The sequence below is a fragment of the Polaromonas sp. P3_A5 genome (assembly GCF_056403055.1).
In genome coordinates this window covers 394,306-440,490 of record NZ_JBFUGF010000002.1, presented here as the reverse complement: position 1 = coordinate 440,490, position 46,185 = coordinate 394,306, and the positions used below count along the sequence as shown (strand labels likewise).

General features: G+C 61.4%; 39 protein-coding genes, 2 tRNA genes and 1 pseudogene (1 of these 42 only partly in view). 35 read left to right on the top strand and 7 right to left on the bottom strand.

What is annotated here, in order from left to right:
- The 20 genes from AC1DU8_RS19505 to AC1DU8_RS19410 all read left to right on the top strand — a co-directional run.
- A partial coding sequence (locus AC1DU8_RS19505; protein WP_477686924.1) for an EF-Tu C-terminal domain-related protein occupies positions 1 to 246 on the top strand: 246 nt, incomplete at its 5' end.
- A 17-nt stretch (positions 247 to 263) separates the two neighbouring features.
- A tRNA-Trp gene (locus AC1DU8_RS19500) sits at positions 264 to 339 on the top strand.
- 132 nt (positions 340 to 471) lie between these two features.
- A complete protein-coding gene (gene secE, locus AC1DU8_RS19495) occupies positions 472 to 855 on the top strand; it encodes a preprotein translocase subunit SecE (protein ID WP_457282625.1) in 384 nt (127 codons plus the stop codon).
- A 68-nt stretch (positions 856 to 923) separates the two neighbouring features.
- Complete coding sequence (nusG, locus tag AC1DU8_RS19490; protein ID WP_228778638.1) at positions 924 to 1,451, top strand: transcription termination/antitermination protein NusG; 528 nt, start codon at positions 924 to 926, stop codon at positions 1,449 to 1,451.
- Between the two features lie 140 nt (positions 1,452 to 1,591).
- Positions 1,592 to 2,026 (top strand): 50S ribosomal protein L11, encoded by a 435-nt coding sequence (gene rplK, locus AC1DU8_RS19485; protein WP_007871338.1) that lies wholly within the window; start codon positions 1,592 to 1,594, stop codon positions 2,024 to 2,026.
- Positions 2,023 to 2,718 (top strand): 50S ribosomal protein L1, encoded by a 696-nt coding sequence (gene rplA / locus AC1DU8_RS19480; protein ID WP_457282626.1) that lies wholly within the window; start codon positions 2,023 to 2,025, stop codon positions 2,716 to 2,718. Before rplK ends, rplA begins: the two co-directional genes overlap by 4 nt.
- A 262-nt stretch (positions 2,719 to 2,980) precedes the next feature.
- Complete coding sequence (gene rplJ / locus AC1DU8_RS19475) at positions 2,981 to 3,511, top strand: 50S ribosomal protein L10 (RefSeq protein WP_457282627.1); 531 nt, start codon at positions 2,981 to 2,983, stop codon at positions 3,509 to 3,511.
- Between the two features lie 29 nt (positions 3,512 to 3,540).
- The gene (rplL, locus tag AC1DU8_RS19470) at positions 3,541 to 3,918 is read left to right on the top strand and encodes a 50S ribosomal protein L7/L12 (RefSeq protein ID WP_431094480.1); all 378 of its coding nucleotides are present in this window, start codon (positions 3,541 to 3,543) and stop codon (positions 3,916 to 3,918) included.
- A gap of 341 nt (positions 3,919 to 4,259) precedes the next feature.
- A complete protein-coding gene (gene rpoB / locus AC1DU8_RS19465) occupies positions 4,260 to 8,372 on the top strand; it encodes a DNA-directed RNA polymerase subunit beta (RefSeq protein WP_457306669.1) in 4,113 nt (1,370 codons plus the stop codon).
- 27 nt (positions 8,373 to 8,399) lie between these two features.
- Positions 8,400 to 12,620 (top strand): DNA-directed RNA polymerase subunit beta', encoded by a 4,221-nt coding sequence (rpoC, locus tag AC1DU8_RS19460; protein ID WP_457282629.1) that lies wholly within the window; start codon positions 8,400 to 8,402, stop codon positions 12,618 to 12,620.
- A gap of 294 nt (positions 12,621 to 12,914) precedes the next feature.
- Positions 12,915 to 13,508, top strand: a complete 594-nt coding sequence (locus tag AC1DU8_RS19455) for a LemA family protein (protein WP_457282630.1) — start codon at positions 12,915 to 12,917, stop codon at positions 13,506 to 13,508.
- Positions 13,509 to 13,750: 242 nt separating this feature from the next.
- Entirely contained in the window at positions 13,751 to 14,755 is a 1,005-nt protein-coding gene (locus AC1DU8_RS19450) for a M48 family metalloprotease (RefSeq protein ID WP_457282631.1), read from the top strand.
- A 164-nt stretch (positions 14,756 to 14,919) separates the two neighbouring features.
- Positions 14,920 to 15,270 carry a c-type cytochrome gene (locus tag AC1DU8_RS19445; RefSeq protein WP_477666888.1) on the top strand — a complete coding sequence of 117 codons (351 nt, stop codon included), beginning with the start codon at positions 14,920 to 14,922 and terminating at the stop codon, positions 15,268 to 15,270.
- Between the two features lie 12 nt (positions 15,271 to 15,282).
- Complete coding sequence (locus AC1DU8_RS19440) at positions 15,283 to 16,593, top strand: FCSD flavin-binding domain-containing protein (protein WP_477727166.1); 1,311 nt, start codon at positions 15,283 to 15,285, stop codon at positions 16,591 to 16,593.
- Between the two features lie 175 nt (positions 16,594 to 16,768).
- Complete coding sequence (rsmB, locus tag AC1DU8_RS19435) at positions 16,769 to 18,220, top strand: 16S rRNA (cytosine(967)-C(5))-methyltransferase RsmB (protein WP_477727169.1); 1,452 nt, start codon at positions 16,769 to 16,771, stop codon at positions 18,218 to 18,220.
- Positions 18,201 to 18,863 (top strand): DUF4390 domain-containing protein, encoded by a 663-nt coding sequence (locus tag AC1DU8_RS19430; protein ID WP_457282634.1) that lies wholly within the window; start codon positions 18,201 to 18,203, stop codon positions 18,861 to 18,863. Before rsmB ends, AC1DU8_RS19430 begins: the two co-directional genes overlap by 20 nt.
- Positions 18,860 to 21,166: an ATP-binding protein gene (locus AC1DU8_RS19425; protein ID WP_457282635.1), complete on the top strand. Its 2,307-nt coding sequence runs from the start codon at positions 18,860 to 18,862 to the stop codon at positions 21,164 to 21,166. The genes AC1DU8_RS19430 and AC1DU8_RS19425 overlap by 4 nt, the downstream gene beginning before the upstream one ends.
- Before the next feature lie 67 nt (positions 21,167 to 21,233).
- The gene (locus AC1DU8_RS19420) at positions 21,234 to 21,914 is read left to right on the top strand and encodes a response regulator (protein WP_457282636.1); all 681 of its coding nucleotides are present in this window, start codon (positions 21,234 to 21,236) and stop codon (positions 21,912 to 21,914) included.
- A gap of 58 nt (positions 21,915 to 21,972) precedes the next feature.
- Positions 21,973 to 22,048, top strand: a tRNA-Phe gene (locus tag AC1DU8_RS19415).
- A 73-nt stretch (positions 22,049 to 22,121) separates the two neighbouring features.
- Positions 22,122 to 23,213 (top strand): acyltransferase family protein, encoded by a 1,092-nt coding sequence (locus AC1DU8_RS19410; RefSeq protein WP_477666884.1) that lies wholly within the window; start codon positions 22,122 to 22,124, stop codon positions 23,211 to 23,213.
- Positions 23,214 to 23,316: 103 nt separating this feature from the next.
- Here AC1DU8_RS19410 and AC1DU8_RS19405 read toward each other — a convergent pair whose 3' ends face one another.
- Positions 23,317 to 24,084, bottom strand: a complete 768-nt coding sequence (locus AC1DU8_RS19405; protein ID WP_457282637.1) for an SDR family NAD(P)-dependent oxidoreductase — start codon at positions 24,082 to 24,084, stop codon at positions 23,317 to 23,319.
- A gap of 149 nt (positions 24,085 to 24,233) precedes the next feature.
- Positions 24,234 to 24,926, bottom strand: a complete 693-nt coding sequence (locus tag AC1DU8_RS19400; protein ID WP_457282638.1) for a FadR/GntR family transcriptional regulator — start codon at positions 24,924 to 24,926, stop codon at positions 24,234 to 24,236.
- A gap of 124 nt (positions 24,927 to 25,050) precedes the next feature.
- Here AC1DU8_RS19400 and AC1DU8_RS19395 point away from each other — a divergent pair, with 124 nt between their 5' ends.
- From AC1DU8_RS19395 to AC1DU8_RS19365, 7 genes and pseudogenes are all read left to right on the top strand, one after another.
- Positions 25,051 to 25,461: a helix-turn-helix domain-containing protein gene (locus AC1DU8_RS19395; protein ID WP_457282639.1), complete on the top strand. Its 411-nt coding sequence runs from the start codon at positions 25,051 to 25,053 to the stop codon at positions 25,459 to 25,461.
- A 66-nt stretch (positions 25,462 to 25,527) separates the two neighbouring features.
- Positions 25,528 to 25,680: pseudogene (locus AC1DU8_RS19390) on the top strand (dehydrogenase); the annotation flags it as partial.
- Positions 25,681 to 25,933: 253 nt separating this feature from the next.
- Positions 25,934 to 27,037 carry a sugar ABC transporter substrate-binding protein gene (locus AC1DU8_RS19385; protein WP_457282640.1) on the top strand — a complete coding sequence of 368 codons (1,104 nt, stop codon included), beginning with the start codon at positions 25,934 to 25,936 and terminating at the stop codon, positions 27,035 to 27,037.
- Positions 27,038 to 27,111: 74 nt separating this feature from the next.
- Complete coding sequence (locus tag AC1DU8_RS19380) at positions 27,112 to 28,647, top strand: sugar ABC transporter ATP-binding protein (RefSeq protein WP_457282641.1); 1,536 nt, start codon at positions 27,112 to 27,114, stop codon at positions 28,645 to 28,647.
- Positions 28,644 to 29,627 (top strand): ABC transporter permease, encoded by a 984-nt coding sequence (locus tag AC1DU8_RS19375; RefSeq protein ID WP_457282642.1) that lies wholly within the window; start codon positions 28,644 to 28,646, stop codon positions 29,625 to 29,627. The genes AC1DU8_RS19380 and AC1DU8_RS19375 overlap by 4 nt, the downstream gene beginning before the upstream one ends.
- Positions 29,627 to 30,613 carry an ABC transporter permease gene (locus AC1DU8_RS19370; protein ID WP_477689797.1) on the top strand — a complete coding sequence of 329 codons (987 nt, stop codon included), beginning with the start codon at positions 29,627 to 29,629 and terminating at the stop codon, positions 30,611 to 30,613. The genes AC1DU8_RS19375 and AC1DU8_RS19370 overlap by 1 nt, the downstream gene beginning before the upstream one ends.
- 2 nt (positions 30,614 to 30,615) lie before the next feature.
- A complete protein-coding gene (locus AC1DU8_RS19365; RefSeq protein WP_477689798.1) occupies positions 30,616 to 31,563 on the top strand; it encodes an SMP-30/gluconolactonase/LRE family protein in 948 nt (315 codons plus the stop codon).
- 84 nt (positions 31,564 to 31,647) lie between these two features.
- Here the strand turns inward: AC1DU8_RS19365 and AC1DU8_RS19360 are convergent, their stop codons facing one another.
- Entirely contained in the window at positions 31,648 to 32,625 is a 978-nt protein-coding gene (locus AC1DU8_RS19360) for an ABC transporter substrate-binding protein (RefSeq protein ID WP_457282645.1), read from the bottom strand.
- A gap of 86 nt (positions 32,626 to 32,711) precedes the next feature.
- Positions 32,712 to 33,710, bottom strand: coding sequence for an NAD-dependent epimerase/dehydratase family protein (locus tag AC1DU8_RS19355; RefSeq protein WP_457282646.1), 999 nt, complete (start codon positions 33,708 to 33,710; stop codon positions 32,712 to 32,714).
- 626 nt (positions 33,711 to 34,336) lie between these two features.
- Between AC1DU8_RS19355 and AC1DU8_RS19350 the strand changes: the two genes are divergently transcribed.
- On the top strand, positions 34,337 to 35,299 hold the full coding sequence (locus tag AC1DU8_RS19350) for an amidohydrolase family protein (protein WP_477689799.1): 963 nt from the start codon (positions 34,337 to 34,339) through the stop codon (positions 35,297 to 35,299).
- Between the two features lie 21 nt (positions 35,300 to 35,320).
- Here the strand turns inward: AC1DU8_RS19350 and AC1DU8_RS19345 are convergent, their stop codons facing one another.
- On the bottom strand, positions 35,321 to 36,514 hold the full coding sequence (locus AC1DU8_RS19345; RefSeq protein ID WP_457282648.1) for a XylR family transcriptional regulator: 1,194 nt from the start codon (positions 36,512 to 36,514) through the stop codon (positions 35,321 to 35,323).
- Positions 36,515 to 36,669: 155 nt separating this feature from the next.
- Between AC1DU8_RS19345 and xylA the strand changes: the two genes are divergently transcribed.
- The 7 genes from xylA to xylB are packed head-to-tail and all read left to right on the top strand — an operon-like array spanning position 36,670 to position 45,178.
- The gene (gene xylA, locus AC1DU8_RS19340) at positions 36,670 to 37,995 is read left to right on the top strand and encodes a xylose isomerase (RefSeq protein WP_477689800.1); all 1,326 of its coding nucleotides are present in this window, start codon (positions 36,670 to 36,672) and stop codon (positions 37,993 to 37,995) included.
- Positions 37,996 to 38,018: 23 nt separating this feature from the next.
- Positions 38,019 to 39,506 carry a sugar ABC transporter ATP-binding protein gene (locus tag AC1DU8_RS19335; protein ID WP_477666879.1) on the top strand — a complete coding sequence of 496 codons (1,488 nt, stop codon included), beginning with the start codon at positions 38,019 to 38,021 and terminating at the stop codon, positions 39,504 to 39,506.
- Positions 39,493 to 40,503: an ABC transporter permease gene (locus tag AC1DU8_RS19330; RefSeq protein ID WP_457282702.1), complete on the top strand. Its 1,011-nt coding sequence runs from the start codon at positions 39,493 to 39,495 to the stop codon at positions 40,501 to 40,503. The genes AC1DU8_RS19335 and AC1DU8_RS19330 overlap by 14 nt, the downstream gene beginning before the upstream one ends.
- Positions 40,504 to 40,558: 55 nt before the next feature.
- Entirely contained in the window at positions 40,559 to 41,521 is a 963-nt protein-coding gene (locus AC1DU8_RS19325; protein WP_457282651.1) for an ABC transporter substrate-binding protein, read from the top strand.
- Positions 41,522 to 41,528: 7 nt separating this feature from the next.
- Positions 41,529 to 42,554 (top strand): sugar phosphate isomerase/epimerase family protein, encoded by a 1,026-nt coding sequence (locus AC1DU8_RS19320; protein ID WP_477666878.1) that lies wholly within the window; start codon positions 41,529 to 41,531, stop codon positions 42,552 to 42,554.
- Positions 42,551 to 43,705 (top strand): Gfo/Idh/MocA family protein, encoded by a 1,155-nt coding sequence (locus AC1DU8_RS19315; RefSeq protein WP_477727165.1) that lies wholly within the window; start codon positions 42,551 to 42,553, stop codon positions 43,703 to 43,705. The genes AC1DU8_RS19320 and AC1DU8_RS19315 overlap by 4 nt, the downstream gene beginning before the upstream one ends.
- A 3-nt stretch (positions 43,706 to 43,708) precedes the next feature.
- Positions 43,709 to 45,178, top strand: coding sequence for a xylulokinase (xylB, locus tag AC1DU8_RS19310; protein WP_477701921.1), 1,470 nt, complete (start codon positions 43,709 to 43,711; stop codon positions 45,176 to 45,178).
- Between the two features lie 85 nt (positions 45,179 to 45,263).
- Here xylB and AC1DU8_RS19305 read toward each other — a convergent pair whose 3' ends face one another.
- Both AC1DU8_RS19305 and AC1DU8_RS19300 read right to left on the bottom strand, forming a co-directional pair.
- Complete coding sequence (locus tag AC1DU8_RS19305) at positions 45,264 to 45,968, bottom strand: SDR family oxidoreductase (RefSeq protein ID WP_477727164.1); 705 nt, start codon at positions 45,966 to 45,968, stop codon at positions 45,264 to 45,266.
- Between the two features lie 45 nt (positions 45,969 to 46,013).
- On the bottom strand, positions 46,014 to 46,185 hold the 3' portion of the coding sequence (locus tag AC1DU8_RS19300; protein ID WP_457282656.1) for an NADP-dependent oxidoreductase. It continues 830 nt past the right edge of the window; 172 of the gene's 1,002 nt are visible here — the last part of the coding sequence; the start codon falls outside the window, past its right edge; it ends in the stop codon at positions 46,014 to 46,016.

The window sequence follows — 46,185 nt, the reverse complement described above, 5'->3', positions numbered from 1 at the left end:
AAGGACGAAGGCGGCCGCCACACGCCATTCTTCAACAACTATCGCCCCCAGTTCTACTTCCGCACGACGGACGTGACCGGTGCGATCGAGTTGCCAGAAGGCAAGGAAATGGTCATGCCAGGCGATAACGTGTCGATCACCGTCAAGCTGATCAACCCGATCGCCATGGAAGAAGGCCTGCGCTTTGCCATCCGCGAAGGCGGCAAGACCGTCGGCGCCGGCGTCGTTGCCAAAATCATTGCGTAATTTGTAAGGTTTGATGGAGGGGTATAGCTCAATTGGCAGAGCGTCGGTCTCCAAAACCGAAGGTTGTAGGTTCGATTCCTACTGCCCCTGCCACCCGGCTTTGATGAGTGTCGATGCTGAGGGTGGTTTGAAAAGATAAAAAGCAAGCCCGCCAGGAGTCAAAAACTCCAGGTGGGCTTAAGCGTCTGCAGAGACGCATGAAGATTGAACAGGAAATCGGCGACCATGGCCTCTTCTCAAGTTGAAACTGTCAGTACCAACGCCGACAAGGCCAGGTTGGCTGTGGCTGTCGCGCTGGTGCTGGCCTCGCTGGTGGGCTTCTATTTCTTTGCCAAGCAGGGTCAATTAGCCCAGTGGGGTGCCTTGATTGCTGGTTTGGTGGCGGCGGTTGCTGTGTTCATGACTTCGGAGTCGGGCAGGCAATTTGTGGCTTTTGGGCGCGACTCATGGCGCGAGGTCCGGAAAGTTGTCTGGCCGGCTCGTAAAGAAGCCATCCAGATGACGGCCTATGTATTCGGTTTTGTGGTGATCATGGCCTTGTTCTTGTGGCTTACGGACAAAACGCTCGAATGGGTGTTTTACGACCTGATCCTGGGATGGAAAAAATAATGAGCGATCTGAACGGCACGGTAGTCAGCGAAGTGGCGGCGGGAACGTCTCTCACGCCGACCCCAGGCATGCAGTGGTATGTCGTCCATGCCTATTCCGGCATGGAAAAAGCGGTCGAGCGCAACATCGTTGAGCGCATCAACCGCGCGGGCATGCAGTCCAAGTTTGGTCGTTTCCTGGTGCCCACTGAAGAGGTGGTTGAGATCAAGAACGGTCAGAAGAAGACGACCGAGCGCCGATTTTTTCCGGGCTATGTGCTGGTTGAAATGGTCATGGATGATGAGACCTGGCATCTGGTGAAACACACCAACAAGGTGACGGGTTTTGTCGGTGGCGCCAAGAATCGTCCGGCCCCGATCTCTGAGGAAGACGTTCAGAAGATCGTCAGCCAGATGCAGGTTGGCACCGAGAAGCCGCGCCACAAGGTCGAGTTTGAAACGGGCGAATACGTCCGCGTCAAGGATGGTCCTTTCACCGACTTCAACGGTACGGTCGAAGAAGTCAATTACGACAAAAACAAGGTTCGCGTTTCAGTCACGATTTTCGGACGTGCAACGCCGGTAGAGCTGGAATTCAGCCAGATCGAAAAAACGTAATTTCGATTCGGTAAATAATTTCGCGCCTTGCAACTCGGCGCGAAACGGTCCTTGCGGATTGTTTTTGAGTTGTGTAACCCCCGGGGAGCCCGGACCTGCCTTGGCAGCGTTCAGGCGTTATGACCCGCAAGGAGAAAAGTATGGCGAAAAAAATCGTCGGCTTCATCAAGCTGCAAGTGCCAGCTGGTAAGGCCAACCCGTCCCCCCCGATCGGCCCTGCGCTCGGTCAGCGTGGCCTGAACATCATGGAATTCTGCAAGGCATTCAATGCGCAGACCCAAGGTGTTGAGCCAGGCTTGCCACTGCCTGTGGTGATCACGGCATTTGCCGACAAGAGTTTTACCTTCGTCATCAAGACGCCTCCGGCAGGCGTCCTGATCAAAAAAGCCATCAAGCTCGACAAGGGTTCGTCCACGCCGCACACGGTGAAGGTCGGCAAGATTTCCCGCGCACAGCTTGAAGAAATCGCCAAAACCAAAATGAAAGACATGACGGCTGCTGACCTCGACGCTGCAGTTCGTACGATTGCTGGCACGGCCCGCTCCATGGGCGTGTCGGTGGAGGGTGTTGTATGAGCAAACTGACCAAACGCCAAAAAACCATTGGCGACAAAATCGACAGCAACAAGCTGTACGCAATCTCCGACGCCCTTGGCCTCGTGAAGGAATTTGCTGTCGCCAAGTTCGATGAATCCATCGACGTGGCTGTGCAGCTCGGCATCGATGCCAAGAAATCCGACCAGGTCGTTCGCGGTGCTGTCGTGCTGCCAAACGGCACCGGCAAGACCAAGCGCGTGGCCGTGTTCGCCCAGGGTGCCAAGGCTGAAGAAGCCAAAGCCGCTGGCGCAGACATCGTCGGCATGGACGATCTGGCTGCCGAAATCAAGGCAGGCAAGATGGACTTCGACGTGGTGATTGCTTCCCCTGATGCCATGCGTATCGTGGGTACGCTGGGCCAAGTGCTCGGCCCCCGCGGCCTGATGCCCAACCCCAAGGTTGGCACCGTGACGCCTGACGTGGCGCAAGCCGTCAAGAATGCCAAAGCCGGCCAGGTCCAGTTCCGTGTCGACAAGGCCGGTATTGTTCACGGCACGATTGGCCGCCGCTCGTTCGACACCGCCAAGTTGCAAGGCAATCTGGCTGCACTGATCGACGCGTTGCAAAAAGCCAAGCCGGCTTCGAGCAAGGGTGTGTATTTGAAGAAAGTTGCGGTTTCGTCAACGATGGGTGTGGGCGTTCGCGTCGACACGCAAACCATCGCGGCGTAATCGCAGAAATTTGGGTGCCCCGCAAAGGGCGCCCAATGTGGTGGGCTGCCGGGGTTCGTTCCGGCAGGTCATCAAAGACCGTTGGCGTGGCAGGCTTTTTGGGCTTGCCGCTTAATCGAAAGACAGCCAACGCAGATGGCGGTCCCGCTGCAGATGGTTTTGCAAAGAATCTGAAACAGTTGGTCGCTGAACATGAGCGTGTTGAAGGTTGAAGGTGGTGAAAGCCGCTGGAAGCTGACCACACATTTTTAAGGAGTAGACCTTGAGTCTCAACCGCAGTGAGAAACAAGCCGTCATTGATGAAGTGACTGGCCTCGCCGCTAAAGCTCAAACGCTCGTGATGGCGGAATACCGTGGTATCACGGTCGCTGACATGACCCGTCTGCGCAGCCAAGCCCGCGACAAAGGCGTGAACCTGAGTGTTCTGAAGAACACCCTGGCTCGCCGTGCCGTGGCAGGCAGTGCATTCGAAGTCGTGTCCGACCAGATGACGGGCCCGCTGATCTATGGCTTTTCCACAGATGCTGTGGCTGCTGCAAAAGTAGTCGCTGACTTCGCAAAAACCAATGACAAATTGGTGATTCGCGGTGGTGCATTTGGCGGTAAATCCCTGGACGTGAACGGCGTGAAGCAACTGGCCAACATTCCTTCCAAGGAAGTGTTGCTCGCCCAGTTGTGTGGCTTGCTGATGTCGCCTATGTCGCGTACGGCCGTTGTGCTGGGCGCCCTGGCGGCCAAAAAGGGCGGCGGCGCAGCCGATGCCCCCGCAGCAGCTGAAGCTGTAGCAGCGTAATTTGTACCCAACTTTTTAGGAAATTCAAAATGGCATTCGATAAAGACGCATTTTTGACCGCGCTGGATAGCATGACGGTCCTCGAACTCAACGAACTGGTGAAATCCATCGAAGAGAAATTTGGCGTGAGCGCAGCTGCGATGGCTGCTCCCGCTGCTGGCGGTGGCGGCGGTGCTGCTGCAGCTGCTGAAGAGAAGACCGACTTCAATGTCGTGCTGCTCGAAGCTGGCGCCAACAAGGTGTCGGTCATCAAGGCCGTTCGCGAAATCACCGGTCTGGGCCTCAAAGAGGCCAAGGACCTGGTTGACGGCGCTCCGAAGAACGTCAAGGAAGGCGCTCCAAAGGCTGACGCAGAAGCTGCGAAGAAGAAGCTCGAAGAAGCTGGCGCGAAAGTCGAACTCAAGTAATTCTTGGTGTTTGAGAAGGCTGGAAGACCGTAGTCGGGCTTCCAGCCTTTCGTGTTTCAAGGAACACACCGAAAAGCAGACTTAACCGTCTGCTTTCCAGTGTTCTTCGAACCCTGACAGGCCTGCAGCCTGTTCAGTGTTTTGTAGAAACACTGGAAAAATGATTGATACCAGTCCTTTTTCCAGTGTTTTCTGACCCCGACTGCAGAAAACGCCTTGGTTCGGGTGACGTGCAATGCGTCACCGTCCGCCATGGTTGGTAGTGGCCAACCACCAAGCTGCCTGAATACGTGGTGTATTCGGGCACGAGAGTCGCCAGAGCCCATCAACGCGGAGAACTCATGGCCTATTCCTACACCGAACGTAAACGCATCCGCAAAAGCTTCGGCAACCGCGAAAGCGTGTTGACTGTTCCCTATTTGCTGCAAATGCAGAAAGACGCGTACACAGCGTTCCTGCAAGCCGACCGTGCGCCTCAAAAGCGGACCGTTGAAGGCCTGCAGGCAGCGTTTGAAAACGCCTTCCCCATCGTCTCGCACAATGGTTTTGTCGAGATGAAGTTCATCGAGTACAACCTGGCCAAACCCGCATTTGACGTGCGCGAGTGCCAGACTCGTGGCCTTACTTTCGCCTCGGCCGTACGTGCCAAGGTGCAGCTGATCATTTATGACCGCGAATCCTCCACATCGCAGTCCAAGGTGGTCAAGGAAGTCAAAGAGCAAGAGGTCTACATGGGCGAAGTGCCGCTCATGACCGACAAGGGCTCTTTTGTGATCAACGGGACCGAACGCGTGATCGTGTCCCAGTTGCACCGGTCGCCTGGCGTGTTTTTTGAACACGACAAGGGCAAGACCCACAGCTCGGGCAAGCTCCTGTTTTCGGCCCGTATCATTCCCTACCGCGGTTCGTGGCTCGACTTCGAGTTCGACCCCAAAGACATCCTGTACTTCCGGGTTGACCGTCGTCGCAAGATGCCTGTCACGATTCTGCTTAAGGCCATTGGCCTGAACCCGGAATCCATCCTGGCCAATTTCTTTGTGTTCGACAATTTCCGCCTGATGGATAGCGGTGCACAGATGGAATTCGTGGCCGAGCGCATGCGCGGTGAAGTGGCCCGTTTCGACATTACCGACAAAAACGGCAAGGTCGTGGTCGCGAAAGACAAGCGCATCACGGTTCGCCATACCCGCGAGCTGGAGCAAAGCGGCACCACGACGATCAGCGTTCCCGAAGATTTCCTGATCGGCCGTGTGGTCGCCAAGAACATCGTTGATGCTGAGACCGGTGAAATCATCGCCAAGGCCAATGATGAACTGAGCGAAGTGCTGCTGAAGAAGTTGCGCGTTGCCGGCGTGCAGGACCTGCAGGTTTTGTATACCAATGAACTCGACCAGGGTTCGTACATTTCCCAGACTTTGCGCTCCGACGAAACCGCAGACGAGTTTGCTGCGCGCGTTGCCATCTACCGCATGATGCGCCCCGGCGAGCCACCCACCGAAGATGCCGTGCAGGCCCTGTTCCAGCGCTTGTTCTACAACCCGGATACCTACGATCTGTCCAAGGTCGGCCGCATGAAGTTCAATGCCCGCGTGGGCCGTGATTCGTCCACTGGCCCCATGGTCATGACCAACGAGGACATCCTCGCTGTCGTCAAGATCCTGGTGGACCTGCGCAACGGCAACGGTGAAGTCGATGATATTGACCACCTCGGCAATCGCCGCGTGCGTTGTGTCGGCGAACTCGCTGAAAACCAGTACCGTACCGGTCTGGCACGTATCGAAAAGGCCGTGAAAGAGCGTCTCGGCCAGGCCGAGCAAGAGCCGCTGATGCCGCACGATCTCATCAACAGCAAACCGATTTCGGCTGCGCTGAAAGAGTTCTTCGGTGCATCGCAACTCTCGCAGTTCATGGACCAGACCAACCCGCTGGCCGAAATCACCCACAAGCGCCGTGTATCGGCTCTTGGCCCGGGCGGTTTGACCCGCGAACGCGCCGGTTTTGAAGTGCGCGACGTGCACGTGACCCATTACGGACGCGTCTGCCCGATTGAAACGCCTGAAGGTCCGAACATCGGTCTGATCAACTCGCTGGCCTTGTATGCCCGCCTCAACGAATACGGTTTCATTGAAACCCCGTATCGCCGTGTGGTGGACGCCAAAATCACCGACCAGATCGACTACCTGTCGGCCATCGAAGAAGGCAAATACGTCATCGCCCAGGCCAACGCGGCTCTGGACGATGCCGGCAAGCTGACCGGTGACCTCGTGTCTGCCCGGGAAAACGGTGAGTCCGTACTGGTGGGCGCAGAACGCGTCCAGTACATGGACGTGTCTCCTGCACAGATCGTCTCGGTGGCGGCTTCCCTGGTTCCGTTCCTCGAGCATGATGACGCCAACCGCGCGTTGATGGGCGCCAACATGTCCCGTCAGGCCGTGCCTGTACTGCGCCCTGAAAAGCCGCTGGTCGGCACGGGCATTGAGCGGGTTGCTGCGGTTGACTCCGGCACCGTGGTGACTGCCAATCGCGGCGGTGTGGTGGACTACGTTGATGCAACCCGTATCGTGGTGCGCGTCAACGACGCAGAAGCCCTCGCCGGCGAAGTCGGTGTGGACATCTACAACCTGATCAAGTACCAGCGTTCCAACCAGAACACCAACATCCACCAGCGTCCTATCGTCAAGATCGGCGACAAGCTGGCCAAGGGTGACGTGATTGCCGACGGTGCATCGACTGACCTGGGGGAAATCGCCATTGGCCAGAACATGCTGATCGCGTTCATGCCATGGAACGGCTACAACTTCGAGGATTCGATCCTGATCTCCGAGCGCGTAGTGGCCGAAGACCGCTACACCTCGATTCACATCGAAGAACTCGTCGTGATGGCCCGTGACACCAAGCTGGGTGCCGAAGAAATCACGCGCGACATTCCCAATCTGTCCGAGCAACAGCTGAACCGCCTAGACGAGTCCGGCATCATTTATGTCGGCGCTGAAGTCCAGCCGGGCGACACGCTGGTCGGCAAGGTCACGCCCAAGGGCGAGACCACGCTGACACCGGAAGAAAAGCTGCTGCGCGCCATCTTCGGCGAAAAAGCCAGCGATGTGAAAGACACTTCGCTGCGCGTGAGCCAAGGCTCGCAAGGCACCGTGATCGACGTGCAGGTCTTCACCCGTGAAGGCATCGTGCGTGACAAGCGCGCCCAGCAGATCATTGACGACGAACTCAAGCGCTTCCGCCTGGACCTGAACGACCAGTTGCGCATCGTCGAGGCCGACGCGTTCGACCGTATCGAAAAACTGCTGATAGGCAAGGTTGCCAACGGCGGCCCGAAGAAGCTGGCCAAGGGCACCAAGATCGACAAGGCCTATCTGGCCGATGTCGAGAAGTACCACTGGTTTGACATCCGTCCTGCCGATGACGAAGTGGCTGCGCAGCTCGAAAGCGTCAAGAACTCGATGGAGCAGACGCGCCACAGCTTCGACCTGTCTTTCGAAGAAAAGCGCAAAAAACTCACGCAGGGCGACGAGTTGCCAGCGGGCGTGCTCAAGATGGTCAAGGTTTACCTGGCCGTCAAGCGCCGCCTGCAGCCTGGCGACAAGATGGCCGGCCGTCACGGCAACAAGGGTGTCGTGTCCAAGATCGTTCCGGTCGAAGACATGCCGCACATGGCCGATGGCACACCGTGCGACATCGTGCTGAACCCGCTGGGCGTGCCTTCACGGATGAACGTGGGCCAGGTGCTTGAGGTGCATCTGGGCTGGGCCGCCAAGGGCCTGGGCCATCGCATCGGGGACATGCTGCAAGCCGAAGCCAAGGTGCAGGAAATCCGCAAGTTCATGGAAACGATCTACAACAAGTCAGGCCGCGCAGAGGACCTGGCGAAGTTGTCGGATACCGACATCATCGAGATGGCCGGCAACCTCACCACTGGCGTGCCTTTTGCCACTCCCGTGTTTGACGGTGCTTCCGAGGCCGAGATCATGGGCATGCTCCAGCTGGCGTATCCGGACGACATTGCCAAGGCCAAGGGCCTGACGGCAACGCGTACCCAGGCCCAGCTGTATGACGGCCGTACGGGTGATGCGTTCGAGCGCACGACCACGGTGGGCTACATGCACTTCCTGAAACTTCACCACCTGGTGGACGACAAGATGCATGCACGGTCGACCGGTCCTTACTCGCTCGTTACCCAGCAGCCGCTGGGCGGCAAGGCGCAGTTCGGCGGACAGCGTTTCGGCGAGATGGAGGTCTGGGCGCTGGAAGCGTACGGCGCCGCCTACACGCTGCAGGAAATGCTCACCGTCAAGTCGGACGACGTGCAGGGCCGTACCAAGGTCTACGAAAGTATCGTCAAGGGCGAGCACGCGATCACGGCCGGCATGCCCGAGTCGTTCAACGTGCTGGTCAAGGAAATCCGCTCGCTCGGTATCGACATCGAACTCGAACGCAGCTAATCAACAGGAAAGAAAAGGATTTAACTCATGAAATCATTACTCGACCTGTTCAAGCAATTCACGCCGGATGAGCATTTTGATGCCATCAAGATCGGCATGGCTTCGCCCGAGAAGATCCGTTCGTGGTCTTTCGGCGAAGTGAAGAAGCCTGAAACCATCAACTACCGTACCTTCAAGCCAGAGCGCGACGGTCTTTTTTGCGCCAAGATCTTTGGCCCCATCAAGGACTACGAATGCCTGTGCGGCAAGTACAAGCGCCTGAAACACCGCGGTGTCATCTGCGAAAAGTGCGGCGTTGAAGTCACACAAACCAAGGTTCGCCGCGAGCGCATGGGTCACATCGATCTGGCCGCACCGTGCGCGCACATCTGGTTCCTGAAGTCGCTGCCGTCGCGCCTGGGCCTGGTGCTCGACATGACGCTGCGAGACATCGAACGCGTGCTGTACTTTGAAGCATATGTAGTCACCGACCCCGGCATGACCCCGCTGAAGAAATTCAGCATCATGTCGGAAGACGACTATGACGCCAAGCGCAAGGAATACGGTGATGAATACACCGCCAAGATGGGCGCGGAAGGCATCAAGGACCTGCTCGAAGGGCTGGATCTCGACGTTGAAATCGAGAAGCTGCGCAACGACCTGACCGGTTCCGAAATCAAGATCAAGAAGAACGCCAAGCGCTTGAAATTGATGGAAGCGTTCAAGAAGTCCGGCATCAAACCGGGCTGGATGGTGCTCGACGTGCTGCCTGTGCTGCCGCCGGACCTGCGTCCGCTGGTGCCACTGGACGGCGGCCGTTTTGCGACCTCCGACCTGAACGACCTGTATCGCCGCGTGATCAACCGCAACAGCCGTCTGCGCCGTTTGCTGGAGCTGAAGGCGCCTGAAATCATTGCCCGCAATGAAAAGCGCATGCTGCAGGAAGCTGTGGACTCGTTGCTCGACAACGGACGCCGCGGCAAGGCCATGACGGGCGCCAACAAGCGCGCACTGAAGTCTCTGGCCGACATGATCAAGGGCAAGTCAGGCCGTTTCCGCCAGAATTTGCTGGGCAAACGCGTCGACTACTCCGGCCGTTCTGTTATTACTGTGGGCCCAACACTCAAGCTGCACCAGTGCGGCTTGCCCAAGCTCATGGCGCTGGAACTGTTCAAGCCCTTCATCTTTGCGCAGCTTGAGTCGCGCGGCATCGCCACGACGATCAAGGCAGCCAAGAAGGAAGTCGAATCCGGCACGCCAGTGGTGTGGGACATCCTGGAAGAGGTGATCAAAGAGCACCCTGTGATGCTGAACCGTGCGCCTACGCTGCACCGTTTGGGCATTCAGGCCTTTGAACCCATCCTGATCGAGGGCAAAGCCATCCAGCTGCATCCGCTCGTCTGTTCGGCCTTCAATGCCGACTTCGACGGTGACCAAATGGCTGTCCACGTACCACTGTCGGTAGAAGCACAGATGGAAGCCCGCACCCTGATGCTGGCTTCGAACAATATCCTGTTCCCTGCCAACGGCGAACCGTCCATCGTTCCTTCGCAGGACGTTGTGCTGGGCCTGTACTACACGACCCGCGACCGTACCAACGGCAAGGGCGAAGGCCTGGTGTTCTCCGACACCGGCGAAGTGCGCCGGGCATTTGACGCGGGTGAGCTTGACCTGAACGCCCGCATCAGCGTGCGCCTGACCGAGTACACCAAAGACAAGGCCACCGGCGAATTTGTGCCGTCGACCAAGCTGTGGGAAACCACGGGCGGCCGTGCATTGCTGTCCGAGATCCTGCCCAAAGGTTTGCCTTTCTCCAACATCAACAAGGCGTTGAAGAAAAAGGAAATCTCCAAGCTGATCAACGTGTCTTTCCGCAAGTGCGGATTGAAAGAGACCGTGGTGTTTGCCGACAAGCTGCTGCAGTCGGGCTTCCGCCTGGCGACAAAAGCCGGCATCTCGATCTGCATCGACGACATGCTGATCCCCAAGGAAAAGCCCGCCATCATTGCGCGCGCACAAAAGGAAGTCAAAGAAATCGAGCAGCAGTATGTCTCGGGTCTCGTGACGTCCGGCGAGCGCTACAACAAGGTGGTCGACATCTGGGGCAAGTCCGGCGACGAAGTGTCCAAGGTGATGATGGCCCAGCTTTCGAAAGAAAAAGTACTGGACCGCAACGGCAAGGAAGTCGAGCAGGAGTCCTTCAACTCCATCTACATGATGGCCGACTCCGGCGCCCGCGGTTCCGCTGCGCAGATTCGCCAGGTCGCCGGTATGCGCGGTTTGATGGCCAAGCCAGACGGCTCCATCATCGAAACGCCGATTACCGCCAACTTCCGTGAAGGCCTGAACGTGCTGGAGTACTTCATCTCCACCCACGGTGCCCGTAAGGGTCTGGCCGATACGGCGCTGAAAACGGCCAACTCCGGCTACCTGACGCGCCGCCTTTGCGACGTGGTTCAGGATCTGGTGGTCACCGAAGAAGATTGCGGCACGCAAGAGGGTTCCCTCATGCGCGCCATCGTCGAAGGTGGTGAAGTCATCGAATCGTTGCGCGACCGTATCCTCGGCCGCACAGCGGTCGAAGACATCCTGCACCCGGAAAACCGCTCGGTGCTGGCCAAGGCCGGGGTCATGCTGGACGAAGACCTGATCGAAGAGCTCGAAGCAGCCGGCGTGGACGAAGTGAAAGTGCGCACGGCACTGACCTGCGAAACCCGTTTCGGTCTGTGCGCCAAGTGCTATGGCCGAGATCTGGGTCGCGGCGGCCTCATCAACATCGGCGAAGCCGTCGGTATCATCGCCGCGCAGTCGATCGGTGAGCCCGGCACGCAGCTGACGATGCGGACCTTCCACATCGGCGGCGCCGCATCGCGCGCAGCGATTGCCTCCAGCGTCGAAGCCAAGTCCAACGGCGTGATCGGTTTCAATGCGCCGATGCGCTATGTGACCAACAGCAAGGGCGAGCTGGTCGTGATCGCCCGTTCCGGCGAGATCATCATCCATGATGAACACGGCCGTGAGCGTGAGCGCCACAAGGTGCCGTACGGTGCCACGTTGACCGTCAAGGCCGACCAGACCATCAAGGCCGGCGCCATTCTGGCCAACTGGGATCCGCTGACGCGCCCCATCATTACCGAGTTCGCCGGCAAGGTGGCCTTCGAGAACGTGGAAGAAGGCGTGACGGTTGCCAAGCAGGTTGACGATGTGACGGGTCTGTCCACCCTGGTGGTGATCGATCCGAAACGCCGCGGCGCCACGAAAGTGATCCGTCCGCAGGTCAAGCTGATTGACGCCTCCGGCCATGAAGTCAAGATCCCCGGCACCGATCACTCGGTGACGATTGGCTTCCAGGTGGGTGCGCTGGTCCAGGTGCGTGACGGCCAGGACGTGGGCCCCGGCGAAGTGCTGGCCCGCATCCCGATCGAAGGCCAGAAGACCCGCGACATTACCGGCGGTCTGCCGCGTGTTGCCGAGCTCTTCGAAGCCCGTACGCCGAAAGACAAGGGCACGTTGGCTGAAATGACCGGTACTGTGTCCTTCGGTAAAGAAACCAAAGGCAAGGTCCGCTTGCAGATCACTGATCCTGAAGGCAAGGTCTGGGAAGACCTGGTTCCGAAGGAAAAGAACATCCTGGTGCACGAAGGCCAGGTGGTCAACAAGGGCGAGTCGATTGTGGACGGCCCGGCCGACCCGCAAGACATCCTGCGCCTGCTGGGTATGGAAGAGCTGGCACGCTACATCGTCGACGAAGTGCAGGACGTTTACCGTCTGCAGGGCGTGAAGATCAACGACAAGCACATTGAAGTGATTGTTCGCCAGATGCTGCGCCGCGTGGTCGTTGAAAACGTGGGTGACTCCAGCTACATCGCTGGTGAACAGGTCGAGCGTTCTGCCATGCTGGATGCCAACGACGCCCTGCGCGCTGACGGCAAGATTCCGGCAACGTTCAGCAACTTGTTGCTCGGTATCACCAAGGCTTCGCTGTCGACCGATTCGTTCATTTCTGCGGCTTCCTTCCAGGAAACCACCCGCGTGCTCACCGAGGCTGCCATCATGGGCAAGCGCGACGAGTTGCGTGGCCTGAAAGAAAACGTGATCGTCGGCCGTCTGATTCCCGCCGGTACCGGCATGGCCTACCACGAGGCACGCAAAGCCAAGGACCAGATGGACGACGCAGAGCGCCGCGCCATCGCTGAAGCCGAAGCGGCCGAGCTCGAAGCCATGCCCGCCGCAGCCGAAGCGGGTGGCGACAGCGCGGCTTCCGAGTAAGCCAGACTGACTCCCGCGCCGTAAAAGGCGCCAGGCCCCACATCCCGCAAGGGTGTGGGGCTTTTTTTATGGCAGGACGTCCGTCGCGTGGCAATCATGCAGGCGGGGATCTAAGCGAAATTGGGGTTTTGCGCATATCGGACGTGCGCAAACAGCTATAAAAATCATAGCGTTTTGTGGCAATCAAAAACAGCCTGCAAGCTTGCCGATTGAGCCCAAAAACAGTTAACCTCGCGGCAGTCGCCCGCCGAGCTGTCGGGTGAGTGTCAGCTCATGTCGCACCAAGGAATATCCATGCCTCTTAGCACGCTTGTTTTCGTCATTGTGTTTGCCTTGCTGGTTTTCTGGGCCGTAGGCGCCTACAACCGGCTGGTTCGGCTGAAAAACATCATTGCCAACGCTTTCGCCCAGATCGATGTGCAGCTCAAGCGCCGCTACGACCTGATTCCCAATCTGGTCGAAGCCGCCAAAAAATACCTGCAGCATGAGCAAAGCACGCTTGAGGCGGTGATGCTTGCGCGCAACCAGGCGCGCACGGCCAGCGATGCGGTGCGCAGCCGCCCGGCCAATGCTGGCGCCGTTGTGGCGCTGGCCGCCGCCGAGCAGTCGCTGGACGGCAGCCTGGGGCGGCTTTTTGCCGTAGCCGAGGCCTACCCCGAACTCAAGGCCGACCAGACCATTCGTGAACTCAGCGAAGAGCTCACCAGCACCGAAAACAAGGTCGGTTTTGCCAGGCAGGCTTATAACGATGCCGTGCTGGACTACAACAATGCGCAGGGGCAGTTTCCCGCGCTGCTGATTGCCCGCACGTTCGGTTTTGCGCCCTCAGCCATGCTGCGCGCAACCGAAACACCGGCCGAGCGTCAGGCTGTGCGTGTCCAGTTCTGAAAACGTGGCCCCCACGCTTGTCACTTCGTGTATCACGCGAGACCTTGCAGGCCGCGGCTCGCGAGACGCTTCGCCTCTGTCGCCTGTCCAAAGCTGCTCAAGCAGCTTTGGAGCCGCAGGCTCCAGCCCCTCGGGGGTCGCTACGCCTGCGGCCCGGCAAAGCCGGTTCCGCGGCCCTGGCTGGTTTGGATCCTCTGTAAGCTGCCTGCGTGCTCCTCGGGTATTGAAGGGGGGGGCTGTGAATGCGCTTTTTTGAGCGCCAGGAGACAGCGCGCGGGCAGACCACGCGGCTGCTGGTGCTGTTCGGCTTGACAGTGCTTGCACTGGTTGTGGCGGTCAATGCCGCGCTGGCGCTCACCTGGCGCCTGGTGGCCCCCGGCTTCAGTGGCTACCCCGGCTACTTCTTTGCGGTCAACACGGGCATGACCCTGCTGTTCGTGTTTGGCGGCTGGTGGCTGGAAACCTCTGCGCTGAAGGGCGGCGGTGAGAAGCTGGCGCGCCGTGCGGGTGCCCGGGAAGCCTGGCCAGCCAGCCGGGAGGCCGAACAAAAGCTGTGCAACATCGTGAGTGAGCTTGCCATTGCCGCCAGCATGCGGCCGCCCCAGGCCATGGTGCTCGACCGGGAAGAGGGCATCAATGCGTTTGCCACCGGCTGGAATGAGGACGACTCGGTGGTGGCGGTAACGCGCGGTGCACTGGAGTATCTGACACGCGACGAGCTGCAGGGCTTGGTGGCACATGAATTCAGCCATATACGCGAAGGCGATACGCGTCTGAACATGCGGCTGGCCGGTATGGTGTTCGGGCTTGAGATGGTCTTCAACCTCGGACGCAGCATGTGCGCGCAGAACGACAGCGGCGGGCGTTCTTTCCTTGCCTTGCCCGGCTTTGCCATCATGACCACAGGCTCGCTCGGATGGCTTGCGGGGCGTGCACTGAAGGCGGCGGTGTCGCGCCAGCGCGAGTTCCTGGCAGATGCGCGAGCCGTGCAGTTCACGCGCAGCAAGGATGGCCTGGGTGGCGTGCTGCGCAAGGTGGCGGGCCAGCAGGCGCAGGGGCTGATGCCGCGCAGCGTGCACCCGGCCGTGCAGCACATGCTGCTGGTGGGCCTTCGTGCAGATACCCACTGGTTCGCCAGCCATCCTCCATTGGCCGAGCGCATTCGCCGCATCTATGGCCGGTCAATGGAGGCGCTACCCACGCAGCGCGATGATGAAATGCCGACGCGGCCGGACGCCATTTTCTAGATTCGCCATGGCAGCAATAACTTTCCAATAAGCACATCGCCATTGGGTTGAACGGCAGGGCTCCAACTGCTGCCGAAGTACTGGATACTCCCTATAGGGTGCAGGGAGCGCGACGTTAAATTGTCAGTTGAAAAGACGGCTGCCCCAAAACGACAGGAGAACCTATGAGAACGTTACGTCTTCCAATATTCAGGAGCTTCAAGCGCCTTGCGCTGCCCTTGCTCTGCCTTGCGCTCAGCCCCATGGCGCAGGCGCAAAACGCCGGCACCAAAGAAGCGCTCTACGCCAGGGGTCTGGCGGCAACCTGCGCCAACTGTCACGGTACCAATGGCAAAGTGGTTCAGGGTTCCGCGGTCACTTCGCTTGCAGGCCTCGACAAGGGTTACATCGTTGCGCAGATGAACGCCTTCAAGGCCGGTACGCGGCCCGCCACGGTGATGCACCAGATCAGCAAGGGCTTCAACGACGCGCAGATCGAGTCGCTGGCCAGCTACTTTGCTGCACAGAAGAAGTAAGGAACAGACACCATGAATACGCCTCTTCACACTGTTTCGCTGGCGGGCTTCAAGCGCCGCTCTTTCCTGCAGTCAAGCGCTGCCCTGGGCCTGCTGGGCCTGGCCGGTTGCGCCAGCACCTCGATTCCTTCCAAGGCCAAAGTGGTTGTTATAGGCGGCGGCTACGGCGGCGCCACAGCTGCCAAATATGTGCGCCTGCTCTCGGACAACAAGATCGACGTGGTGCTGATCGAGCCGCAGGACGCGTTTATCTCCTGCCCCATTTCCAACCTCGTGCTCAGCGGCGGCAAGCAGATTGCGGATCTCACTACATCGTATGCGGGCCTGTCGCGCAACCACGGCGTCACCGTGGTGAAGGACTACGCCAGCGCCATCGACACCGCGAAGAAAACGGTTACGCTGGCAGGCGGCGCCACCATCGCCTATGACAAGCTGGTGGTCTCGCCTGGTGTCGAACTGATGTTCGGCAGCATCGAGGGCCTGAAAGACGCCAATGCCTCCGGCCAGGTCCTGCAGGCCTGGAAGGCCGGTGCGGAAACCCTCGCGCTGCGCCGGCAGCTGGAGGCCATGCCTAACGGTGGTGTATATGCCATCACCATTCCCGAAGCACCTTACCGCTGCCCACCCGGCCCGTACGAACGCGCCAGCGTCATTGCTGGCTATTTCAAGGCCGCCAAACCGCGCAGCAAGGTGCTCATCCTTGATGCCAATCCGGACGTCACATCCAAAGGGCCGCTCTTCAAGAAAGTATGGGCCGAGCAGTACAAAGGCATCATCGAATACCGCGGCCAGCACAAGGCCACCGCGGTTGACGCCAAAGCCGGGATCATCAAGTTCGATGTGCAGGACGATGTCAAGGCCAACGTGCTGAATGTGCTGCCTTCCATGCGTGCCGGCACGATTGCCGTGCAGGCGAGCCTCAACAACCAGGCCAACAACCGCTGGTGCGGCGTGAATTACCTGACGTTTGAATCCACTGCCACAAAGGACGTGCATGTGCTCGGCGACTCCATCCAGGTCGCGCCGGCCATGCCCAAGAGCGGCCACATGGCCAACAACCACGGCAAGGTGGCGGCCGCCGCCATCGTGGCCCAGCTCTCGGGCTGGGAGGTCAACCCCGCGCCCATGCTCACCAATACCTGCTACAGCTTTGTCGACAACAAGAATGTGATCCATGTGGCCAGCGTGCATGAGTATGTGGTGGCAGAGAAAACTTTCAAGGCGGTAGCCGGCTCCGGCGGCGTCAGTGCCGGGCCTACCGAGCTTGAGGGCGTCTACGCGCTGAACTGGGCGAGCAATATCTGGGCAGACAGTCTCAGTTAGCCCCCACGGTCGTTCGCTTCGCGTAACTCCCTGCCCCCCGAGGGGGCCGGTGCGCCTGCGGTCCGGCAAAGCCGGTCCCGCGGCCCCTGCTTGCAATTCGGGGTAAACGGTGAGAGGGCTTGCGGCTGGTCTAATACGGAATAGCCGCCCGTTTTGGGCGACATTCGTGAGCCTAATGCAAGACAACTCGACCCAACAAGTCCCCCTGTGGCGCCAGCTTCAGGGCGCTGCTTCCCTTTTAATGGCCGTGCGTGATGGCCAGTCCATGACCGCCGCGCTGGAAGATGTGGACGCCGCGTTGCGGCCCGGCGTCCAGGCGCTGGGTTTTCACACGCTGCGCTGGCTGGGCCGCGCCGAGGCCTTGCGCCAGCAACTGGCGCGCCGCCCGCCGCCGCCCGAGGCAGATGCGTTGCTGTGTGTCGCCCTCGCCTTGGCCTGGAACGAAATCGATGTCAGCCGGCCGGAACAATTTTCCGGCGGGCCGCCCCCAGGAAAATTAGCCCCTTCTTCTTCTGAATGGGGCAGCGCACCGCCGAAGGCCCGCGAAGCGACAAGCGCGGGGGCCAGATACACGGCACACACGTTGGTCGACCAGACCGTTGAAGCCGCCAAGCGCGGCGACGCCACACAGCACCAGGCCAGCTTTATCAATGGGTGCCTGCGCCGGTTCTTGCGCGAACGCGAGGAGCTGGTGGCACGCACCGAGAAAAGCCCGCAGGCCGTGTGGAACCATCCCCAGTGGTGGATAGACCGGGTGCGCAAGGACCACCCCGGGGACTGGCAGGCCATACTGCAGGCCAACAATACCCAGGCACCGCTGATTTTGCGCATTAATGAGCGAAAAATGACTCAAGCCCAATACCAGCATGCGCTGGCAGCTATCAATATTGAAGCAACACCGGTCGGCAGGCAGGGAGTCATCCTCGCCCGTGCGCAGGCCGTGAGCTCGTTGCCGGGCTTTGCGGAAGGGCATTTTTCGGTTCAGGACGCCGCGGCGCAGCTGGCTGCGCCTTTGCTTCTGGATGGTTTGAAAGCCGAGGGCGGTGAAGCCGGGAGGCTGAAAGTGCTGGATGCCTGTGCTGCACCGGGCGGCAAAACCGCTCACCTGCTTGAACTGGCCGATTGCGACGTGACAGCGCTGGACATTGATGCGCGCCGCTGCGAGCGCGTGAAGCAGAATCTGCACCGCCTGGGTCTGCAGGCTGACATCCGTGTCGGCGATGCCGGCCAGCCTGATTCCTGGTGGGATGGGCAGGCATTCGACGCGATCCTGCTGGATGCACCCTGTACGGCTTCGGGCATCGTGCGGCGCCACCCGGATGTACGCTGGCTGCGCCGGCCGACGGACATCACCCAATTGGCCGACATCCAGGCGCATTTGCTTAAAACGCTCTGGCTTTTGCTCAAGCCCGGCGGGCGCCTGCTGTATTGCACCTGTTCAGTTTTTCGCGCGGAAGGCGACAACCAGATACAAACGTTTCTTACGCACCACACCGACGCCTTATTAAAGCCTTCGCCGGGGCATTTGCTCCCCCAAAGTGGCGTCGGAGCGACGGTCTTCCCGGACAATTTGATGCGTGAACACGACGGTTTCTATTACGCCCTCCTTGAAAAACGCAGCCGCTGACAGCTGGCGGCGTGCGGTGGGCATCATGGGGCGTTTTCTGCCAGGGCTGTGCCTTTGCATCGCGATGGCCGCACCGGGACCGGCGTTGGCCACCGAGATCACGCAGCTGCGCGTGGAGCGCGGTGACGATGGTGTTCACCTGTCCGCGCAGGTCCGGTTTGAGCTTCCGGCGGTCGTGGAAGACGCCCTGCTCAAGGGGATCCCGATGTTTTTTGTGGTCGAAGCCGACATTTACCGCGACCGCTGGTACTGGACGGACCCGCGCGTGGCCAGTGCGGCCCGCACCGTTCGCCTGGCATACCAGCCATTGACCCGCCGCTGGCGCGTCAACATTGCTTCGGGCCTCATCACCAGTTCGGCGGGCCTGCGCGCCACACTGAACCAGAATTACGAGACCCTTCCCGAGGCCCTGTCTGCCATCCAGCGCGTGGCGCGCTGGAAAATCGCCGATGCGGCCGAGGTCGACCCCGACGCCGCCCACAAGCTTGATTTCAGTTTCAGGCTCGACCTGACGCAGCTGCCGCGCCCCTTCCAGATCGGGGTAGCCGGGCAAAAAGACTGGAATATCTCCGCGCAGGTCAGGGAGCGGCTGAAACTGGAGCCAGCCACGCCTGTGGTCTCCAGCGCCGAGGGCGTCAAGTGAACCTGCAGGTCAGCGGCGGCTCCCTCAAGAGCAGCAAGGCTTTTCGCTGGACGGTCGGTGTCGGGGTGGGGGCCATCGCGGCGCTCGGCCTGGTGCTGATGTTCCTGCTGACGCAGGCCACCGGCAATCGCGAGCTGTACGAGCGCAATTACGCACTGCTCTTTGTGCTCAACGTGGCCGTTGCCGGCTTGCTGCTGCTGGTCATCGGATGGATTGTGGCGCGCCTTGCACTGCGGCTGTACCGCGGCCGCTTCGGCAGCCGGCTGCTGGTCAAGCTGGCCGCCATCTTTGCGCTGGTCGGCCTCATGCCGGGGCTGATGATTTATGTGGTGTCCTACCAGTTTGTGTCGCGGTCGATTGAAAGCTGGTTTGACGTGGAAGTGGAGGGGGCGCTGGCGGCCGGGTTGAACCTGGGCCGGGCCACGCTGGACACCCTGGCCGCCGACCTTGGCAACAAGACACGACAGGCCGCCACCCAAATTTCCGAGACGCCGGACGCCATGGCTGGCCTCGCACTTGAACGCCTGCGCGACCAGCTCCAGGCCAGCGATGTGGTGCTCTGGAGCCCCTCGGGCCAGGTGATCGCCAGCGCAGGTGAGTCGCGATTTCTGCTGAAACCCGAACGCCCTTCGGTGCAGCAACTGCGCGCAGCACGCACACAGCGCGTTGTCACGCAGATTGAAGGCCTCGATGAGGTGGTGTCTGCCGGCAACGGCGAGCTGGCCGCAGGTGGGGCTGCCGGTACCGCGCCGGGGGCCGTTGCGCGGGTCAAGGCGATTGCCGTGGTGAACAACCCCAATGTGAACGTGCTGGGCGACGCGCGGTTTTTGCAGGTGACCCAGCTGCTGCCTGAGGGCCTGGTGGCCAATGCTGTCGCCGTCCAGGAAGCTAACCGCGAATACCAGGAGCGCGCGCTGGCACGCGGAGGCCTGCGCAAGATGTATATAGGCACACTCACGCTCAGCTTGTTCCTGGCCGTATTCGGTGCGGTACTGCTGGCCGTGGTGCTGGGCAACCAGCTGGCCAAGCCGCTGCTGGTGCTGGCGGAGGGCGTGCGCCAGGTGGCCCAGGGCGACTTGACACCCAAGGCCGCCCTGCAGGGCAAGGACGAGCTGGGCGGGCTCACGCGTTCTTTTGCCGACATGACACAGCAGCTGGCCGATGCCCGCTCGGCAGTGCAGCAAAGCATGAGCCAGGTTGATGCCGCGCGCGCCAACCTGCAGACCATTCTGGACAACCTCACCGCCGGCGTGATCGTGCTGGATGTGCATGGCCGCATCCAGTCCAGCAACCCTGGGGCTACCCGCATCCTGCGTGCGCCGCTGGCGGCATACCACGGAAAATCGCTGGGCGAAGTGCCAGGCCTGGGCCTGTTTGCCAAAGATGTGCTGGCCCAGTTCACCGATTACCTCAGCGATGGTGCGCCGCACGGGCTTGAGCATTGGCAGCAGTCTTTTGAGCTCAACGCGGCCGTGCCCGGTGCGCCCGACAACGCCATCACGCTGATCGCCCGTGGCGCCAAGATGCCGGGCACCGAAGAGTTTTTGCTGGTGTTTGACGATGTTTCCGAAATGGTGTCGGCCCAACGCGCGCAGGCCTGGGGCGAGGTGGCGCGCCGCCTGGCCCACGAGATCAAGAATCCGCTCACGCCGATCCAGCTGTCGGCTGAGCGCCTCGAAATGAAACTCACCGGCAAGGTCGGCGAACCCGAGCAGCTGTTGCTCACCAAATCCGTCAAAACCATCGTCGACCAGGTCGACGCGATGAAGCGGCTTGTGAATGAATTCCGCGACTACGCCCGCCTGCCGGCAGCCGAACTCAAGCCTGTTGACCTCAATGCATTGATCAACGATGTGATGCAGCTCTACCTCAGTGACGATCACAGCGAACTGCGCAGCGGCAGTGCCGCGGTTCCGGTCGTTACAGAGCTGGACCCCAAGGCCCCGAAAATCCAGGGCGACGACCAGCAGCTGCGCCAGGTCATCCATAACCTGCTGCAGAACGCCCAGGATGCGCAGGAAGGCAAGGAGGACGGGCGGGTCACGCTCAAGACCGAATACTCTGAAACGTCCAGGCGTGTGCGTCTGACGGTGCGCGACAACGGAACGGGCTTCCCCGAACATATCCTCAAACGCGCGTTCGAGCCCTACGTCACGACCAAGGTAAAGGGTACGGGGCTGGGGCTCGCGGTCGTCAAAAAAATTGCAGATGAACACGGAGCCCGCATCGATATTTCGAACCGCGTGGCAGACGGTTTGGTGCAAGGGGCACAAGTGTCGTTATCATTTGCAGTTGTGGCTTAACAACACATTCAGTAACACTTCGATATCCGCACGGCATTCGCAATAACAGGCAGGCAGCAATTCAATCATGGCAAATATTCTGGTGGTCGACGACGAGCTGGGCATACGCGACCTTCTCTCAGAAATTCTTAATGACGAAGGGCATCAGGTCGAGCTCGCCGAGAACGCCGCTCAGGCCCGCGCCGCCCGCGGACGTTCCAGGCCCGACCTCGTGCTACTGGACATCTGGATGCCCGACACTGACGGCGTGACGCTGCTCAAGGAGTGGTCTTCCAGTGGCTTGCTGACCATGCCCGTCATCATGATGAGCGGCCACGCCACGATCGATACGGCAGTCGAGGCTACCAAGATCGGCGCCATGGCGTTTCTTGAGAAACCCATCACCCTGCAAAAACTCCTGAAGGCCGTGGAGCAGGGCCTCACCAAGGCAGCTCCCCGCAAACCCGCCGTAATGAACAGCAGCCCCGCGGCACACGCAGCCGACCTCACGGTAGAAGCCGTGATGACCGGCGGGACCTTGCCGACACCCGTCGACCTGGGACCGCAGGCCACGCAGAGTTTTCTGCTGGAAAAACCATTGCGCGACGCGCGTGACGAATTTGAAAAAGCCTACTTCGAATTTCATTTGGCCAAGGAAGGCGGCTCCATGACCCGTGTGGCGGAGAAAACCGGCCTTGAGCGTACCCACCTCTACCGAAAGCTCAAGCAACTCGGCGTGGATCTGACCCGCGGCAAACGCGGCGTCTGACTCGCCGGCCCCCAGCGGGCCGGGCCTCCCTTTCTGGTGATATATAATCTGAGGCTCAGGCCCGGTAGCTCAGTCGGTAGAGCAGAGGATTGAAAATCCTTGTGTCGGTGGTTCGATTCCGCCCCAGGCCACCATATTCCATGCGCCCCAGCGCCCTTTTAGGGTTCTGGGGCGTTTCTACAATTCTTGTAGGTTTTCTACAATCCCATGACTTCCAGGTTGTTCGGTGTTAGCTTGGAAAGCTTCAAAGCAACCTTCGACCTGGAAAGGTCGCGCATAGGATCAGTGGATGGTTTACGGGCGTTGGCAATACTGATGGTATTCAACGTCCATTTTTTTGGCTTCTATTCCGCCCAAAACTACTTCCTGGCCAACGACAGTCTGCTGAGCAGGGTGATTGGCATCCTTCGCGCAGGGCATTTGGGTGTTGATCTGTTTTTTGTGATCAGCGGATATTTAATCTATCTGAGCATTCGCGGTAAGCGCCAAGGGTTTTCATTCTTTAAAAAACGCGCACTTCGGTTGCTTCCTGTTCATGTCCTTGTTTGCCTCTACGTTGCAACCGGTACCACAGGAATCAGCATTGGAATTGTGGCGTTGAATGCCAGTTTTCTTGCCCCCCTATTTGGAGTACCACTACTTAACGATGTAACGTGGTCATTAACATGGGAATGGCTTTTTTACCTGTTCATTTTTGCAGCGGCGGCACTGAACTTTAAAAACGAGATTTGGTTGATTGTCACGGTAGCTCTACTTGCAGCCAGTTTCCCATATCTGGCACGTGAAGTCATTGGCTGGCCAGTGTTTTTCCAACCGGAGCGATTCATTGGATTTTTGTTTGGTGTCGCCCTGGTCTTGTTTCAAAGGTTTAAGGAGTCAATTGTCCAGTCGGCTGTCTGGCAGGCTGCAGTAGGCACGTCATTTTTGGGCATTTTGATTTTGCAAATAATTTGGTCTCTTTGGAGCGGACGAATTGTGACTTATCCTTTTCAAGCAGGTTTTTACATAATTGCGGGTATTTTTTTTACCGTCATTTTGCAAGCTTGCTTACAGGAAGGAAGTAAAGTGCAGCGGTTTTTTGCTCATACATTGTTGCGCTTCATTGGGAAAATCAGCTACTCTTTTTACATCATTCACGCGATAGTAATCGGCACTTTTCTTAACCGCTTTTCGCCCGCTGATTCAATCGGCATGGTGTTTTTTTATTACGCCGTGGTTCTATGCGCCGTCATAATTTTGGCTAGTGGACTGTATTACCTGCTTGAAAAACCATACTTCAATAGAGCCGTTGAAGGCTGAGTTTCGATTTTGGCGATGATGACAAGCCTGCTGGCGTCCGGTTTCACCCGCGTTCCCGTTCGGGCTTTCAACGGAACTCAACAGCCTTCGAGTGGCCCGTCGCTCATGTCCAGCCTCCATCGATGACCAGGTCCTGCGCCGTCATCATTTCACTGTCATCGGAAGCCAGGAACATTGCTGCCTTCGCAATATGTTCAGGCATCAAATCCCCCGGCAGGCATTGCGCACGGGCCAGGTCTGCCTTGGACTCGGGTGTGACCCACAGCCGCAACTGTTTTTCCGTCATGGTCCAACCCGGCACCAGGGTGTTCACCCGAATGCGGAAGGGCCCGAAGTCTCGCGCCAGGCTCCTGGTGAGCCCTTGCACGGCCGCCTTGCAGGTGGTGTAAACCGGCATGCCGCCTTGCTTGAGCATCCAGCTGACCGAGCCGAAGTTGACGATGGAGCCACCGCCCAGCGCTTTCATGTCCGGCGCGACTTCCTGTGCCGCGAAGAACTGGTGCTTCAGGTTCACGGCGACACCCGCGTCCCAGGATTGCGGTGTCGTGTCCTCGATCAGGTGTCGCTCGTCGTTGGCCGCGTTGTTCAGCAACACCCGGATCGGCCCGATCTGGGAGCGAAGCACTTTGATCGCCTGGCGCATTTCGTCAGTGTCGGTGACGTCGCTGCGCATGAAATGCACGCGCTTGCCGAGCTCCTTCGCCACACTTGCCTGAAGGGCGAGTGCGTTGTCCACGTCGATGTCGATGAACCCGACCTTCGCATCTTGCGCTGCGAACTGCCGCACCAAGGTGGCACCGATGCCGGTCGACCCCCCGGTGATGAGGACGGACCGGTCTTTCAGGCTGGGATAGCGAGTTTGCATGTTCATGTGAATCGTCTCCTAAATTGCGATGTGCAGCGGCGGGGGGCACGCGCGATGCTAGGCTCGACTCGGGCCCGGCACCAATTCAATTTCCGGTGCGAGCGATAGCAATCCGCGCATCGTGCGCTCATGGATGCACACCTCAGGGGACGGGGTCAGTCCCCCACCCAACGCAGCTCGGAGGCGCGCAGATGGGCGAGCATGGCAGCCTGTGCGGCTATCGGATCGCGTGCATCCAGAGCGCTGAGAATAGCTTCATGTTCCTTCAGCGCAGCCTTCCAGGTGCGTGGGTTCTCGTATTTCGAAGACAGCTTGGCCGAGATCGGGCTGTGCCGTTCATCGAACAACTCGGCGATGATGCGGGCCATAACCGAATTACCACTCATCTGCGTGAGCGTCATGTGAAAGCGTCGATCAAGATCCAGCGGGGCGCGGTTGCGATCCGTTTCAGCCCTCATTCTCGTGACGATCGTCCTAAGCTGCTTGAGCTGCTCAGGGGTGCCGCGCGCGCAGGCAAGGATCACCACCGCGCTCTCCAGGGCGGAGCGCGTCTGCATCAGTTCCCTTGGGCTCTCGCCGAGTGCGGGTGTGGCCTTCCCGGAAGTGCGTTTAGGTTGAGGGCAGACGTAGACACCCGAGCCGCCACGGATCTCGACACTGCTCTGGACGTCCAGGGCAATCAATGCCTCGCGCAGCGAAGGGCGGGACACGCCCAGGAGCAATGCCAGCTCGCGCTCGGCCGGCAGACGGTCGCCGACCTGGAACGATCCTTTGGCGATCAATTCCCTGATCTGATCGGCGATCTGCTGATACAGGCGGCGGGGTTCGGCAGGCTTGGTAACTCTCATGACGGGGAAGGTGTAACGAAAGGATCATACCGTCGGGCGGTGCCCCTGCGTGGCCATGGCCGGTAAGTTGTGGTGGAAAAACCTTGTCTGGTCAGACCAAAATTGGTACATTCAAAAAATTGGCATGACCAAATTTATCAACCTTCAACGCTTCGATCTCGCTTCGATCCGGCTCGTGGTGCTTTGCGCCGAGTCCGGTTCATTGTCGGAAGCTGCGCGTCGCTGCCACTTGTCCCTGTCGGGCGCCAGCCACCGGCTGAAGGCTTTCGAGGACGCGGTCGGGGAGCCAGTCTTCCAGCGCCACCGCCGGGGACTGCGCATCACCATCCGTGGGCGCCACGTGGTGTACTGCGGCATGCAGCTTCTGGACTGGGTCGACCGCCTGGCCGGGCCGGCCTTGTTTGATGGCGAGATGCCGGAACTAATTTTGAACGGAATATCAGAGGCTGCGAAAGTACCGCTTCCGCTGCTGGGAGTCTCCCCAGGTTTTCCGAGATTCGAAAGCTCGCCGCCGAGAGTGGTCAGTCCAAATTAGCAAATATGTCGTTACCGGCCTGACCCCTGCACAAGGCCAATCATGCTGACGTGATCCGTGAAGGAACGCGGATTCCGGTTCCTCGCCCACGATGGAAAGTACATCCTCGTTTCCATCGTCCGCGACAGCATTACTCTCTCCGATCCTGAGTTCCACAAGCGCGAAGCCACGTTACTTGGCGGCCGCAACGCGACGGTCGAGGATTTCCGGACTGTCATGTCGACCCGCTCCTGGAGCTCGCCGCCCGTGTTGGCGTCGCAGGCAGGCTGACCCGCCTGCGGCGCCTTGGGTTCTGAGGGGCGATGCAGCCTTCGAAGCGGCGCAAGTCAAGGGAAAGCCCTGATGCGGTCCGTTATGGCCAGACCAAAAATGAATTGGTTAAGTTTTGGCCTGGCCAAATGCTTCGCGCAATCCTGCGCCGTTGTCAGCTCGCCGGCTTCAGAGACCGGCTTACTCTAAACAGGAGACAAGCATGCAAACGAGACGAGATATTCTGGCCGCGGGCGCGGCCGCAACACTGGCCGGCCTGGGCGCGCCGGCGCTGGCGCAGACCTACGAGCCGGCCTGCTTCAAGCCGTTCTCCGGCAACACCAAGACCATCCAGTATCCGGCCAAGAAGGGGCCGTACCGTATCGCGCTGGCCAATGGTTATGCCGGCAACAGCTGGCGCATCCAGATGATCAAGTCGCTGAAGGCTTATGCAGCAACGCCGGAGATGAAGCAGCACATCAAGGAGCTGAAGGTCGTGTCCACCGGCACGGACGTGGCTGCGCAACTTGGTGCCATCGACAACTTCATCAATGCGGGCTTCGACGCCATCCTCACGATCGCGGTGTCGCCCACCTCGTTCAAGCCGGTGATCAAGCGCGCCAAGGAGGCCGGTGTCGTGCTGATCCCGTTCGACAATGTGCTCGACACCGACGAGGTGATTCAGGTGAACGAAGACCAGCTGGAGATGGGCCGCCTGATGGGCCGCTGGCTGGAGAAAAATGGCGTGACCAGCGGCAAGGTGCTGGAGATCCGCGGCCTGCCGGGCAACTCGGTGGACCGCGACCGCCACCTGGGTTTCCGCGAGATCATGGACAAGCACAAGCAGGTCCAGATCATCGAAGTGGTGGGCAACTGGGACGACGGCACTTCGCAGAAGGTAGCGGCCGACGCGATTGCCGTGCATGGCCGCTTCAACGGCATCTACACGCAGGCTGGATCCAACGGCACCATTCGTGCGCTGATCGAGGCCAAGCACCCGTTCGTGCCGATCGGTGCGGAAGGGGAAAATGGCTTTCGCAAGATGGTCTATCAGCACCATAAGGACGGCCTCAAAGGCGCTTCGGCCGCGCAGTCTCCTGGCCTGGTCTCCGTGGCCCTGAAGGCGGCCATCGCCGCACTGCAAGGCCAAAAGCTGCCGCAGTACATCTCGGTGCCCATTCCCTACGTGGAATACCAGAACATGGCACCCGGCAAGAACTTCTACCCGGATTTGCCCGACACCTTCTACGTGGCCAACGAGTTTCCGCCTTGCAACATCAACCTGACGGCGCCGGACATCATGAAGCAGAGCGAGGGAAATACCTGAGATCAGCCTTGGAGTTTTAACGCCGGGCTGTGTGGCCGCGCCCGGCTTTTTCCTGTTTGGAGGCTTTTCTTTTCGTGACCCAGAAACTCTTGCTCGAACTCCAGGGCATCACCAAGCACTACGGCGGCGTATGTGCGCTTGACAGCGCGGACTTTGCTTGTACGGCAGGTGAAATCCACGCTGTTCTGGGCGAGAACGGTGCCGGCAAGTCGACCTTGATCAAGATCATCGCCGGCGTCGTTCAGCCCGACGCGGGTCGCATCCTGCTGGACGGCAAGGAACTGCGGCTGGACTCTCCGAACGCCGCGCGCGAGCGCGGCATCGTCTGCGTGTTCCAGGAACTGTCGCTGGTCCCGGACTTGTCCGTGTGCGACAACATTTTCCTGTCCAGGCCCCCGATGAAGTACGGCCTGATCGACGCCAGGACTCAGCAAGAGCGAGCTACCGAGCTACTCTCCTTGCTGGGTTGCGGCGACATCCATCCCATGGACCGCGTGCGCGACCTGCCGCTATCCCGCCGGCAGGTCGTCGAAATTGCCAAGGCGCTAGGTGCGCAGCCGCGCCTGCTCATCCTGGACGAGGCGACCTCCGCCCTCAGCAGCGAAGACGTGGAACGCCTGTACCGCCTGCTCTTCAGTCTGCGAGACCAGGGCGTCGCAGCGCTGTTCATCTCGCACCGCATGCACGAGGTCAAGGCGCTCGCCGGTACCTGTTCGGTCTTTCGCAGTGGTCGCCGCGTCGACACGTTTGCCAACGGCACGCGGACCGACGCTGAAGTGGTGCAACTCATGATCGGTCGTGACGTCGCCAAGTCGTACCCGCCCAAGACCGGTCCGGCCACGGATGCGCGACCGGCTGTCACGGTCAAGTCCTTGAGCTGGGAGCCCAGCCTCCGGGACATTTCGCTGGAGATTCTGCGAGGCGAGATCGTCGGCCTGGGAGGGCTGGACGGACAGGGGCAGCGCGAATTGCTGCTGGCGCTTTTCGGCGTGCTTAAGGGTGTGCACGGCGAAATCGAGGTTTTTGGTCAACCGGTCACCAATCTGACGCCACACATATGCAAGCAACCCGGGCTGGGGATTGCCCTCATCCCGGAGGATCGCAAGACCGAAGGGTTGGTCTTGCCCATGAGTATCCGTGAGAATGCGAGCCTTGCCCGGCTGGAGGCGCTCACGCGCTACGGCTTGCTGAGCCCGGGGGGCGAGCAGGCGGCCGTGGCGCAGATGGTGGACAAGTTGCGCATCAAGATCGGTTCCGTGGAAGACCCGGTGCAGACCTTGTCCGGCGGCAACCAGCAGAAGGTGGTGATCGCCAAGTGGCTGATGACCCAGCCGCGCGTGCTCCTGCTGAACGATCCCACACGCGGCATCGATGTGGCCACCAAGCAGGAAATCTATGTCCTGTTGCGCCAGCTTGCTTCCCAGGGCGTGGCCATCCTGCTCTACTCCACCGACTACGAAGAACTGATCGGCCTGGCGGACCGCATCCTGATCATGTACGAAGGACGCATCGCGCGCACGCTTGTCGGGGAGGAGATCACCGAGCAGGCGATTGTGGCCTCATCCCTCAACGTATCCCTCGCTTCAACCGAACCGGAGGCCGTCACATGAACAGGGAAGAATGGCTGCGAGGGCTGCGCCGCAACAGTGGTCCGCTGAGTGCGCTGGTGGTGTTCATCCTGATGTTTTCGCTGTACCTGCTGGAGCATCCGCGCTCGATATCGGTCGGCATCGTCACCACGGCCTCGAACAAGGCGGCGCTGCTGGCCATCGTTGCGATGGCCCAGACCCTGCCTGTCATCACGCGCGGCCTGGACCTCTCCGTGGGGATGGTGATGGTGCTCACCAGTTGCCTGGCCTCCGTCGTGGTGAACGGTGCGCCTTGGCAAGTGGCACTCGGGGTGGTGCTGGTATTGGCCTCCGGGGCGGCGGCCGGTGCCCTGAATGGTGCAATCGTCGTATTCGGGCGCCTGCAGCCGATCATCGTCACGCTCGCCACGGGCGCAGTGTTCTTCGGCCTGGCCTTGCTGCTGCGTCCTGCGCCGGGCGGGGAGGTCAGCGAGGGCTTGTCAGACGCGCTGACCGGTCGTCTCTTCGGCACGATTCCCACAACGCTGGTGTTGCTGGCCGTGGTCATCGTGCTGGGCTGGATGCCCTTCAGGCGCACGGTCATCGGCCGCGCCTGTTATGCCGTGGGGTCGTCCGAGCAGGCGGCTTATCTTTCGGGCGTTCCGTCGCAGCGGGCCAAATTCATCGCGTACACCGCCGCGGGACTGCTTTCAGGGCTTGCCGGGTTGCTGCTGTCGCTGATCTCCCTGTCGGGCGAGGCCAGCTCGCCGCAGGCGGGCCTGTACACCCTCAATTCCATCGCGGCGGTCGTGATCGGCGGAACCTCGCTCTATGGGGGCGCAGGGGGCATGGTGGGATCGGTGTTGGGTGCCTTCGTGTTGCGCACCATTGGCGACCTGCTGTTCGTGTTCAATGCGCCTGCGCTTTGGCAGCCGCTGTTCGAAGGACTCATCCTTCTGGCTGCTGTGTGCGTCGGCGCGCTCCACGTGCTTCGCCTGCGAAACCGCCTGGACCTGTTCTGATGACCAGCCTCTCCGTTGACACTCCGCGCTCCTCCGCCACCAGCAAGCGTGTGTTCCAGCGACTGCTGTTGAATCCGCCGGCCATGGTGGCCCTGTGTTCGCTGGCCCTTCTGCTGGCCGCCAGCGTCGTCAACAGCAACTTCCTGATGCCGGGCTACCTGCTGCTGCAACTGCAGATCGCCGCCTTCCTTGGCATCACAGCCGCCGGGCTCATGGCCGTCATCCTGTTGGGCCACATTGACCTGTCGGTGCCCTGGACCATCACCACCGGGGCAATGATGGCCGCCGCCGCGGGCGCCACCTATGGCGCCGGCTGGGCGATCCCCGCAGGCATCGCCTGCGGCGCGTTGATCGGCCTGGTCAATGGGTTGGGGGTGGCGATCCTGCGCATCCCTTCGATGATTTTCACGCTGGGCGCGAACGCCGTGCTGCAGGGCCTGATGGTCCTTTACTCAGGCGGGCATGCACCGGTGCACGGCGCTACCGAGCTGATGCGTGCACTGGGCGTCGGCAGGACGTTTGGCGTGCCCAATGCCGTGTGGACCTGGGTGGCCGTCTCATTGCTGTTCTACCTGGTGCTGGCGCGCACTGCCATCGGCCGCTACGTGTACATCATCGGCAACACCGAGCGCGCCGCCTACCTGTCCGGCGTGCGCACCGGCAAAGTCATCGTGCTGTGCTTCGTGGCCTGCGGGGCTCTGGCAGCGCTCGCCGGCATACTGCTCGCCGGCTACTCGGCCAACGCCTACCAGGCCATGGGTGATCCCTACGTACTGCCCGCGATCGCCGCGGTCGTGCTGGGCGGCACCAACATCCTGGGCGGCCGCGGCAGCTACCTGGGCACCGTTGCAGGCGTAGTGTTCATCGTGCTGCTGCAAAGCGTGCTTGCGGTGCTGCAGATGCCCGAGGCGGGCCGCCAGATCATTTACGGCGCGCTGATCCTGTGCATGCTGCTGCTGTATGGCCGTTCGGCCAGGGTGAGGTGATCTTGGCTGACCGCTATGGCATCCGGGGCGATTTCCTGCTGCACGATGTGCGTTTTCGCGGACTGGTTCCGCCGAACGGGTTTGTAGAAAAGCTCTTCACCGGCACGCGTTGGGCGGAGGGCCCCGTGTATTTTCCGGCCGGCGACTTCCTGCTGTTCAGCGACATCCCCAACAACCGCGTCCTGCGGTGGGTGCCTGACGGCGCAGGCGAGGGCAACGTAGTAGAGTTTCGCAGGCCCTCCAACTTCGCCAACGGCCATACGCGTGATGGCGAAGGCCGCCTGATCAGCTGCGAGCATGGCACGCGCTGCGTCAGCCGCACCGAGCTCGATGGCAGGCGCATCGTGATCGCACGCGCCTTTGAAGGCAAGCGGCTGAACTCGCCGAATGACGCCGTTGTCGCGCCCGATGGCGCCGTGTGGTTCTCCGACCCGACCTACGGGATCCTGTCCGATTACGAGGGTTATGCGGCCGAGCCCGAGTACGGTGGCCGTTACGTGTTCCGGGTCGACGCCGGGAGCGGGCGAATGGAAGCTGCCGCCACGGACTTCGTGCAGCCCAATGGATTGGCGTTTTCTCCGGACGGCACCCTGCTGTATGTGGCGGATTCCGGGGCATCGCATGATCCGCAGGGGCCACGACACATTCGGGTGTTTGACGTGGCAGCCGGCGGCCGGCTGCGAGGCGGCGAAGTCTTCGCCACCGTGGATGCGGGCATACCGGACGGCCTTCGCGTAGACCTGCGCGGCAATGTGTGGACCAGCGCCGGAGACGGCGTGCATTGCTTCTCGCCGCGGGGCGAACTGCTCGGCCGGATCCTCGTTCCCGAGCCGGTGGCCAATGTAGAGTTCGGCGGGCCGCGAGGTAACCGCCTTTTCATCACGGCCACGACGTCGCTGTACGCCTGCTACCTGGCGACGTCTGGTGTCTGGGCACGCAGCCTGGTGTAGCTCACGACGTCGCGGCGACTCTGAGAATGATGAGCCGCAGCTGGGCCCGCCGCTGTGGCTTGCAGCGGGCCCCGACTGTCAGTGTCAATACTTGCGGTTCGGGAATTCCTTGGCAGCCACTTCGGCCGGGAACACGCCCTCGATCGACTTGATCCAGCGTGGCAGCGTTTGCCCCGAGGCGGCTTTGGCTGCCGCTTCCATCAGCTGGGGACCAAGCAGGGGGTTGCACTCCACGCTGACATTCATCTTGCCGGCGATCATCGCCTCGAAGGCGCCCTTGACCGCATCCACGCCGATTACCAGGATATCCTTGCCCGGCTTCAGGCCCGCTTCCTCGATGGCCTGAATCGCGCCGATGGCCATGTCGTCGTTGTGCGCGTACAGCACGTTGACCTTCTTGCCTTCAGCCTTGAGGAAGGCCTCCATGACTTCCTTGCCCTTGGCGCGGGTGAAGTCGGCGGTCTGCGAGCGGATGATCTTGTAGCGCGGATTGGCTTTGAGCCCTTCCTCGAAGCCTTTCTTCCGTTCGATCGCGGGATCGGAGCCCACGGTGCCCTGCAGTTCGACGATGTTCACGTCGCCCGTGGTGTTCTTGGTGTTATCAAGCAACCACTGGGCGGCGCGCCGGCCTTCCTCGACGAAGTCCGAACCCACGAAGGTGGTCCAGGTGGAGGGATCCTTCACCACCACACTGCGGCTTTCCAGAATGACGGGGATCTTGGCGGACTTGGCCTCCCGCAGCACGGTATCCCAGCCCGTCGTGACGAGCGGCGCGAGGATGATGACGTCCACCTTCTGGGCGATGAAGGACCGGATTGCCTTGATCTGGTTCTCCTGCTTCTGCTGTGCGTCAGAGAACTTCAGTTCATAGCCGGCCGCGCTGGCAGCGGCCTTGACGGAGTCCGTATTGGCTGTGCGCCACTCGCTTTCGGCGCCGGTCTGCGCGAAGCCGATCACCAGCTTCTTGCCTTTCGCCTGGCTCCAGGCCGGTGTCGCCCAAGCGTATGCCAGGCCGGCGGCCGCCATGATGGCGGCAAAGCTGCGTCGTTTCATCGGGTTCATCTTGTGTCTCCTGTCTTCGTATCTGTTCGATCGGGTGCAGCACTCTTGCCTTACTGACCGCCCGGTGCTGTGGCGGGCGGCTGAACTCAGCCGGGATACCAGACCATGCGAGGGTCGTCGGGCGCTCGTTGGTACGTCCACGCGGACTCGACCATCCGGGCCATGTCGAACTGGGGGCGCCAGCCCAGCAGGAACTTCGCCTTGGTGTTGTCCAGCCACGTGGAGTGGTAGGGTGTGCGGACTGGCACGAGCGGCAGGCCCCGCGTGCGTGCCAGGTATGTCCCAAGCTCGCCATAGTCGAGTGGCTCGTCCATGCACACGTTCATCAGTTGCTGCCGGGCGCGTGGTGCGTCCAGGGCCAGCAAGATGGCATCCACAAGATCGCATACATGGACGAAGTTGCGCTTCACCGGTTGCCCATCCGGATCAAGCATCACCGGGACGGCGCCGCTGCGTACATGGTCGCGCGCTTCGCTCTGTGTCACCAGGTCCCGCCAGCGCGGGCCTCCGAACACGTCGTCGCCGAAGGACAAGGTGAAGCGGAAATCGTCTTTCTCCATGATCCAGGGTGCACGCAGGCAGCAGCCGTTCAGGTCATACTGGGCCTGGTACTGCTGGAGCATTACTTCTTCCAGTACTTTGGACAGGGCATAGCATCCAGGGTAGGCGGTATGCGGCTGGCTTTCTACCACCGGTACGGGGTGCGCGTAGTGGAAATGCCCGACAGCGGCGTCGCCGCCGACCAGCACGAATTGCCGGAAGGTGGTGCTTGTCCGGCAGCCCTCGAGCAACCAGAACATGCCCTTGACGGCGACATCCATCACCTCGTCCGGCGTTTCCTTGCTTGTGGCCAGGTGCAGCACGTGTGTCACGCCTTCGAGCGCGCGCTGCACGTCCGCGCGATCCTGAATGGAGCCCCGCACGCACTCCAGGCGTTCGCGGGGCTGCAACACACGGTTGTGGCAGAGCGCCCGCACGCGGAAGCGCTCGAGACTGGCGTCCTCCAGTACTCGCTGGATGAACGCGCGGCCCACCTTGCCGGTGGCACCCGTGACGAGAAGGAGTCCGGAAGAAGGTGGTTGCATTCGGGCCCTCTGAATGGCGCGGATGATAGCAAGCCGGCCCTGCTTTGGCGATCATGTTTTGGGCTTGATCCATACACGAATTCGTATGGGTTGCAACCTATATCGATTCCGGAGTTGTCCTCCTGGCTGTGCGCTTCAGAGGAGAAAAGACTTCGCTGCAAACGACATGGCGAAGCCAGCAGGAAAGAAAGTGGACTTGGCCTCGGGCGCGAGCCTTCACCGATTAGAGAGGGTGGCGGCTCTCTACGACGTCGGCGCCGTCCCTGTTTCTCGCCGGGTCACTGCGTTCGGGCGCTTGCACCGAGTGAAAACCACTTGCCGGGGAGGTGCCGGTTATTTCCGATCCATCGTTGCTTCTCTGTGGGCTTCGCGGGTCTGCGGTGTTGGTTGGTCAGGCCAATATTGACACATATGTAATATTGGTCTTACCCTGATCCGCGATCCTGCCGGAGACGTGTCACCGTCCAATGGCGTCTCGATCAGCGTCAACACTGTGTCAGCCATCACTGACTTACCGTATGACAGGGTTCGTTCCGGAACACCCATCAACCCGACAAGGAGGGGACCATGAAGGAGACAGTAAGCAAAGGCCTGAGGCACTGTGCGGCAGCAGCGGCGGCGCTGGCATGACGTGGCTCGCAACGGCGCGCGGGGGGCGTGGTGCCGTCGATCAGGCGCTGCAGGCTGCGATCGAATCCGCCGAACGCAACGCCTCGCCCGGCAAACGGCCCATCGTCGAGACACATATTCATTTCTGGCAGATGACGCGGCCCGGCGGTGTGCCATGGCCCACAGCGGCGGAAGGGCCGATCTTCCGCGACGTGCTGCCGCCGGAGTACAGCGCATTCGCCAGGTCCCAGGGCGTGGTGGCGGCCGGGATCGTGGAAGCGAGCGGCATTGTTCAGGACAACCAGTGGGTCCTCGACCTCACCAAAAACGATCCGTTTTACGCGTTCTTCGTCGGGAATCTCGAGATTGGCGCGCCGAACTTTTCCGCTGACCTCGCGCGTTTCGCAGCTGACCCGCGCTTTGTGGGAATCCGCGGCTATCTCACCGGCCCGGCTGAGGGCATCACGCTCAGCGCGGCACAGCTCACCAGCCTGCGCGACCTGGCAGCGCGCGGTATGATGCTCGACATCATCAGCCGGGGGACCAGGAACCCGAAGAGCCAGGTGCAGGCGCTTTGTACCGCGGTGCCCAATCTGCGCGTCATCATCGACCATTTGGGCGGCGCAACCGGGCCGGCGGTGGACCCCGCCTGGGCGTCCGACGTTCGTCACCTCGCCAGCGACTGCCCGAATCTGTACATGAAGTTTTCGTCGTTCTATGACATGTACGCTCCCGGCGACGTGGTTTTTCCGTCTCCCACCGACCTCGCTTCGTACAAGCCGCACTTCGACGTGCTGATGTCCGCGTTCGGCAAGGACCGCCTGATCTGGGGCAGCAACTGGCCGGTAATCACCCTGCACGGGACTTTCGAAGCCCAGATCGCTGTCGCCGAGGCGTATCTGGCCCCGTTCGGTGCCGGCGTGCGCGACAAAGTGATGTTCAAGAACGCCCTCGCGTTCTATCGCCGGCACAAGGCGTAGCGGACCAGAGAAACTGCCGGCTCAGCTCCGACGGCTTTCCCGCCACGAAGCCGGCGTTGCTCCCAGTTCCCGTTTGAACACTGTATTGAGGTACTGGACGGAACGAAAGCCGCTCGCCCGCGCGATGTCATCGATGCCCATTTGCGTGTTGCTGAGCAACTGAAAGCAACGCTGCAACTTGTACAGCAGGATTTCGTCGTGGACGGAGCGCTTCAACTCGCGGCGAAAGTACATCTCCAGCGATGAGCGCGAAAGCCCCACCGTTTCGGCAACCTGCTCCGTCTTGATGCCCTGGCAGGCGTATTGACGGATGTAATGGAGAGCACGCATCACGGTTGCGCTGTGTTCGACGTCGCGCGCGGTGGACGCGCGCGAATGCACGCCAGCCGGGGGCACGACCACACGCACGTCGTTCACCGGCGAGCCGCTCAGGGCTTGGTGCAACAGGTGCGCCGCGCGATGGCCCATTTCGTGGGTTCCCTGGCTGACCGAGCTGAGCTGGATTCTCGTCAGGTGCTGGCCCAGTGTGTCGTTATCGATCCCGATGATGGCGACTTCGTCGGGAACTGCGATTGCGCCGACGATGCAAGCCTGCAGCACCTGCCGTGCGCGCGCGTCTGTGACGGCGACTATGCCAACGGGCTTGGGCAGGCTTTGCAGCCAGGAGAGCAGTTTCCTTGTCGCGCTGCCCCATGTGGGCGCGCTGGTTGCCAGGCCCCGGTGGATCTCACCAGCCAACCCATCGCGGGCAAGGCGGGCAGTGAACGCTTTTTCGCGCTCCTGGGCCCAACGGTTGAGTGGCGATTCCGGCAGGCTGTAGCAGGCAAAACGAGAAAGCCCGGACTCCACCAGGTGGGTCAGCGCATGCGCGACCAGTTCGCGGTTGTCCGTCGCAACATACGGCACATCGACGGGGTAGCACGCTGGATCCTCGTAGGAGCCCCCGACGGCGACGACAGGTACGCGTACTCCTGTGAGGGCATGCGCCACGGCCGGATCGTCGTAGTCCGCGATGATCCCGTCGCCGTCCCAGTCGTGGATGCCGTCAAGCCGAAAGCGGAAATCCTCTTCAAGGAAGAGATCCCAGGCGACGCGCGTGTGGTTCACATAGTCGCCGATGCCCGTGATGATCTCACGGTCGTACACCTTGCTCGCATGGAAGAGCAATGCCACGCGCAGCACGGTGGGGCCACTTTGACGTAATGACGATTTCATGGTCGGGTCGGTTGACCATGAGGATACCGGCATATCGGACAGATTGCTGCGCTGCAGAAAGCAATTTCGCAAGCTGCCCTCGCAAATTTCGCAATCGCGGGCGGAGGCCGGCGGTTCTAGGATGGTGCCATTGGAAGCTGTTACCCACCACAAACATGAACTTTCTCGAATCCATCGCACCCGTACGCTATGAAGGCCCTCAGGCCACGACGCCCCTGGCCTACCGTCACTATGACGCCAGTGCCGTCGTGCTAGGCAAGCCGATGGCACAGCACCTGCGGCTTGCCGTCTGCTACTGGCACACTTTCGTGTGGCCCGGCAGCGATGTCTTCGGACAAGGCACGTTTGCGCGGCCCTGGCATGCCGGTGGAGACGAGTTGACGATGGCGCGGAAGAAAGCGGACGCAGCCTTTGGCCTGATTTCCCGGCTCGATGTCCCGTTCTACACTTTCCATGACACCGATGTGGCGCCGGAAGGCGCGAACCTGGCCGAGTACCGCAGCAATCTGTCCGCGATGGTGGATGTGCTCGCCCAGAAGCAGAAAGAAACCGGCATTTCGCTGCTATGGGGGACTGCCAACCTGTTCAGCCACCCCCGCTACGCAGCCGGCGCAGCGAGCAACCCGGACCCCGACGTCTTCGCGTACGCGGCGACGCAGGTTTTCAGCGCACTCAATGCCACCCAGCAGCTTGGCGGTGCCAACTACGTGATGTGGGGTGGGCGCGAAGGCTATGACACCCTGCTCAATACCGATCTGCAGCGCGAGCGCCAGCAGCTGGGCCGATTCATGCAATTGGTGGTGAACCACAAACACAAGATCGGTTTCAAAGGGCAACTGCTTATCGAGCCCAAGCCGCTGGAGCCGACCAAGCACCAATACGACTTCGACAGCGCCACTGTGTATGGCTTCCTGAAGGAGTTCGGCCTGGAAAAGGAGATCAAGCTCAACATCGAGGCCAATCACGCCACGTTGGCGGGCCACAGCTTCCAGCACGAGATCGCAACCGCTGCCTCCCTCGGAATTTTCGGCAGCATCGATGCCAACCGTGGCGACCCGCAGAACGGATGGGACACCGACCAGTTTCCCAACAGTGTGGAGGACCTCACGCTGGCACTCTACGAAGTCCTCCGCGCCGGCGGAATCGGCAGTGGCGGGTTCAACTTCGACGCGAAAGTGCGGCGCCAAAGCATGGATCCGGTTGACATTCTGCACGGGCATGTGGGTGCGATCGATGCGCTGGCGCTGGCACTCAAGAGTGCCGCGCGTTTGATGGAGTCCCGCGAGCTTGAGCAGTTCCGCCAGCAGCGCTACGCGAACTGGGACGGTGAACTGGGGCGGCGCATCATCACTGGCGACATGAGCCTCAGCCAGCTCGCCGAATATGCCTTCGTCAACGATCTTCGGCCCAAGCCTGTGAGCGGCCGTCAGGAGTGGCTGGAAAACCGGGTCAATGCCGCGATCTTCGCCGGCGCGGCCTGAAGAACCGAACGCAGGAGCACTCAGTGAGTTTGACGGTCGGCTTCAAAGACGTGAGCAAGAGCTTCGGCCCCGTGCAGGTACTGCATGGGGTCAGTTTCGAACTCGCACCGGGCCGGGTGTACGGGGTGCTTGGAGAAAACGGAGCCGGCAAGTCGACGCTGATGAAAATCCTGGCCGGCTACGAGGCCGCCAGTGAGGGTGTGGTAGAGGTGGGCGGGCATGTCGTACGTTTCAAGGGGCCGCGCGAGGCCGAAGCGGCCGGTGTGGTGATGATCCATCAGGAATTCAACCTTGCTGATGACCTCACCATTGCGCAGAACATATTCCTCGGCCATGAGCGCAAGCGCTACGGGCTGCTGGATGAAGACCTGATGACCAGGGAGGCGGGCGCCGCATTGCGTCAGGTTGGCCTGAATTGCAGCCCCGCGCGCCGCGTGGGCGACCTCATCGTGGCCGAGAAACAGCTGGTGGAGATCGCACGCGCGCTCAGCCGGCGCGCGCGCGTACTGGTGATGGACGAGCCCACCGCCACATTGACGCCCTCCGAGACCGAGCGCCTGTTTTCCCTCATCGGGCAATTGAGAGCGGCAGGCTCCACCATCCTCTATATTTCCCACAAACTGGACGAAGTCGAACGCATCACCGACGAGGTGGTCGTCATGCGCGACGGTCGCTTCGTGGCTCGCCGGTCCACGCAGAGCGTGACACGCCAGCAGATGGCCAGCCTGATGGTGGGGCGCGAACTGGCCGATCTCTTTCCGGGCAGGCTTCCCGTGGCGGCCGGCGCGCCCGTCCTGCTGGACGTGAAAGGACTGACCGTACCCGGGTGGTGCCACGACGCAAGTTTCCAGGTGCGCGCCGGGGAGGTGCTTGGCTTTGCAGGGCTGGTCGGTGCGGGCCGGACCGAGCTGTTCGAAGGGCTCCTGGGGTTGCGCCCCTCCAGCGCGGAATCTGTGCAGGTAGCGGACAAAACCTGGATGCGGCGCAATCCGCGTTCGGCCGCACGGCTGGGGCTCACGTATCTCAGCGAGGACCGCAAGACGCGTGGCCTGCACCTGCGCATGGGGCTGGCGCAGAACCTCACGCTGATGGCGCTGGAGCGTTATGCGAAGCCGCTGCTCGACCCGCAGCGGGAACAGGCAGCCCTCGTGGCCGCGACCACGGCATTTGGCATCCGCACGCAACGCTCTGACATACCGGCTTCCGCCCTGTCCGGCGGCAACCAGCAGAAGCTGGCGCTCGCGCGGGTGTTACAGCCCGATCCCAAAGTCGTGGTGCTGGATGAACCGACGCGAGGAGTTGACGTCGGCGCCAAGCGCGATATCTATTTCCTGATCCAGCGGCTGGCCAGCGAAGGCCGCGGGATCATCGTCGTGTCCTCCGAGCTGCTCGAGCTGATCGGGTTATGTCATCGCGTCCTTGTGATGCGCCAGGGAAGGCTCACTGCCGAGCTCGCGCAGGATCAGCTGTCCGAAGAACTGTTGATTGCCCATGCAACTGGAACCCACTGATACCGCCGCCGCTCCAGTGCCTGTCGCCAGGCCGGCACTGCGCAAATGGCCCTCTTTCACGGGAGCCGGGCCACTGGCCGGGTTGGCACTTATGTGCATCGCGGGTGCGATTCTCAACGAGAACTTCGCCAGCCTCGACAATGCGATGAACGTGCTCACCCGCACGGCTTTCATCGGAATCATCGCGGTGGGGATGTGCTTCGTCATCATTTCCGGCGGCATCGATCTCTCGGTGGGATCCATGGCCGCGCTGATTGCGGGCAGCACGATCCTGCTGATGAATGCGACAGCAGGCGCCGGCTGGAACCCCATGGCGGCCGTGGTGACCGGCATGGCCTTCGCAGTCGTACTTGGCGCACTGTTCGGCTTGGGCCACGGGCTGCTCATCAGCAAGGGTCGTATCGAGCCTTTCATCGTGACGCTGGGAACGCTGGGCATCTTCCGCGCGTACCTGACCTACTTCTCCAACGGCGGCGCCATCACGCTCGACAGTGCACTGGTCGATGTTTACAGCCCGGTGTATTACGGCAGCTGGCTGGGGGTGCCGGTGCCCGTGTGGGTATTCGCCGCTGTCGCTTTGCTGGGAGGCCTCGTTCTCAACCGCACTGCCTTTGGCCGTTACGTTCAGGCCATCGGTTCCAACGAGCAGGTTGCGCGCTACGCGGCCGTCGAGGTGGACCGCGTCAAGGTTCTCACATACATGTTGCTGGGCATTTGCGTGGGTATTGCCACCGTGCTCTATGTGCCGCGCCTGGGTTCGGCCTCGCCGAGCACCGGGCTGCTGTGGGAGCTGGAAGCCATCGCTGCGGTCATCGTCGGAGGCACTGCCTTGCGTGGCGGCGCCGGCGGCATCACCGGCACCGTAATCGGCGCCGTGCTGCTCTCGGTGATCGGCAACATCCTCAATCTGACCAGCATCATCAGTGTGTACCTGAACGCGGCTGTGCAGGGCTTCGTGATCATCGCCGTCGCGTTCTTCCAGCGCGGGCGCAAGTAACCGGTTCCCCACAGGTGGCAAGGCTGCCGTTTCTCACAACATAAGGAGACAAACCATGAAATCACTGATAAGTCTGATGGCCGCAGGCGCCACAGTTCTCGCGGCGCTGGGTGCGGCGCCCTCCGCCATGGCCCAGGGCAAGCCCCACATCGGCGTCTCGATACCGGCCGCCACGCACGGCTGGACGGGCGGGGTCGTGTACTGGGCCAACCGGACCAAGTCCGAGCTGGAAAAGCAGTACCCGGGCCTGAAAGTCACCATCAAGACGGCCGGGTCTGCTTCGGAACAGGCGAACCAGGTACAGGACTTGCACACAGCCAACAAGATCGACACCCTCGTGATCCTGCCATTCGAGTCGGCGCCGCTCACGCAACCGGTCGCGCAGGTCAAGGGCAAAGGCGTGTACGTCACGGTTGTCGACCGCGGCCTGACGGATGCGAATGCGCAGGACGCCTACGTTGCCGGCGACAACCCCGGCTTCGGCAAGGTATCGGCGGAGTACATGGCCAAAGCCCTGGGCGGCAAGGGTAACGTCGTAGTACTGCGGGGCATTCCCACGGTCATCGACAACCAGCGGGTAGACGCGTTCACGGCTGTGATGAAGAACTATCCCGATATCAAGGTTCTGGATGCCAAGCACGGCAACTGGAACCGCGACGATGCCTTCAAGGTGATGCAGGACTACTTGACCCGTTTCAAGCAGATCGACGCCGTCTGGGCCTCGGACGATGACATGGCGGTCGGCGTGCAAAAGGCAATCGCGCAGGCCAAGCGAACCGATGTCAAGCTCGTGCTGGGCGGCGCAGGTTCCAAGGACTACATCAAGAAGGTCATGGACGGCGACAAGATCGTGACGGCCGACGTCACCTACTCGCCCGCCATGATTGCCGATGCGATGAAGCTCACGGCCGCCGCACGGGTGAAGGGTGAGAAACTGCCGGCCACCACCATCATCCCGTCGGTGCTGGTGACCAGGGAAAACGCCAAGCAGTATTACTTCCCCGATTCCCCGTTCTGAGGCAGCCATGGCAAGACCTGTCACTCTTTTTACCGGGCAATGGGCGGACCTGCCTCTCAAGGAGCTGGCACCCCTGGCACGCAGCATGGGCTACGACGGCCTGGAGCTGGCATGTTGGGGCGACCATTTCGATGTGCAGGCGGCCCTGGCGAGCGATCGCTACGTGCAGGACCGGCGCGATCTGCTGGAACAGCACGGGCTGCGCTGCTTCGCCATCGGCAACCACCTGGTGGGCCAGGCGGTGTGCGACCTCATCGACGAGCGGCACAAGGCCATCCTGTCGCCGCAAGTCTGGGGGGACGGTGATCCGGAAGGCGTGCGGCAGCGCGCCGCGCGGGAAATGCAGGACACCGCGCGTGCCGCCGCCAAGCTGGGCGTGAAGGTGGTGACGGGCTTCACCGGCTCGTCCATCTGGCATTCGCTGTACGCGTTTCCGCCCACTTCGCAGGAGTATTGGGACAAGGGCTTCGTCGACTTTGCCAACCGGTGGAAACCCATCCTCGATGTGTTCGAGCAGTGTGGCGTGAATTTCGGGCTGGAAGTGCACCCCACGGAAATCGCCTTCGACATCGCTTCAGCGCAGCGCGCCATCGACGCCGTGGGAGGTCACAAGCGTTTCGGTTTCAACTTCGACCCCAGCCACCTGGGCTACCAGGGCGTGGACTACGTCAAGTTCATCCGGACATTCGGTGACCGCATCTATCACGTGCACATGAAGGACGTGTGGTGGGGCCGGGGCGACGGCACCGTGGGGGTCTTCGGCGGGCACACCAATTTCGGCGACGCGCGCCGCCACTGGGACTTTCGCAGTGTCGGGCGCGGGCAGATCGACTTCGAATCCATCATCGTCGCGCTCAACGACGTGGGTTACAACGGGCCCTTGAGCGTTGAGTGGGAAGACAGCCGCATGGATCGGGTGCATGGCGCCACAGAAAGCGCGGCCTACAGCAAGCGGCTGGACTTCAAACCCGCCGCGGGTGCTTTCGATGCCGTGTTCGACAAGGCCAAGCAGGGCGGGATGGCGGGCTCATGAGAAAACTGCGCTATGCAATGGTGGGCGGCGGGCAGGGTGCTTTCATCGGCGCTGTGCACCGCAAGGCCATGGCGCTGGATGGGCAGATGGAGCTGGTGGCCGGTGCACTGTCCTCCGATGCTGAGCGCGCGCGCGCATCGGGCCGCGACCTCGGCCTGCGGGATGAACGCAACCACGGTCGCTGGGAAGACCTGCTGGAAGGCGAACTGCGGCGCAGCAAGGACGAGCGCATCGATTTCGTTTCCATCGTCACGCCCAACCATGTGCATTTCCCCGTCGCCCGCGCGTTCGCCGAGGCGGGCATCCATGTGGTGTGTGACAAGCCGCTGGTCCATACCTGCGAGGAGGCAGCGGAGCTCGTTCGGGTTGTCGAGCGCAGCGGCTCCATCTTCGGCGTCACGTACAACTACACGGGCTATCCCATGGTGCGCGAGGCGCGTGACATGGTTGCGTGCGGCGCGATCGGCGTGGTGCGCAAGGTCATCGTCGAATACAACCAGGGCTGGCTTGCCACCCACCTGGAGGCAAGCGGGCAGAAGCAGGCCGACTGGCGGACGGACCCGGCGCGCAGCGGCGTGGCCGGCGCCATCGGCGACATCGGCTCGCACGCGGAGAACCTTGTGGCGACGGTGACGGGGCTGGAGCTGGAAAGCATCTGCGCGGACCTCACCATCTTCGTGCCGGGCCGGCGCCTTGACGACGACGGCAATGTCCTGCTGCGGTTCAAGAACGGCGCCAGGGGCGTGCTGATCGCGTCCCAGATCGAGGTGGGCTGCGAGAACGACCTGCGGCTGCGCGTGTTCGGCACCACCGGTACGCTGGATTGGCGCCAGGAGGAGCCTAACCGGCTGCTGCATGTCCCCATCGACGGCCCGGCCCGCATGTTGACGCGGGGCTCGCCGTGGCTCGGTGAGGCAGCCCGCCGCGCGACACGACTGCCCACGGGGCACCCCGAGGCCTTTATCGAAGCCTTTGCCAATGTCTACCTGGGAGTGGCTGCGCACATCCGCGCGCTGCAATCCGGCAGTACACCGGATCCGCTGGACACCGACTATCCCCGCCTCGAAGATGGCGCCCGCGGTGTGCGGTTCATCGAGAAGGTGGTGCAGTCTGCGGCCAGTACGGCCAAGTGGACGCCGTTCGGGGACTGACCGATGTTCATGGGCATTGATCTGGGCACCTCCAGTGTCAAGGCGGTCGTGCTGGACCGTGGCCACAGCCTGGTGGCCAGCGGCTCCGCGCCGCTGTCGGTGGATGCCCCCCATCCCTTGTGGCGCGAGCAGCATCCTTCCGAATGGTGGCGTGCGTGCGATGCCGCCGTAGGTGCCGCGTTGCAGGAGTTGCGGCGCGGCGGCCGCACAGGCAGCGAGATCGAGGCCATCGGCCTGACCGGGCAGATGCACGGCGCAACCTTGCTGGATGGGCGCGGTGAAGTTCTGCGGCCGGCCATCCTCTGGAACGACGGCCGGGCGGCGGCGGAATGCGCGGAACTGGAGCGGGCGGTGCCGCAGTCGCGGCAGATCACCGGCAACCTGATGATGCCGGGTTTCACGGCGCCCAAGCTGCTTTGGGTATCCAGACACGAGCCCGGCGTGTTCGACCGGATCCGGCAAGTACTGCTGCCCAAGGATTGGCTGCGCTGGCGTCTGACCGGCGACTATGCGACCGATCTGTCCGACGCATCCGGCACGCTGTGGCTGGATGTCGGAAGGCGCGAATGGAGTCACGAGCTCCTGGCCGCTTGCGGTCTGTCCTCCGACTGCATACCCAGGTTGTATGAAGGCCCGGAGGTCACCGGAACCCTGCTGCCCGAGGTGGCGCAGCATTGGGGCTTGCGCGAAGTGTCGGTGGTGGCCGGCGCCAGCGACAACGCCGCAGGTGCACTGGGCGCCGGCGTGGTCAACCCGGGCGACGCGATGCTGTCCCTTGGAACGTCCGGCGTGGTGTTCGTGGCTACCGGCGCTTTTGTCGCGAATCCGCAGCAGGCGGTGCACAGCTTCTGCCACGCGCTGCCGCAGGCCTGGCACCTGATGTCCGTGATGCTGTCGGCCGCCTCGTGCCTCGAGTTCACAGCGGGGCTGCTGGGAGAGCGCGACGTGGCCGTGCTGCTTGCGCAGGCGGAGCAGCGCGGCTTGCGTGAAGATACGCCGTTGTTCCTGCCTTATCTGAACGGCGAACGCACGCCGCACAACAATCCGCATGCCAAAGCCGTGTTCTTCGGCATGCACGCAGGCACGCAGCGCGAAGACATTGTGAATGCCACGCTCGAGGGTGTGTGCCTGGGCATGGCGCAGGGGATTGCCGCGCTGCAGTCGGTTCAGCCTGGCCTGGCGTGTGTCAGCCTGATTGGCGGCGGCTCGCGCAATGCCTATTGGGCTCAAATGCTGGCCGACGCTACCGGCCTGCAGGTAGTCCGGCACGCGGATGCCGAGGTTGGCCCGTCGCTGGGCGCGGCCCGGCTGGCCTGGCTGGCCTGCGATCCGGGCGAAGCGGCGGGAATATTTCGTGCGCCAGAGGTGACTGGCGTATTCGAGGTGCGAGCGGCCGAGCGCACGCGGATGCAGGACCGCGCCGCCCGTCTGGCAGGGTTGTACAGCAGCCTCGCACCTCACTTTCAGCCATAGAAAGTGGAGTCACCACCCGTGCGTTGGCGTGGCGATGGCATCGGCCACAACCTGCAGGCGCAGAGGCTCCGGCCAGGTTTCGAAGTCAGGATGCCTGCGGAAGGTAGCTGGGTCTGGCCGCCGTCATCCCGGCTTTGACATGTTGGGTGATTTCATCGGCCAGCACTTCATCAGCCCCCGATTCGAGTCCGTCGAGCGCACGCTTGACGATGTCTTCAGGGCTGGCCTTCGGAACCTCGAAGCCGCGCGTGAGGTCGGTATCTACATAGGCCATGTGCAGCCCCAGCACCTGCGTCTTTTGCGCCGCCAGTTCACTGCGCAAGGCATTGGTGAGCGACCAGGCCGCGGACTTGCTGGCTGAATAAGCTGCCAGCTCACCGCCGTTCACCCACGAGGCCACCGACAACACATTGAGCAGGGCGCCGCCGCCGTTGCCTTTGAGCACTGGCGCGAAGGCCTTGCTTATGCGCAACACGCCGTAGACGTTGGTCTCGAAGATGCGCCGGGTGGTATCTTCACTGTCGGCCGCCAGAAAACCGCCCGGCTGGGCAATGCCGGCATTATTGATTACCAGCGTGACATCCGACGCCAGTGCCGCGGCGGCCGCTACGTCTTCCGGCTTGGTGACGTCGAGCTTCAAAGCCTGAACGCCTGGCAAGGTGATGGTGGCAGGGTCGCGAGCGGCCGCGTAGACCTTGCGGGCACCGCGGGCGAGCAGCTCGTGCGCGAATGCCAGGCCGATGCCGCGATTGGCGCCGGTGACGAGAACAACAGCGTTTTTGATTTGCATGAGAAAACTCCAGTGGGTGGGAAAAGCTGATGAGGGAAAACTGGCTCACTTGACCTTGATGACGACCTTGCCTTTTGCACGGCCCGCCTCGACGTAGGCCAAGGCCTCGTTGGTTGCTTCGAACGGAAAGATCCGGTCCATCACTGGACGGATGGCTCCAGCATCGAAGAGCCGCGTGATCTCGCGCAGTTGGCTGCCACTTGCCTTCATGAAGAGG

Bases quoted from the DNA above. Each gene is read 5' to 3' on its own strand.
- secE (WP_457282625.1), top strand. From the start codon at position 472: ATGGCCTCTTCTCAAGTTGAAACTGTCAGTACCAACGCCGACAAGGCC.
- nusG (WP_228778638.1), top strand. From the start codon at position 924: ATGCAGTGGTATGTCGTCCATGCCTATTCCGGCATGGAAAAAGCGGTC.
- rplK (WP_007871338.1), top strand. From the start codon at position 1,592: ATGGCGAAAAAAATCGTCGGCTTCATCAAGCTGCAAGTGCCAGCTGGT.
- rplA (WP_457282626.1), top strand. From the start codon at position 2,023: ATGAGCAAACTGACCAAACGCCAAAAAACCATTGGCGACAAAATCGAC.
- rplL (WP_431094480.1), top strand. From the start codon at position 3,541: ATGGCATTCGATAAAGACGCATTTTTGACCGCGCTGGATAGCATGACG.
- rpoB (WP_457306669.1), top strand. From the start codon at position 4,260: ATGGCCTATTCCTACACCGAACGTAAACGCATCCGCAAAAGCTTCGGC.
- rpoC (WP_457282629.1), top strand. From the start codon at position 8,400: ATGAAATCATTACTCGACCTGTTCAAGCAATTCACGCCGGATGAGCAT.
- AC1DU8_RS19455 (WP_457282630.1), top strand. From the start codon at position 12,915: ATGCCTCTTAGCACGCTTGTTTTCGTCATTGTGTTTGCCTTGCTGGTT.
- AC1DU8_RS19450 (WP_457282631.1), top strand. From the start codon at position 13,751: ATGCGCTTTTTTGAGCGCCAGGAGACAGCGCGCGGGCAGACCACGCGG.
- AC1DU8_RS19445 (WP_477666888.1), top strand. From the start codon at position 14,920: ATGAGAACGTTACGTCTTCCAATATTCAGGAGCTTCAAGCGCCTTGCG.
- AC1DU8_RS19440 (WP_477727166.1), top strand. From the start codon at position 15,283: ATGAATACGCCTCTTCACACTGTTTCGCTGGCGGGCTTCAAGCGCCGC.
- rsmB (WP_477727169.1), top strand. From the start codon at position 16,769: ATGCAAGACAACTCGACCCAACAAGTCCCCCTGTGGCGCCAGCTTCAG.
- AC1DU8_RS19420 (WP_457282636.1), top strand. From the start codon at position 21,234: ATGGCAAATATTCTGGTGGTCGACGACGAGCTGGGCATACGCGACCTT.
- AC1DU8_RS19410 (WP_477666884.1), top strand. From the start codon at position 22,122: ATGACTTCCAGGTTGTTCGGTGTTAGCTTGGAAAGCTTCAAAGCAACC.
- AC1DU8_RS19405 (WP_457282637.1), bottom strand. From the start codon at position 24,084: ATGAACATGCAAACTCGCTATCCCAGCCTGAAAGACCGGTCCGTCCTC.
- AC1DU8_RS19400 (WP_457282638.1), bottom strand. From the start codon at position 24,926: ATGAGAGTTACCAAGCCTGCCGAACCCCGCCGCCTGTATCAGCAGATC.
- AC1DU8_RS19395 (WP_457282639.1), top strand. From the start codon at position 25,051: ATGACCAAATTTATCAACCTTCAACGCTTCGATCTCGCTTCGATCCGG.
- AC1DU8_RS19385 (WP_457282640.1), top strand. From the start codon at position 25,934: ATGCAAACGAGACGAGATATTCTGGCCGCGGGCGCGGCCGCAACACTG.
- AC1DU8_RS19375 (WP_457282642.1), top strand. From the start codon at position 28,644: ATGAACAGGGAAGAATGGCTGCGAGGGCTGCGCCGCAACAGTGGTCCG.
- AC1DU8_RS19370 (WP_477689797.1), top strand. From the start codon at position 29,627: ATGACCAGCCTCTCCGTTGACACTCCGCGCTCCTCCGCCACCAGCAAG.
- AC1DU8_RS19360 (WP_457282645.1), bottom strand. From the start codon at position 32,625: ATGAACCCGATGAAACGACGCAGCTTTGCCGCCATCATGGCGGCCGCC.
- AC1DU8_RS19355 (WP_457282646.1), bottom strand. From the start codon at position 33,710: ATGCAACCACCTTCTTCCGGACTCCTTCTCGTCACGGGTGCCACCGGC.
- AC1DU8_RS19350 (WP_477689799.1), top strand. From the start codon at position 34,337: ATGACGTGGCTCGCAACGGCGCGCGGGGGGCGTGGTGCCGTCGATCAG.
- AC1DU8_RS19345 (WP_457282648.1), bottom strand. From the start codon at position 36,514: ATGAAATCGTCATTACGTCAAAGTGGCCCCACCGTGCTGCGCGTGGCA.
- xylA (WP_477689800.1), top strand. From the start codon at position 36,670: ATGAACTTTCTCGAATCCATCGCACCCGTACGCTATGAAGGCCCTCAG.
- AC1DU8_RS19325 (WP_457282651.1), top strand. From the start codon at position 40,559: ATGAAATCACTGATAAGTCTGATGGCCGCAGGCGCCACAGTTCTCGCG.
- AC1DU8_RS19320 (WP_477666878.1), top strand. From the start codon at position 41,529: ATGGCAAGACCTGTCACTCTTTTTACCGGGCAATGGGCGGACCTGCCT.
- AC1DU8_RS19315 (WP_477727165.1), top strand. From the start codon at position 42,551: ATGAGAAAACTGCGCTATGCAATGGTGGGCGGCGGGCAGGGTGCTTTC.
- xylB (WP_477701921.1), top strand. From the start codon at position 43,709: ATGTTCATGGGCATTGATCTGGGCACCTCCAGTGTCAAGGCGGTCGTG.
- AC1DU8_RS19305 (WP_477727164.1), bottom strand. From the start codon at position 45,968: ATGCAAATCAAAAACGCTGTTGTTCTCGTCACCGGCGCCAATCGCGGC.